Origin of the sequence: Aliarcobacter faecis (assembly GCF_013201705.1) — a bacterium.
Lineage (GTDB): Bacteria > Campylobacterota > Campylobacteria > Campylobacterales > Arcobacteraceae > Aliarcobacter > Aliarcobacter faecis.
Genome location: NZ_CP053837.1, coordinates 2018504 through 2076174, shown reverse-complemented (window position 1 = coordinate 2076174; position 57671 = coordinate 2018504). Strand labels below are relative to the sequence as shown.

Annotated in this window: 45 protein-coding genes (2 of these 45 running past the window's edge); 27 read left to right on the top strand and 18 right to left on the bottom strand. The window is 28.1% G+C overall.

What is annotated here, in order from left to right; genetic code table 11:
- From AFAEC_RS10350 to AFAEC_RS10320, 7 genes are all read left to right on the top strand, one after another.
- On the top strand, window positions 1-10945 hold the 3' portion of the coding sequence (locus AFAEC_RS10350; protein ID WP_172658652.1) for a Calx-beta domain-containing protein. Its footprint begins 2783 nt before the window's first position; 10945 of the gene's 13728 nt are visible here — the last part of the coding sequence; its start codon lies off the left edge, out of view; its stop codon occupies window positions 10943-10945.
- A 48-nt stretch (window positions 10946-10993) separates the two neighbouring features.
- Window positions 10994-11773 carry a sensor histidine kinase gene (locus AFAEC_RS10345; RefSeq protein ID WP_026805004.1) on the top strand — a complete coding sequence of 260 codons (780 nt, stop codon included), beginning with the start codon at window positions 10994-10996 and terminating at the stop codon, window positions 11771-11773.
- Window positions 11774-11881: 108 nt separating this feature from the next.
- Window positions 11882-16618 carry a calcium-binding protein gene (locus tag AFAEC_RS10340; RefSeq protein WP_026805005.1) on the top strand — a complete coding sequence of 1579 codons (4737 nt, stop codon included), beginning with the start codon at window positions 11882-11884 and terminating at the stop codon, window positions 16616-16618.
- A 106-nt stretch (window positions 16619-16724) separates the two neighbouring features.
- Window positions 16725-18641, top strand: a complete 1917-nt coding sequence (tkt, locus tag AFAEC_RS10335; RefSeq protein ID WP_026805006.1) for a transketolase — start codon at window positions 16725-16727, stop codon at window positions 18639-18641.
- A gap of 80 nt (window positions 18642-18721) precedes the next feature.
- A complete protein-coding gene (locus AFAEC_RS10330; protein ID WP_026805007.1) occupies window positions 18722-19084 on the top strand; it encodes a gamma-glutamylcyclotransferase family protein in 363 nt (120 codons plus the stop codon).
- 6 nt (window positions 19085-19090) lie between these two features.
- A complete protein-coding gene (locus tag AFAEC_RS10325; RefSeq protein WP_026805008.1) occupies window positions 19091-20341 on the top strand; it encodes an arsenic transporter in 1251 nt (416 codons plus the stop codon).
- Between the two features lie 18 nt (window positions 20342-20359).
- Window positions 20360-20686: a YnfA family protein gene (locus tag AFAEC_RS10320; protein ID WP_026805009.1), complete on the top strand. Its 327-nt coding sequence runs from the start codon at window positions 20360-20362 to the stop codon at window positions 20684-20686.
- Between the two features lie 11 nt (window positions 20687-20697).
- Here the strand turns inward: AFAEC_RS10320 and AFAEC_RS10315 are convergent, their stop codons facing one another.
- Entirely contained in the window at window positions 20698-21102 is a 405-nt protein-coding gene (locus tag AFAEC_RS10315; RefSeq protein WP_026805010.1) for a DUF350 domain-containing protein, read from the bottom strand.
- Between the two features lie 139 nt (window positions 21103-21241).
- Here AFAEC_RS10315 and AFAEC_RS10310 point away from each other — a divergent pair, with 139 nt between their 5' ends.
- Window positions 21242-21712: an ankyrin repeat domain-containing protein gene (locus AFAEC_RS10310; protein ID WP_026805011.1), complete on the top strand. Its 471-nt coding sequence runs from the start codon at window positions 21242-21244 to the stop codon at window positions 21710-21712.
- Between the two features lie 46 nt (window positions 21713-21758).
- Here AFAEC_RS10310 and AFAEC_RS10305 read toward each other — a convergent pair whose 3' ends face one another.
- Complete coding sequence (locus tag AFAEC_RS10305) at window positions 21759-23075, bottom strand: cation:dicarboxylate symporter family transporter (protein ID WP_034216035.1); 1317 nt, start codon at window positions 23073-23075, stop codon at window positions 21759-21761.
- Between the two features lie 111 nt (window positions 23076-23186).
- Here AFAEC_RS10305 and AFAEC_RS10300 point away from each other — a divergent pair, with 111 nt between their 5' ends.
- Complete coding sequence (locus AFAEC_RS10300; protein WP_026805013.1) at window positions 23187-26669, top strand: acyl-[ACP]--phospholipid O-acyltransferase; 3483 nt, start codon at window positions 23187-23189, stop codon at window positions 26667-26669.
- On the opposite strand, the gene AFAEC_RS10295 is transcribed toward AFAEC_RS10300, so the two are convergent.
- Together AFAEC_RS10295 and AFAEC_RS10290 are read right to left on the bottom strand one after the other, a co-directional pair.
- Window positions 26656-29112, bottom strand: a complete 2457-nt coding sequence (locus tag AFAEC_RS10295; protein WP_119173154.1) for a [protein-PII] uridylyltransferase family protein — start codon at window positions 29110-29112, stop codon at window positions 26656-26658. The genes AFAEC_RS10300 and AFAEC_RS10295 overlap by 14 nt on opposite strands.
- On the bottom strand, window positions 29102-31030 hold the full coding sequence (locus AFAEC_RS10290; RefSeq protein WP_026805014.1) for an ankyrin repeat domain-containing protein: 1929 nt from the start codon (window positions 31028-31030) through the stop codon (window positions 29102-29104). Before AFAEC_RS10290 ends, AFAEC_RS10295 begins: the two co-directional genes overlap by 11 nt.
- 222 nt (window positions 31031-31252) lie before the next feature.
- Between AFAEC_RS10290 and AFAEC_RS10285 the strand changes: the two genes are divergently transcribed.
- From AFAEC_RS10285 to pyrC, 3 genes are read left to right on the top strand one after another with little or no spacing between them, the layout of a single operon-like run.
- Complete coding sequence (locus tag AFAEC_RS10285) at window positions 31253-32437, top strand: ammonium transporter (protein WP_026805015.1); 1185 nt, start codon at window positions 31253-31255, stop codon at window positions 32435-32437.
- A gap of 54 nt (window positions 32438-32491) precedes the next feature.
- Window positions 32492-32830, top strand: a complete 339-nt coding sequence (locus AFAEC_RS10280; protein ID WP_026805016.1) for a P-II family nitrogen regulator — start codon at window positions 32492-32494, stop codon at window positions 32828-32830.
- Window positions 32827-33852, top strand: a complete 1026-nt coding sequence (gene pyrC, locus AFAEC_RS10275) for a dihydroorotase (protein WP_026805017.1) — start codon at window positions 32827-32829, stop codon at window positions 33850-33852. Before AFAEC_RS10280 ends, pyrC begins: the two co-directional genes overlap by 4 nt.
- Here the strand turns inward: pyrC and tilS are convergent.
- Window positions 33842-34819: a tRNA lysidine(34) synthetase TilS gene (gene tilS / locus AFAEC_RS10270; RefSeq protein ID WP_026805018.1), complete on the bottom strand. Its 978-nt coding sequence runs from the start codon at window positions 34817-34819 to the stop codon at window positions 33842-33844. The two genes, pyrC and tilS, sit on opposite strands and share 11 nt — an antisense overlap.
- The gene (gene rimO, locus AFAEC_RS10265; protein WP_026805019.1) at window positions 34816-36156 is read right to left on the bottom strand and encodes a 30S ribosomal protein S12 methylthiotransferase RimO; all 1341 of its coding nucleotides are present in this window, start codon (window positions 36154-36156) and stop codon (window positions 34816-34818) included. Before rimO ends, tilS begins: the two co-directional genes overlap by 4 nt.
- A gap of 114 nt (window positions 36157-36270) precedes the next feature.
- Between rimO and AFAEC_RS10260 the strand changes: the two genes are divergently transcribed.
- On the top strand, window positions 36271-36708 hold the full coding sequence (locus AFAEC_RS10260) for an META domain-containing protein (protein WP_026805020.1): 438 nt from the start codon (window positions 36271-36273) through the stop codon (window positions 36706-36708).
- A gap of 42 nt (window positions 36709-36750) precedes the next feature.
- On the opposite strand, the gene panC is transcribed toward AFAEC_RS10260, so the two are convergent.
- The gene (gene panC, locus AFAEC_RS10255; protein WP_026805021.1) at window positions 36751-37569 is read right to left on the bottom strand and encodes a pantoate--beta-alanine ligase; all 819 of its coding nucleotides are present in this window, start codon (window positions 37567-37569) and stop codon (window positions 36751-36753) included.
- Between the two features lie 24 nt (window positions 37570-37593).
- Window positions 37594-38553 (bottom strand): ABC transporter permease, encoded by a 960-nt coding sequence (locus AFAEC_RS10250; protein WP_026805022.1) that lies wholly within the window; start codon window positions 38551-38553, stop codon window positions 37594-37596.
- 28 nt (window positions 38554-38581) lie between these two features.
- On the opposite strand from AFAEC_RS10250, the gene acpS reads away from it, so the two are divergent.
- Both acpS and AFAEC_RS10240 read left to right on the top strand, forming a co-directional pair.
- Window positions 38582-38935 carry a holo-ACP synthase gene (acpS, locus tag AFAEC_RS10245; protein ID WP_026805023.1) on the top strand — a complete coding sequence of 118 codons (354 nt, stop codon included), beginning with the start codon at window positions 38582-38584 and terminating at the stop codon, window positions 38933-38935.
- A 156-nt stretch (window positions 38936-39091) separates the two neighbouring features.
- A complete protein-coding gene (locus tag AFAEC_RS10240) occupies window positions 39092-39688 on the top strand; it encodes an FmdE family protein (RefSeq protein ID WP_026805024.1) in 597 nt (198 codons plus the stop codon).
- 154 nt (window positions 39689-39842) lie between these two features.
- Here AFAEC_RS10240 and ruvX read toward each other — a convergent pair whose 3' ends face one another.
- Window positions 39843-40232, bottom strand: a complete 390-nt coding sequence (gene ruvX, locus AFAEC_RS10235) for a Holliday junction resolvase RuvX (RefSeq protein WP_026805025.1) — start codon at window positions 40230-40232, stop codon at window positions 39843-39845.
- Entirely contained in the window at window positions 40229-41143 is a 915-nt protein-coding gene (locus AFAEC_RS10230; RefSeq protein WP_026805026.1) for a methylenetetrahydrofolate reductase, read from the bottom strand. The genes ruvX and AFAEC_RS10230 overlap by 4 nt, the downstream gene beginning before the upstream one ends.
- A gap of 82 nt (window positions 41144-41225) precedes the next feature.
- Here AFAEC_RS10230 and serB point away from each other — a divergent pair, with 82 nt between their 5' ends.
- From serB to AFAEC_RS10215, 3 genes are all read left to right on the top strand, one after another.
- Window positions 41226-41852 carry a phosphoserine phosphatase SerB gene (gene serB, locus AFAEC_RS10225; protein ID WP_026805027.1) on the top strand — a complete coding sequence of 209 codons (627 nt, stop codon included), beginning with the start codon at window positions 41226-41228 and terminating at the stop codon, window positions 41850-41852.
- A 2-nt stretch (window positions 41853-41854) separates the two neighbouring features.
- Entirely contained in the window at window positions 41855-42847 is a 993-nt protein-coding gene (locus AFAEC_RS10220; RefSeq protein WP_026805028.1) for a transaldolase, read from the top strand.
- A 63-nt stretch (window positions 42848-42910) separates the two neighbouring features.
- Window positions 42911-44263 (top strand): class II 3-deoxy-7-phosphoheptulonate synthase, encoded by a 1353-nt coding sequence (locus AFAEC_RS10215; protein ID WP_026805029.1) that lies wholly within the window; start codon window positions 42911-42913, stop codon window positions 44261-44263.
- Window positions 44264-44322: 59 nt separating this feature from the next.
- Here AFAEC_RS10215 and AFAEC_RS10210 read toward each other — a convergent pair whose 3' ends face one another.
- The 3 genes from AFAEC_RS10210 to tgt are packed head-to-tail and all read right to left on the bottom strand — an operon-like array spanning window position 44323 to window position 46149.
- Window positions 44323-44664, bottom strand: coding sequence for an arsenate reductase family protein (locus AFAEC_RS10210; protein WP_026805030.1), 342 nt, complete (start codon window positions 44662-44664; stop codon window positions 44323-44325).
- A gap of 9 nt (window positions 44665-44673) precedes the next feature.
- Window positions 44674-44967, bottom strand: coding sequence for an Asp-tRNA(Asn)/Glu-tRNA(Gln) amidotransferase subunit GatC (gatC, locus tag AFAEC_RS10205; RefSeq protein WP_034216036.1), 294 nt, complete (start codon window positions 44965-44967; stop codon window positions 44674-44676).
- Between the two features lie 60 nt (window positions 44968-45027).
- Window positions 45028-46149, bottom strand: a complete 1122-nt coding sequence (tgt, locus tag AFAEC_RS10200) for a tRNA guanosine(34) transglycosylase Tgt (protein ID WP_026805032.1) — start codon at window positions 46147-46149, stop codon at window positions 45028-45030.
- 104 nt (window positions 46150-46253) lie between these two features.
- Here tgt and AFAEC_RS10195 point away from each other — a divergent pair, with 104 nt between their 5' ends.
- Genes AFAEC_RS10195 through murC form a run of 3 tightly spaced genes read left to right on the top strand, consistent with a single transcriptional unit; the run spans window position 46254 to window position 49585 of the window.
- On the top strand, window positions 46254-47681 hold the full coding sequence (locus AFAEC_RS10195; RefSeq protein ID WP_225442375.1) for a COG3400 family protein: 1428 nt from the start codon (window positions 46254-46256) through the stop codon (window positions 47679-47681).
- A 12-nt stretch (window positions 47682-47693) separates the two neighbouring features.
- Window positions 47694-48281 (top strand): hypothetical protein, encoded by a 588-nt coding sequence (locus tag AFAEC_RS10190; protein ID WP_026805034.1) that lies wholly within the window; start codon window positions 47694-47696, stop codon window positions 48279-48281.
- A complete protein-coding gene (murC, locus tag AFAEC_RS10185) occupies window positions 48281-49585 on the top strand; it encodes a UDP-N-acetylmuramate--L-alanine ligase (RefSeq protein ID WP_026805035.1) in 1305 nt (434 codons plus the stop codon). Before AFAEC_RS10190 ends, murC begins: the two co-directional genes overlap by 1 nt.
- Before the next feature lie 23 nt (window positions 49586-49608).
- Here the strand turns inward: murC and AFAEC_RS10180 are convergent, their stop codons facing one another.
- The 3 genes from AFAEC_RS10180 to ilvC are packed head-to-tail and all read right to left on the bottom strand — an operon-like array spanning window position 49609 to window position 52725.
- Window positions 49609-50382 carry a DNA-processing protein DprA gene (locus AFAEC_RS10180; RefSeq protein WP_026805036.1) on the bottom strand — a complete coding sequence of 258 codons (774 nt, stop codon included), beginning with the start codon at window positions 50380-50382 and terminating at the stop codon, window positions 49609-49611.
- Window positions 50383-50425: 43 nt separating this feature from the next.
- Window positions 50426-51658, bottom strand: coding sequence for a divergent polysaccharide deacetylase family protein (locus tag AFAEC_RS10175; RefSeq protein ID WP_026805037.1), 1233 nt, complete (start codon window positions 51656-51658; stop codon window positions 50426-50428).
- Window positions 51659-51702: 44 nt separating this feature from the next.
- Window positions 51703-52725, bottom strand: a complete 1023-nt coding sequence (ilvC, locus tag AFAEC_RS10170; RefSeq protein ID WP_026805038.1) for a ketol-acid reductoisomerase — start codon at window positions 52723-52725, stop codon at window positions 51703-51705.
- 109 nt (window positions 52726-52834) lie between these two features.
- Between ilvC and AFAEC_RS10165 the strand changes: the two genes are divergently transcribed.
- On the top strand, window positions 52835-54682 hold the full coding sequence (locus AFAEC_RS10165) for an RNB domain-containing ribonuclease (protein ID WP_026805039.1): 1848 nt from the start codon (window positions 52835-52837) through the stop codon (window positions 54680-54682).
- Here the strand turns inward: AFAEC_RS10165 and AFAEC_RS10160 are convergent.
- Window positions 54672-55046 carry a flagellar assembly protein FliW gene (locus AFAEC_RS10160; RefSeq protein WP_026805040.1) on the bottom strand — a complete coding sequence of 125 codons (375 nt, stop codon included), beginning with the start codon at window positions 55044-55046 and terminating at the stop codon, window positions 54672-54674. The two genes, AFAEC_RS10165 and AFAEC_RS10160, sit on opposite strands and share 11 nt — an antisense overlap.
- A 66-nt stretch (window positions 55047-55112) precedes the next feature.
- Between AFAEC_RS10160 and holA the strand changes: the two genes are divergently transcribed.
- The 5 genes from holA to AFAEC_RS10135 all read left to right on the top strand — a co-directional run bounded on the left by holA (window position 55113) and on the right by AFAEC_RS10135 (window position 57623).
- Window positions 55113-56093 carry a DNA polymerase III subunit delta gene (holA, locus tag AFAEC_RS10155; RefSeq protein WP_026805041.1) on the top strand — a complete coding sequence of 327 codons (981 nt, stop codon included), beginning with the start codon at window positions 55113-55115 and terminating at the stop codon, window positions 56091-56093.
- 83 nt (window positions 56094-56176) lie between these two features.
- Window positions 56177-56533, top strand: a complete 357-nt coding sequence (rpsF, locus tag AFAEC_RS10150) for a 30S ribosomal protein S6 (RefSeq protein ID WP_026805042.1) — start codon at window positions 56177-56179, stop codon at window positions 56531-56533.
- 19 nt (window positions 56534-56552) lie between these two features.
- Complete coding sequence (locus AFAEC_RS10145; RefSeq protein ID WP_026805043.1) at window positions 56553-57068, top strand: single-stranded DNA-binding protein; 516 nt, start codon at window positions 56553-56555, stop codon at window positions 57066-57068.
- A gap of 15 nt (window positions 57069-57083) precedes the next feature.
- Entirely contained in the window at window positions 57084-57350 is a 267-nt protein-coding gene (gene rpsR / locus AFAEC_RS10140; protein ID WP_024774557.1) for a 30S ribosomal protein S18, read from the top strand.
- 75 nt (window positions 57351-57425) lie between these two features.
- Window positions 57426-57623: a hypothetical protein gene (locus AFAEC_RS10135; RefSeq protein ID WP_225442374.1), complete on the top strand. Its 198-nt coding sequence runs from the start codon at window positions 57426-57428 to the stop codon at window positions 57621-57623.
- Here AFAEC_RS10135 and cysS read toward each other — a convergent pair.
- Window positions 57618-57671 carry the 3' portion of a cysteine--tRNA ligase gene (gene cysS / locus AFAEC_RS10130; protein ID WP_026805045.1) on the bottom strand. It continues 1350 nt past the right edge of the window, so only the last 54 of its 1404 coding nucleotides appear in the window; the start codon falls outside the window, past its right edge; its stop codon occupies window positions 57618-57620. The two genes, AFAEC_RS10135 and cysS, sit on opposite strands and share 6 nt — an antisense overlap.

Genomic DNA, 57671 nt, shown 5'->3' with positions numbered 1-57671 from the left:
AACAGATCCAACAGTTCCAAATATACCAGGTAACTTTGGAGGGAACACATTAGAGAATGGTAATGTAAAAATACCAGAGGGTAATGATGCACTGTTTAAAACAAAAGTAGAGAACCCAAGCTCAAAAGATGAGATAGTAGAAGTAAAACTAGCTAATGGGACAGCAGATATTAATGATGATTTAGTGTTAAATAATGTTAAGTTCTATGATAAGAATGGTAATGAGTTAGTTTCAGTAAATAAAGGAAATGGAGAGTTTGAAGTAACACTTCCAAAAGGTGAGACAGAGTTCTATACAAAAGTACCAACGTTTGATGATTTAATAGTAGAGGGAGATGAGAACTTTACAATTACAGCAACATTAGATGGTAAAACAGGAACAGGAACAGGGATAATAGTAGATAATGATGAATATACAGTAACAGTAGAACCAGTAGATCCAACAGATCCAACAGTTCCAAATATACCAGGTAACTTTGGAGGGAACACATTAGAGAATGGTAATGTAAAAATACCAGAGGGTAATGATGCACTGTTTAAAACAAAAGTAGAGAACCCAAGCTCAAAAGATGAGATAGTAGAAGTAAAACTAGCTAATGGGACAGCAGATATTAATGATGATTTAGTGTTAAATAATGTTAAGTTCTATGATAAGAATGGTAATGAGTTAGTTTCAGTAAATAAAGGAAATGGAGAGTTTGAAGTAACACTTCCAAAAGGTGAGACAGAGTTCTATACAAAAGTACCAACGTTTGATGATTTAATAGTAGAGGGAGATGAGAACTTTACAATTACAGCAACATTAGATGGTAAAACAGGAACAGGAACAGGGATAATAGTAGATAATGATGAATATACAGTAACAGTAGAACCAGTAGATCCAACAGATCCAACAGTTCCAAATATACCAGGTAACTTTGGAGGGAACACATTAGAGAATGGTAATGTAAAAATACCAGAGGGTAATGATGCACTGTTTAAAACAAAAGTAGAGAACCCAAGCTCAAAAGATGAGATAGTAGAAGTAAAACTAGCTAATGGGACAGCAGATATTAATGATGATTTAGTGTTAAATAATGTTAAGTTCTATGATAAGAATGGTAATGAGTTAGTTTCAGTAAATAAAGGAAATGGAGAGTTTGAAGTAACACTTCCAAAAGGTGAGACAGAGTTCTATACAAAAGTACCAACGTTTGATGATTTAATAGTAGAGGGAGATGAGAACTTTACAATTACAGCAACATTAGATGGTAAAACAGGAACAGGAACAGGGATAATAGTAGATAATGATGAATATACAGTAACAGTAGAACCAGTAGATCCAACAGATCCAACAGTTCCAAATATACCAGGTAACTTTGGAGGGAACACATTAGAGAATGGTAATGTAAAAATACCAGAGGGTAATGATGCACTGTTTAAAACAAAAGTAGAGAACCCAAGCTCAAAAGATGAGATAGTAGAAGTAAAACTAGCTAATGGGACAGCAGATATTAATGATGATTTAGTGTTAAATAATGTTAAGTTCTATGATAAGAATGGTAATGAGTTAGTTTCAGTAAATAAAGGAAATGGAGAGTTTGAAGTAACACTTCCAAAAGGTGAGACAGAGTTCTATACAAAAGTACCAACGTTTGATGATTTAATAGTAGAGGGAGATGAGAACTTTACAATTACAGCAACATTAGATGGTAAAACAGGAACAGGAACAGGGATAATAGTAGATAATGATGAATATACAGTAACAGTAGAACCAGTAGATCCAACAGATCCAACAGTTCCAAATATACCAGGTAACTTTGGAGGGAACACATTAGAGAATGGTAATGTAAAAATACCAGAGGGTAATGATGCACTGTTTAAAACAAAAGTAGAGAACCCAAGCTCAAAAGATGAGATAGTAGAAGTAAAACTAGCTAATGGGACAGCAGATATTAATGATGATTTAGTGTTAAATAATGTTAAGTTCTATGATAAGAATGGTAATGAGTTAGTTTCAGTAAATAAAGGAAATGGAGAGTTTGAAGTAACACTTCCAAAAGGTGAGACAGAGTTCTATACAAAAGTACCAACGTTTGATGATTTAATAGTAGAGGGAGATGAGAACTTTACAATTACAGCAACATTAGATGGTAAAACAGGAACAGGAACAGGGATAATAGTAGATAATGATGAATATACAGTAACAGTAGAACCAGTAGATCCAACAGATCCAACAGTTCCAAATATACCAGGTAACTTTGGAGGGAACACATTAGAGAATGGTAATGTAAAAATACCAGAGGGTAATGATGCACTGTTTAAAACAAAAGTAGAGAACCCAAGCTCAAAAGATGAGATAGTAGAAGTAAAACTAGCTAATGGGACAGCAGATATTAATGATGATTTAGTGTTAAATAATGTTAAGTTCTATGATAAGAATGGTAATGAGTTAGTTTCAGTAAATAAAGGAAATGGAGAGTTTGAAGTAACACTTCCAAAAGGTGAGACAGAGTTCTATACAAAAGTACCAACGTTTGATGATTTAATAGTAGAGGGAGATGAGAACTTTACAATTACAGCAACATTAGATGGTAAAACAGGAACAGGAACAGGGATAATAGTAGATAATGATGAATATACAGTAACAGTAGAACCAGTAGATCCAACAGATCCAACAGTTCCAAATATACCAGGTAACTTTGGAGGGAACACATTAGAGAATGGTAATGTAAAAATACCAGAGGGTAATGATGCACTGTTTAAAACAAAAGTAGAGAACCCAAGCTCAAAAGATGAGATAGTAGAAGTAAAACTAGCTAATGGGACAGCAGATATTAATGATGATTTAGTGTTAAATAATGTTAAGTTCTATGATAAGAATGGTAATGAGTTAGTTTCAGTAAATAAAGGAAATGGAGAGTTTGAAGTAACACTTCCAAAAGGTGAGACAGAGTTCTATACAAAAGTACCAACGTTTGATGATTTAATAGTAGAGGGAGATGAGAACTTTACAATTACAGCAACATTAGATGGTAAAACAGGAACAGGAACAGGGATAATAGTAGATAATGATGAATATACAGTAACAGTAGAACCAGTAGATCCAACAGATCCAACAGTTCCAAATATACCAGGTAACTTTGGAGGGAACACATTAGAGAATGGTAATGTAAAAATACCAGAGGGTAATGATGCACTGTTTAAAACAAAAGTAGAGAACCCAAGCTCAAAAGATGAGATAGTAGAAGTAAAACTAGCTAATGGGACAGCAGATATTAATGATGATTTAGTGTTAAATAATGTTAAGTTCTATGATAAGAATGGTAATGAGTTAGTTTCAGTAAATAAAGGAAATGGAGAGTTTGAAGTAACACTTCCAAAAGGTGAGACAGAGTTCTATACAAAAGTACCAACGTTTGATGATTTAATAGTAGAGGGAGATGAGAACTTTACAATTACAGCAACATTAGATGGTAAAACAGGAACAGGAACAGGGATAATAGTAGATAATGATGAATATACAGTAACAGTAGAACCAGTAGATCCAACAGATCCAACAGTTCCAAATATACCAGGTAACTTTGGAGGGAACACATTAGAGAATGGTAATGTAAAAATACCAGAGGGTAATGATGCACTGTTTAAAACAAAAGTAGAGAACCCAAGCTCAAAAGATGAGATAGTAGAAGTAAAACTAGCTAATGGGACAGCAGATATTAATGATGATTTAGTGTTAAATAATGTTAAGTTCTATGATAAGAATGGTAATGAGTTAGTTTCAGTAAATAAAGGAAATGGAGAGTTTGAAGTAACACTTCCAAAAGGTGAGACAGAGTTCTATACAAAAGTACCAACGTTTGATGATTTAATAGTAGAGGGAGATGAGAACTTTACAATTACAGCAACATTAGATGGTAAAACAGGAACAGGAACAGGGATAATAGTAGATAATGATGAATATACAGTAACAGTAGAACCAGTAGATCCAACAGATCCAACAGTTCCAAATATACCAGGTAACTTTGGAGGGAACACATTAGAGAATGGTAATGTAAAAATACCAGAGGGTAATGATGCACTGTTTAAAACAAAAGTAGAGAACCCAAGCTCAAAAGATGAGATAGTAGAAGTAAAACTAGCTAATGGGACAGCAGATATTAATGATGATTTAGTGTTAAATAATGTTAAGTTCTATGATAAGAATGGTAATGAGTTAGTTTCAGTAAATAAAGGAAATGGAGAGTTTGAAGTAACACTTCCAAAAGGTGAGACAGAGTTCTATACAAAAGTACCAACGTTTGATGATTTAATAGTAGAGGGAGATGAGAACTTTACAATTACAGCAACATTAGATGGTAAAACAGGAACAGGAACAGGGATAATAGTAGATAATGATGAATATACAGTAACAGTAGAACCAGTAGATCCAACAGATCCAACAGTTCCAAATATACCAGGTAACTTTGGAGGGAACACATTAGAGAATGGTAATGTAAAAATACCAGAGGGTAATGATGCACTGTTTAAAACAAAAGTAGAGAACCCAAGCTCAAAAGATGAGATAGTAGAAGTAAAACTAGCTAATGGGACAGCAGATATTAATGATGATTTAGTGTTAAATAATGTTAAGTTCTATGATAAGAATGGTAATGAGTTAGTTTCAGTAAATAAAGGAAATGGAGAGTTTGAAGTAACACTTCCAAAAGGTGAGACAGAGTTCTATACAAAAGTACCAACGTTTGATGATTTAATAGTAGAGGGAGATGAGAACTTTACAATTACAGCAACATTAGATGGTAAAACAGGAACAGGAACAGGGATAATAGTAGATAATGATGAATATACAGTAACAGTAGAACCAGTAGATCCAACAGATCCAACAGTTCCAAATATACCAGGTAACTTTGGAGGGAACACATTAGAGAATGGTAATGTAAAAATACCAGAGGGTAATGATGCACTGTTTAAAACAAAAGTAGAGAACCCAAGCTCAAAAGATGAGATAGTAGAAGTAAAACTAGCTAATGGGACAGCAGATATTAATGATGATTTAGTGTTAAATAATGTTAAGTTCTATGATAAGAATGGTAATGAGTTAGTTTCAGTAAATAAAGGAAATGGAGAGTTTGAAGTAACACTTCCAAAAGGTGAGACAGAGTTCTATACAAAAGTACCAACGTTTGATGATTTAATAGTAGAGGGAGATGAGAACTTTACAATTACAGCAACATTAGATGGTAAAACAGGAACAGGAACAGGGATAATAGTAGATAATGATGAATATACAGTAACAGTAGAACCAGTAGATCCAACAGATCCAACAGTTCCAAATATACCAGGTAACTTTGGAGGGAACACATTAGAGAATGGTAATGTAAAAATACCAGAGGGTAATGATGCACTGTTTAAAACAAAAGTAGAGAACCCAAGCTCAAAAGATGAGATAGTAGAAGTAAAACTAGCTAATGGGACAGCAGATATTAATGATGATTTAGTGTTAAATAATGTTAAGTTCTATGATAAGAATGGTAATGAGTTAGTTTCAGTAAATAAAGGAAATGGAGAGTTTGAAGTAACACTTCCAAAAGGTGAGACAGAGTTCTATACAAAAGTACCAACGTTTGATGATTTAATAGTAGAGGGAGATGAGAACTTTACAATTACAGCAACATTAGATGGTAAAACAGGAACAGGAACAGGGATAATAGTAGATAATGATGAATATACAGTAACAGTAGAACCAGTAGATCCAACAGATCCAACAGTTCCAAATATACCAGGTAACTTTGGAGGGAACACATTAGAGAATGGTAATGTAAAAATACCAGAGGGTAATGATGCACTGTTTAAAACAAAAGTAGAGAACCCAAGCTCAAAAGATGAGATAGTAGAAGTAAAACTAGCTAATGGGACAGCAGATATTAATGATGATTTAGTGTTAAATAATGTTAAGTTCTATGATAAGAATGGTAATGAGTTAGTTTCAGTAAATAAAGGAAATGGAGAGTTTGAAGTAACACTTCCAAAAGGTGAGACAGAGTTCTATACAAAAGTACCAACGTTTGATGATTTAATAGTAGAGGGAGATGAGAACTTTACAATTACAGCAACATTAGATGGTAAAACAGGAACAGGAACAGGGATAATAGTAGATAATGATGAATATACAGTAACAGTAGAACCAGTAGATCCAACAGATCCAACAGTTCCAAATATACCAGGTAACTTTGGAGGGAACACATTAGAGAATGGTAATGTAAAAATACCAGAGGGTAATGATGCACTGTTTAAAACAAAAGTAGAGAACCCAAGCTCAAAAGATGAGATAGTAGAAGTAAAACTAGCTAATGGGACAGCAGATATTAATGATGATTTAGTGTTAAATAATGTTAAGTTCTATGATAAGAATGGTAATGAGTTAGTTTCAGTAAATAAAGGAAATGGAGAGTTTGAAGTAACACTTCCAAAAGGTGAGACAGAGTTCTATACAAAAGTACCAACGTTTGATGATTTAATAGTAGAGGGAGATGAGAACTTTACAATTACAGCAACATTAGATGGTAAAACAGGAACAGGAACAGGGATAATAGTAGATAATGATTTTGACTTAACAACGGATGCTAGCTTTACAACTAAAGAAGATATAGAATATATATTAACGATTGATGATTTTGGTACACCATTAACAACAATAGAAAAGGTTAAAATTACAGAAATTCCAGTAAATGGTCAATTACTATTAAATAATAAAGTAGTTCAAGTAGGACAAGAATTAACTAAAACAGATATTAATAGTGGGAAATTAGTATTTAAGCCAAATTTAAATAGTGATGAAGACGGAAGTTTTAAATTTATAGTTAATGATGGAATACAATGGTCTGCAATAGAAAATAAAACTGAAATAATAGTTACAGCAGTTGCTGATGTACCAACAGCAAGTATTGATGCTGTAAAAGTAGCTTCTAATGAGTATACAGTAGAGATTAAAGCTGCATTAAGAGATACTGATGGAAGTGAGACTTTAACAGTTAAAATTAGTAATGTCCCAGAAGGTACAGATTTGATAAGTACAAAATACGAAGTTACAAAAAATGTAGATGGTACATGGAATGTAAAAGTTCCAGCTGGAGATACATCAATTGCTGATACATTAGTATTAAAAAATGTACCACAAGATATTAATTGGGTTGATTTAAAAATTACTGCAATTGCAACAGAAAAAAATGACAATGCTGATGGTACAAACTTTGCAAAAGCAGAAGCAAGCGATGCAACAGTTCATGGTGTTGGAGAGAATAATCAAACTTGTATACAAGTAAATAAATATAATCTTATATTAACATTAGATATTTCTTCTAGTATGACTAAAAATAATGCTATGGAAAATGCAAGAGCTGCATTAAAAGATTTAGTTGATACTTATGGAAAAATGGGAGAAGTAAAAATTGCATTAAATGTTTTTGCTACAAATAGTTTTATTAAAACAAATGCAAATGGTGAAGTTTGGATGACTATTGATGAAGTGAAAACTTTAATAACAAATTTAGAAGCTATAACAAAAGCAGGTGATAATACAACAAACTATGATGATGCTATGTTAAAAAATATGGAAATTATTAACAATAATTCATTACCATTTACAAATGGAAAAACAGTTTCTTACTTTATCTCAGATGGGCATCCAACGGATGGAATGATATATGATCCTAAAACAGGTACTTATGTAATTAGAAATGATTTTCCGTGGGCAGGAAAAGAGATAAACCAAAATATATTAAAAGATTATCAAGATAACTTTTTATCAAAAATGGATGAGTCATTTTCTATTGGAATTTTAGGTCAAGGTACATTTAAAACAGAATTCTTACCATTAATGGGAGAAGAGACACATTTAGCAACAGATGTTACAAAATTAACAGACAAATTATTATCTACAATTAAATCATCACTAATTGATGGAGATGTAATGGATAATATAAGTGGAGGAGATGGTCATATTACTATAGATAGTATTAAATTTGAAGGTAATATATATACAAAGGCAAACTATCCACAAGATGGTATTTTAACAAATGATGGAAAAATTAAACTTGTATTTGATTTTGAAACTGGAAAATATAAATTTATTGCAGTAAATACAGATTTTGTTGTTAAAAATGCAGTATTTGAAGTAACAGCAAGTGATTCAAATGGAGATACGACAACATTTGATGTAGGATTAACAGTGGGTGGAACTCCAATTGTTTCAGTACCAACTGCTAGTATAGATGTTGTTAATACTTTAACTATAGATAAAACAAATGTTACAACTCCTTCAAAAGGATATAGTGTTGAAGCTTATAATTTAGATGGTACAAAAGGAGAAATTTCTATAGCAACTCTTCCTAGAGAAGGATTTGGTGTAAAAGGTGCTTCTTCAGGTGATGATTCTGAAATTGGTTATTTAGATGGTAAATCTGAAGAAATTAGAGTTAAATTTGATAATAATGTAACAGATGTAAATGTTAAATTCTCTTGGTTAGCATCAATAGAAACAGCCCTTATTAAATTTTATAAAAATGGAGTTTTAGTTGGAGAAACAACGCAAAAAGGTTTAACAGATATTATAGATGGACCATTTAATTTAAAACCAAACAATGGAACTTTATTTGATGAGATAAGATTTTCAGCTTTAGGAAAAAATGATGATTATTTAATTAATTCAATAGAATTTAATGAGGTAGTTGTTGATAATAGTGGAAAAATTACTGGTGAGGTTTATTATGTCGATTTAAAAGCTGCATTAACAAGTAATGATGGAAGAGAAACTTTAACAGTTAAAATAAATAATGTTCCAGAAGGTGCTACATTTGATTTATCAAATATGAGAGATTTAGGAAATGGTACTTGGGAAGTAATAATTCCAGCTGGAGCGAAATCTATAGATTATAGTAAAGTAAAAATGATAGTTCCTGCAGGTACAGGTTATGTAGATTTAAAAATTATTGCAACAGCAAGCATTGAAACTCCGTGTAACTCAGATTTTTCAAAAGATGCAACAGATAGTGATGCAACTGTATATGTTTCAAATGAAAATATCATTGTATATGAAAAAGGAATGGTAAATGGAACGAATGCAGGAGATGGAAGTAATATTATAACAGGAGCATTTACTATAAAAGCTATTGATGGAATAGCTAGTATTACAATTGCTAATACAGCTATAAATGTATCTGATTTAATAGCTGGAAATAGCATTCCACCTATTGCAGTTCCGAATGGAACATTAAAAATCACTGGATATGATAATGGTAAAGTTAGTTATGAATATACTTTAACTCAGGCACATAATCATGATAAATCAAAAGGTGAAGATGAAATAGCATTTAAAGATATAAATATTAAAGCTACAGATGTAAATGGTGATACAAGTAGTGGAAAAATAAATTTAGGCATTTATGATGATAATCCAAGAACTTCAATAGATGATTCAAATGCTGGAGGACAAATTTTAGTCGTAACAGTTGGTCAAGTTGATGTTGGTAAATTACAAGCAGGGTTTACTACATGGAAAGGAGGTAATAGTTATACAGGAGCTAAAAATACAGATACAATACCAGGTAACGATACTTTAACATGGGGAGATGCTTCTAATAAATCTGGGTATGACTTTAAAGGAAATACAACATATAAAAATATGTCAGAAAATGTTATTAATACACAGTTAAATTTAGGTACATTTACACATACAAATCAACCTATTACAGCTGGTTCAGAAATTACTCAAGCAACACTTAGAGTTGAATTAGATGTAGTTATTGATGGAGAAACAGTACATATAGTACATGATATTGTACTTGATCATAATGAGACATCAAATAGTGGTACAGCAGAACAAAATAGAGATATAGTTACTATAAAAGAGCAATCATTCTCTCAAAAAATAAATGTTGGAGGAAAAGAGTATCTATTTGTAATAGATGGTTTTTTAGATAAGAGTGGAAATATTGTAAAACAGGTTTATACTTGGGAAGCTGGTCAACAACCAGCAGGGCAAACAAACTATAACTCATTTGATCTTTTTGCATCTATTGTTTCAACAGATCCTTTACCAAAAATAGAAGGTAATGCATATGGTGATGATGCAGGTTCAAATGCAATTTTTGGAGCAGATGGGAAAGCTACTAATAATGCTATTGTTTGGCAAAATGGTGTAGTTCAAACTGATGGTAGTACTAAAATAGTTGGAACATATGGTACTTTGATTGTAGATAAAAATGGTCACTATGTATTTGAGTTAAATAGAGCTACTTATGATAATTTTAAAGAAAATGATGATAAAACAGCTACTTTTAAATATACTATAACTGATGCAGATGGAGATAGTAGAGATAGTTATGTTAACATCAAATTAAATGGTGCTATATATGAAAATGATGATAATATAGGAAGGACTATTGAAGGTACAGCAGATAATGATATCATTTATGGAAAAGAAGGAAATGACTATATCTATGGTGGAGCTGGAGATGATACTATATATGGTAATGGTGGAAGAGATGTAATCTATGGTGGAGCAGGAAACGATACAATTTATACAGATTTAAGTACAAAAAATGGTGTTACTTATGGAGATGTGTTTATTGATGGTGGAACAGGATATGATAAATTAGTTCTTAGTGGTAATGATGATATTGATTTATCAGTTATTAGAGGAAAAGTTTCTATTAAAAATATAGAAGAGATAGATTTAACAGCTGGTAATCATTCATTAAAAAATTTAAAACTAGAAGATGTTGTAGATATGACTGATGGTAAAAATGAGTTATATATTAAAGGTAATATAGGAGATAAAGTTCAATTAAATTTAAATGAATGGGATGTTAAAGCTACTAATAATGGATACAAAGAGTATACAGGAAAAGGTTCAAACTCTACAGTTAAATTAATAATTGATGACCAAATAGATATTAGTAATATCTAAAAAATATAAGTGGAGATTTTTCTTCACTTATATAAAAATAGGAAAAAAATGCGACAAACAAAACTAGAAGATTTTTTAGAACTTGAAAGAAGAATAAAAGAAGAAGTTGATAAAAGTAGAGAAAAAGACAAAATACTGTTTCAGCAAGCTAAATTAGCTTCACTTGGTGAAATGCTCGGAAATATTTCTCATCAGTGGAGACAACCACTAATGGAAATGAATTCAATATTTTTACCAATTGAGGCTAAAATTATTTTAGGGAAAAAAGTAAAAAATAGTGAAATTTTAGAAGCTATTGAAAAGTTAAATATTATTACAAAATTTATGTCTGATACTATAGATGATTTTAGAGATTTTTTTTCAAATGATAAAGAAAAAATTAAATTTAACTTGCTTGAACAAATAAACTCTATAGTAAATATTATAAGTACTGGATTAAAAGCACATAATATAAAACTAGATATTTTAATTAAAAAGAATCCAAATTTATTTGGATATAAAAATGAGTTTTCACAAGTATTAATAAATTTAATAAATAATGCAAAAGATGAGTTAATATCTAGAAATATAGAAGATCCTTATATAAAGATTTCAATTTTTGAAGAAGATGAGAGTGTTGTTGTAACAGTTGAAGATAATGCTGGTGGAATAAAAGTAAATCCAATTGATACTATTTTTGAACCCTTTTTTACTTATCAAAAACAAAATGGTTCAGGAATAGGTCTTTTTATGTCAAAATTAATAATAGAGAAAAATATGGAAGGAAAATTAAAAGCATACAACAAAAATAGTGGTGCTTTTTTTGAGATTAAAATTCCAAAAGAGTAATAGTTTAGGAATTGATATCTTCAAATATTATTTATTTAGCTTAACTACTAAACTTTTTAGAGACTTTTTTTTAATATAATTTAAGAATTAAATTGAAAAAGGTGAAAAATGAGTCTATTAAATTTATTAAAAAATGTACTAACTCCACAAAAAAATGTAGAGACAAAAGTTGATACTGTTTCAATAAAAGAAGAGAATGTTGAAAGTAACAAAGCTACTATTGAATCTATACAAACTACTAAATTACAAAATACACTAACAAAAGATACCCAAAGTATTTCAACTCAAAATAGTCAAGTTGCTGAACCAATACAAACTTCTGCTAAAGCTCAGAATTTACAATCTATACCATCTGAAGGTACAGTTTTTATTATATTAGAAGCTGTCAAGAGAGAATTTATAGAAGGAGAGAAGGCTGAGTTTGAAATTAAACTTCTTGATGCAGAAGGAAAAGAGTTATATATGACAGATGATGTCATTATGACTATTTCTTATAGCTATACTAGTGCATCAATAGATGATATTAAAGAAGTTCAAACAGTATTTATCCCAAAAGGAAGTTCTAGTACAAAATTTTATGTAGATATTATTTCTGATGGTATAAAAGAGGATGATGAAATATTTTCTTTAAAATTGGATGGAATTGAAACTAATTCTTGGGATGAAATTATTATAAATAAAAATCCTATTGAAATTACAATTAAAGATGATGGTATAGAAAACCAATTTGGAGCTAATATAAAACTTCATGAAGATACTGAATATATTTTAAGTTTAAAAGATTTTGGTAAAATTATTGGAAGTATAGATAGTATAAAAATTACAGAATTACCAAAAAATGGGAAATTATTTCTAAATGGTAATGAACTTACTACAGATATTGAAATTAAACAAAGTGATATTATTGCTGGAAATTTAAAATTTATCCCAGTAGAAGATAGTGATGAAGATGGAAGTTTTAAGTATGAAGTAAAAGTATTTGGGAAATATACTTCAGAAGCTACAACAAATATTGAAATAATTGCAGTTGCTGATAAACCAACAGCAACTATTTCCATTCAGCAATTAGGAACAGAACCTATATTTAAAAGTGAAAATATAGGAAATGGAGATGGTGGAAATACAGGAAATGGGAATAATGAAACTTTTGACTATGATAAATATTATAATTACAATAATTTAACATGTGGAATTAAATGTACAGATACACTTTGCAAAACTACAAATGATGAAGTAGTAGTAAAAGGTAAAATGGAACATTATACAATTAATTTAGGTGGAGGATATAATTCCTTAAAAATAGGACAAGGTGTAGATTGGTCAAATATTTATTCTGGAATTAAAAATGATAAAGTTACTATAACAGATGATTTAAAGAGAACAACTGTGAATCTTGGAGCGGGAGATAATAGTTTAGAAATTGGAAACAATGTAAAATTTTCTACAATTCATACATATAGTGGAGATGATAATGTCTTTATTGGAAATGATGTAGATAATACTACGATTAATCTAGGAGGAGGAACTAATAGCTTAATTGTTGGTAAGAATGTGGATTGGTCTAATCTTTTTGGTGGGCTTGGTGATGATACATTTGAAGTAAAAGGATCAATTGATCATACAACTGTAAATTTAGGAAGTGGAAATAATAAATTAAAAGTTGGTGGAGAACTTGATTTAAGTACAGTTTATAGTGGAAGTGAAAATGATATAGTAGATATCTCAAGAGATGTAAAAAATTCTACTATAAATTTAGGAAGTGGAAAAAATATTATTAATGTTACTCAGGATGTAAATAAAAGTAATCTATTTACTCTTCAAGGAGATGATAAAGTAAATGTAAAAGGAACAATTACAAATAGTGTTGTTAATTTAGGATTTGGAGATAATAGCTTAAATGTAGGAAAAGATTTTTCAAAAAGTTCAATCCATACTTATTCTGGAGAGGATAAAGTTACCATTAAAGGTAATGCAAATGAGGTTTTAATAAATCTTGGTGAGGGTAAAAACTCTCTTGATATTCAGGGAAATTTAAATAAAGGTACAATTATTACTGGAGCAAATCAAGATACAATTGTAATTGAAAAAGATATCTCTCATACAACTATTCATACAGGTGCTGGTAATGATAAAATTTTTATAGGTGGTAATGCTCACTCAACTATTATTGATGGTGGTTCAGGACAAGATACATTATTTTTACCAAAAGATGTTAGTAATTATCTATTTATGGATGGAATTATTTGTAAAAAACCTGTTCCTTGGGAAGAATTCTCGGCAAAAAATTCAGGTAAATATGGTCTTTCTTGTCATATATTTACAATTTATGAATTAGATCCAAATGGAAATAAAACAGGTTCAGAATTGACTATAAAAAATATTGAAGATGTAGTATTTAATACAAAACCAGAAGATATTATAAATAGAAATGAAAATGGTTCAAATGAAAATAGTGGAGGTAGTTCAACAGAGGTTGAGTACTATAATGTTTATAAAGTAAGTTTTGCAGCTGCTTTAAAAGATATTGATGGAAGTGAAAGTTTAACTGTTAAAATAGATGGAGTTCCAAGTGATGCAATAATTACAAATGGTTCATATCTTATGGTTAAAAATTCTGATGGAAGTTATAGTATTACAATTCCTGCAGGAACTAAAAATATTGATGATGAAATTATTTTAAAATCTATCCAAAATATTGATGATATAAATCTTAGATTAACAGCTAGGGCAACAGAGAAGAATGATAATCTTGATGGGTTGAATTATGTAGAAAGTGAAGCATATTTGACTGGTAAAACACAATTTTCTAATGCAACAATAAAAATTCTTGAAGATGAAGAATATATTGTAAGAATGAATGACTTTGGAAGAGTACAAAATATTTCTATACTTACAATTATATCATTACCAAAAAATGGTGAATTTTATTTAAATAATTCTTTAGTAACAGAAGATACAGAAATTACAAAGACTGATATTGAGTCTGGAAAATTAGTATTTAAACCAACATTAAATAGTGATTATGATAGTGGATTTATATTTAATGTAAATGGTGAGAAATATTATACAGGGATTGATATTACAGCAGTTGTAGATGCACCTGAAACTAGTATTAAAGTTACAAAATTAGATAAGAATATTGAAGAAGATATAACGCAAATTGATAATACAAAATATGTTGTTAAATCTTATGACAAAGTTGTTTGTAAAATAATTTGTACAGATCCATTATTTGGGAAATCTGATGATAAAGTTATTATAAATAAAAATATGGAAACTTCTACTATTAATTTGGGAGAAGGTAAAAATGCACTAGAAATTGGTGGAGCAGTTACTTTAGGAAATATTTATAGTGGACAAGGAAATGATAGAGTTTCTATAGTTGATGGTGTTAAATCTACAACAATTAATTTAGGATATGGAGATAATAGTTTGGATGTAGGGAAAGATTTCCATTTATCTACAGTTCATACTTATACAGGTGATGATACTCTTAAAATAGGGAATAGTTTAACTAATTCAACAGTTAATTTAGGTGATGGGAAAAATAGTATTGATATAAAAAATGGAGTTGATTGGTCAAATATTTTTACTACAAATGGAGATGATAAGTTAAAAGTTGGTGGAAATATTAATAGTACTACAATAAATCTTGGAGCAGGAGATAATGAAGTAGTAATTGGAAAAACTATTGATTTAAGTACTCTTTATACATTAGGTGGAGATGATAGTTTATTAGTTAAAAATAGTTTAGAAAGAAGTACAGTAAATTTAGGAAATGGTCAAAATTCTATTTTAGTTGAAAAAAATATAAAATCAAGTACGATTATTACAGGAAGTGGAGACGATTTAGTACTAGTAAATGGGAGCATTAAAGATACAAATATTTTCACAGGTGGTGGAAATGATAAAGTTTTTATAAATAGTGCTGAAAAATGTACTATGGTAGATGGTGGTTCAGGATATGATGTATTATATTTAAGTGGTAGCAAAGAAAACTATAGATTTGAAGAAGGAATTATTTGTAAAAAACCAATTACTTGGGAAGAGTTTGTAGCAAAAAATAAGAATATGAATGGATTAAATTGTAAAATATTTACTATTTATGAAGTAGATGCTTCTGGAAAAAGAACAGGTAATAGCTTTGAAGTAAGAAATATTGAAGATGTATCGTTTAATGCAAAACTTTCAGATTTTGTTGAAACTCCTGCAAATGAGTTTATGGTTGATATTAGTGCTGCTTTAAAAGATACTGATGGAAGTGAGAATTTAACAGTTAAGATTAGTGGAATACCTGTAGGAAGTGAATTAATTAGTAATAATTACGAGATAATTGATAATAAAGATGGCTCTTGGGATATAAAGATTGCAAAAGGAACAACTTCAATTATGGATAGTATTATTTTAAGAACACCAGAAGATATTGAAAATATAGATTTGAAGATTTCTGCAACAGCAACAGAAACAAGAGATAATGAAAATGGGCAAAATGTTGTAACAGTTGAGTCTTCATTTGAATTACATACAGAAAATGGAAAAACAATAAGTACGCAAAAATTAATGGGAGAAGAGATTGATTTAACTAAGGTTATATCAAAGACGACAAATATTGTAGATATGGAAAATGGACAAGAAGATAAACTTAAAGTTGATTTAAAAGACATCTTAGATTTAAATAGCAATGAGCTTATAATAAAAGGTGATAAAAAAGATATAGTTGAACTTGATAGCCAAGATTGGACACAAAATGGAAAACAAAATATTGATGGGAAGTCATATAATATTTATACAAATTCGACTGTGAAATTGATTATTGAAGATGAGATAGATATTCATAATATCTAATATATAAGTAGGGCTTCCTACTTATAGTAAACATAACTAAAAAATTAAACACTATTTAGCTATAATCCAAATAAATTTCAAAAAATTCTTACAATTTAGGATAATCATGTCAAAACAACTATTACAAAAACAAGCAGATACAATTAGATTTTTAGCTGCTGATATGGTACAAAGAGCAAACTCTGGACACCCTGGAGCACCTATGGGAATGGCTGATATAGCAACAGTTTTAAGCAAACATTTAAATATAAATCCAGCTGATGAAAAGTGGCTAAACAGAGATAGATTAGTATTCTCAGGAGGACATGCAACAGGGCTTGTATATTCACTTTTACATTTATGGGGATTTGATGTATCTATAAATGATTTAAAAAATTTTAGACAATTAAATTCAAAAACACCAGGTCATCCAGAATATGGACATACACATGGAATAGAGATAACAACTGGACCATTAGGTCAAGGAATTGCAAATGCAGTTGGTTTTGCAGCTGCAGGAAAATATGCAGAAAATTTACTAGGGAGTGAAGTAATAAATCATAAAGTTTATTGTCTTTGTGGAGATGGAGATTTACAAGAGGGAATTTCTTATGAAGCAACTGCAACAGCAGGGCATTTAAAACTGAATAATCTTGTAATTATTTATGATTCAAATAATATAACAATTGAAGGTGATACAAGTATTGCTTGGAGTGAAAATGTTAAAAAAAGATTTCAAGCAATAGATTTTGAAGTTATTGAAATAGATGGGCATAATTTTGATCAAATTGATAAAGCTATAATTCAAGCAAAAAATTCAGCACAACCAGTATTAATTATTGCAAAAACAGTTATCGCAAAAGGTGCAGTTGCATTAGAAGGGAGTCATCACTCACATGGAGCTCCACTTGGAGTTGATGAGATAAAACAAGCAAAAATAAAAGCTGGATTTAATCCTGATGAGGATTTTTTTGTTCCTGCTGATGTAAAAGGTGCTTTTGATAAATTGATTATTGGTTCAACTGCACAAAATGAGTGGACAGAATCTTTATCAAATCAGATAAAACAAAAAATAAAAGAGCTACAAAACCCAGATTTTGACTCTATCGTTTATCCTACTTTTGAAGTAGATTCTAGTGTTGCTACAAGAGATTCTAATCATAAAATTTTAAATGCAATAGCTAGTGCAATTCCAGGATTTTTAGGTGGAAGTGCGGATTTAGCACCATCAAATAAAACTGAACTTAAAAATATGGGTGATTTTCCAAATGGGAAAAATATACATTTTGGTATAAAAGAGCATGCTATGGCAGCAATAACAAATGCTATGAATTTATATGGTTTATTTAGAGTATTTAGTGCAACATTTTTTGTATTTAGTGATTATTTAAAACCAAGTGCAAGAATAGCAGCATTAGCAAATATTCCTCATCATTTTATTTGGACACATGATAGTATTGGAGTTGGAGAAGATGGACCAACACATCAACCAATAGAACATTTAAGCCAATTTAGAGCTTTACCAAATTTTTATACATTTAGACCAGCAGATGCAAGTGAGAATATAGATTCTTGGAAAATAGCATTAAAAATGAAAGCTCCAACAGCTTTTGTATGCTCAAGACAGGGATTAAAAGTTTTAAAAGATGAAAAAGTTTATGGAACTGTTGCAAATGGTGCATATCTTTTAAAGCAAAGAGAAAATGCAAATATTACTATTATGGCAAGTGGAAGTGAAGTAATGTTAGCTCTACAAACAGCTTGTGCCTTAGAAAAAGAAGGAATCTTTGCAAATATTGTGTCTGTTCCTTGTTTTGATCTACTTTTAGAACAAGATGAGAGTTATATAAATAAAATAATTGATCCAAAAACAAAGGTTTATGCAGTTGAAGCTGCAAGAGCTTTAGAATATTATAAATTTGCAGATGTAGTTTTTGGAATGGATACATTTGGAGCTAGTGGTCCAGCTCCTGAACTTTTTGAAGAGTTTGGATTTACAATAGATAAATTAAAAGCAAAAATTGTAACTGATTTTAAAAAATAAAAAGTATATAAAGTAAAGATAAAATTTTATCTTTACTTTTTTTAATTCTTATATAATCTTTTAATATAAAAGGAAAATTCTTGAAAGAATCACTTTTTGTTTATGGTACATTGATGCCAAACTGCCCAAATGCTTATGTTTTAGAAAATATAAAAGGAAAATTTGTAAGTGCAACTGTAAAAGGAAAGCTAATAGATGCTGGTTGGAGTGCTAGTATGGGATATCCAGGTATTAGACTTGAGATGGGGAATGATACTATTCATGGGTTTTTATTTTATTCTGATAATCTTATAAATCATTGGGAAAATCTTGATATTTTTGAGGGGGAAGAGTTTGTAAGAACTCCTGTTGTAGTTGAAAGATATGATGAACTTGAAGTTCAATCTTATATTTATACATTAAAAGATGAGATTATAGATATGTATGAAGAAGATATTAAATAAAATTTAATGATAACTGCTAGCTTAATTTTTATAGTAACTCTTCTTTTTATAATAATCCAGCCAAAAAATATACAAATAGGCACAAGTGCAATTATAGGGGCAACTTTTGCTTTAATTTTTAAAGTAGTTAGTTTTGATGATGTTTTAGAAGTTATTAATATTGTTTGGGATGCAACTTTTGCATTTATTGGAATTATTATTTTATCTTTAGTTTTAGATAAGATTGGTTTTTTTGAATATATGGCATTAAGAATGGCAAAATTCTCAAGAGGAAATGGGCATTTAATGTTTGTTTATTCTATGCTTTTAGGTTCATTTGTTTCAGCTTTTTTTGCAAATGATGGGGCAGCTTTAATATTAACTCCAATAATTTTAGCAAAGATGAAAATTTTACAACTTAGAGTAAAAACTATGGTAGTATTTTTACTTGCAAGTGGTTTTATAAGTGATAGTGCATCTTTGCCTTTTGTATTCTCAAATCTTACAAATATTATAACAGCAAACTATTTTGATATAACATTTATGAAATATTTTTTTGATATGTTAGTTCCATTTTTTGTAAGTATTACAATATCTACTTTGGTTTTGTGGCTATATTTAAGAAAAGATATACCAAAAGAAGTTGATATTAAACTTTTAAAAGAACCAAAAAGTGCTATAAAGAATCAAAAACTTTTTTACTTTTCTTGGATTTTTTTAGCTTTTTTATTGGGTACATATTTTTTGAGTGATATATATAAAATTCCTATTAGTTTTTTTGCTTTAGGTGGAGCGATAATTTTTTTATTAATAGCTAGTTTTTTAAAAGAGGTAAATATAAAAAGTATTATCAAAGAGAGTCCTTGGCAAATTGTTTGGTTTAGTATAGGACTTTATATTGTTGTTTATGGGCTTAAAAATGTTGGACTTACAGATGAAGTGGCGATAGTTTTAGAATATTTAGTTTCAAAAGGAGATACATTAGCAGTTCTTGGAACAGGATTTATAGCTGCATTTTTAAGTGCTATTATGAATAATCTTCCAACTGTTATGATTATGGATATAGCTTTAAAAGATATTGGAAGTAGTGCTATGATTTATGCAAATATTATTGGTTGTAATTTAGGCCCTAAAATGACTCCTTTTGGAAGTTTAGCAACACTTCTTTGGCTTTATGTTTTAAACCAAAAAGGAGTAAAGATAAGTTTTTGGGAATATAGTAAGTTTGGTTTAGTGGTTACTCCATTAGTTTTATTTGTAGTTTTACTTAGTTTATAGTTTTATATAGGAAGATTTATGATAAAAGAGATTGTATTATATTTTTTTGCAGCATTTTTTGAGATACTTGGTTGTTATAGTTTTTGGCTATATTTTAAACTTGATAAACCTTATTATTTTTTAGCTTTAGGAGTTAGCTCATTAATAGCTTTTGCTTATTTACTTACAAAAGTTAATTTAGAATTTGCAGGAAGAGCCTATGCTATTTATGGAGGAATTTATATAATTTCTTCTTTATTTTGGTTATATTTTGTAGAGAAACAAGATTTTAATAGATGGGATATTATAGGATCTTTGATAGTTTTTTTAGGAGTTGCAGTTATTTTATTAGGAAATCAGAAATAAGTTTGATGAGTTTAATAACTCATCGAACCAGCATTTAAAAGCCCTATTGAGATTGATAAAAATGCCATTAAAATCCCAACTGGAACTATTCCTTCAGAGATTTTCTTATTAAAAGAGTATTTCCCACTAATTCTTGTAACAATAAATGCAAAAATTAACTGAATAATAATAGCAATAGCTCCCCAAATAGTAAAATCTAAATATGAAACAGAGTGCTCCAATGCACTATAAAGAGGAATAGAAACTCCTATTATTGCCCCTCCAAAACCTAAACCTGCTGCAATATTATTCTCTTCAAATATAAGTTGATAATCATCATATGGAGTAACTATTGCATATAAGTAAAGAAATACTAATACAAGTAAAATTGCTGTAAAGAAAAATCCTAGAAAGTTTAAAAATAAACTAATTTCCATTTTAAAATCCTTTTTTGTTTTATTTTATCAAAAAGCTTATTAGAATATATAAAATAAAGATAAAGAGTATATAAATTTAAATTAATTTTAATGTTATATATATTATGATACTAATTATCATTTAAGAAAAGGAGATACTTTGTGCAACAATATTCTTTTAAATAACAGAGTAAATATCAAAAATCCAGAAGATATATTTGAAGGTTTAATCAAAAAAGATGAATGGATAACTCTACTTAGACTCTTTAGTTTAAATATTTTAGATATAAATTTTAGAGATTGTAAAGGTAGAAATATACTATATTTTGCAATACTAAATAAAAAATATGAGTATATAAAAACTCTATTTGATTTAAGTGTTAGTTCACAGGTAAATTTCCATTTAAATGCTCTTAATTTCTCTGTTTGTTTAGATGATACTAAAGCTTTAGAAATACTTTTAAAATGTGGTTTAGATATAAATACTCTTGATGAGATTGGAAGTTCTGCTTTAATATATTCAATTTTATATAAGAAAAAGAAGTGCATGGATTTTTTACTTTTAAATGGTGCTGATATTAATCTTGAAGATTTTATGGGAAATTGTGCAAAAGATTTAATAAAAAGATAAAATAAAACTTGAGATAATAGTTTTCTCAAGTTTTATAAATATTAATTTAACCTATACTACTTTCTATTTTATTTGGGTTATCTAAAGCATATTTAAATTTTTCTATATCAACTTTTTTGTCCCAAACTCCAACAACAACTGCAGCAACAGCATTTCCACAAAGATTTCCAACTGCTCTAAGTTCACTCATAAATTTATCAACTCCAAGTAAAACAGCAACAGTAACCATTGGTATTGCGCCACCCATAGCACCTAAAGTTCCAGCAAGAACAATAAATCCAGAACCTGTAACTCCCACAGCTCCTTTTGAAGTAACCATTAGAATTACAATTATAAATAGTTGTTGTTCTAGAGTTAAAGGTATATTAAATGCTTGTGATAAAAAGATAATTGATAAAGCAAGATAAATATTTGTACAATCAAGATTAAATGAGTATCCTGTTGGTAAAATTAATCCAGTAACTGATTTATTTACACCAGCAGCTTCAAGTCTTTTCATAAGAGGAGCAAGAGCTGATTCACTAGAAGAGGTAGCGAATACTATAAGAACTTCTTTTTGAATATATCTCATAAACTTAAAGATATTTATCTTAAACATAGCAGTAATTATTCCTAAAATAATAAATATAAAGGCAAGAACAGAGATAAGCATAACACCCAATAAACTAGCCATTTGTACAAGTGAACCAATTCCAAATTTACCAATTAGAAATGCCATAGCACTAAAACTTGCAATTGGAGAGAACCACATAATAAAAACTAATATTTTAAAAAAGAAGTTTTGAGCAATTTCAACTGGTTTTAAAATCTTTGGTTTATATTTTCCACCAAAAAGAGATATTAAAATAGCTAAAGTCAATGCCATAACTAAAACTTGAAGAGTTTGACCATTTAAAAATGGAGTTATCGGATCTGTTGGAATTGCATTTTTAAGTATTTCCCAAATATCTCCAACTTTATCTGGATCTACACTTGTATATTTTTCTACACTTTTTGAATCTAATGCTGATACATCAAGATTCATACCATCTCCTGGTTTAAACCAGTTTCCAAATAATACACCAATTGCTAAGGCAAAAGTACTTACAATTTCAAAGTAAATAAAAGCTTTAAAGCCTAAAGTTCCTAACTCTTTTAAATTTTCTAAACTTACAATTCCATATATAATTGTAAGGAAAATAATTGGTCCAACTAGCCACTTTAGTACTTTTATAAACCAGTCAATACCTGGTTTAGCTTCAACTCCTAAAGTTGGATTAATATATCCAACAATAACTCCTGCGATTATTCCACAAATAACCCAAAAGGCTAGACTTTTTAGTGTATAGTCCACCCAAGATTTTGTTTTAATTGATTCTTCCAAAGTTTGCGTCCTTTTTAAATATAATAAAGTTGATTATATCAAAAAAAGGTTAAGTTTTATTTACCATTAAGTATAATCTAAAATATTATATTTAAGAAAGGGTTTGCAAGGATGCAAAAAATAACAGATATTCTTGTAGTTAAAATAGCATTTCTTTTTGTAGTATTTTGTAATGCTTTTGTTGATGTTTCTCATAAGGTTTTATTACAAAATATAGCTTTTAAAATATTTGATGGTTCGACACAAGTTATTTGGATATCAATTATAAATGCTTTAATTATAATTCCATTTTTATTATTGTTTACTTTTAGTGGTTATTTAAGTGATAAGTATAATAAAAAAGATATTTTAATCTATGGAGCAGTTTCATCTTTTTTCCTTTCAGTTTTGGTTATTTTTGCATATAGTACAAATAATTTCTATTTTGCAATGTTTGCTCTATTTTTATTAGCTATCCAAAGTGCTATTTATAGTCCTGCAAAGTTTGGAATTATTATGGATATTTATGGGAAAAAATATCTTTCAAGGGGAAATGCTGCTCTTCAATCTGTATCAATAATTGCTATTTTATTTGCAATAGGAATTACTTCATATTTCTTTGAAAGTATGTATGTAACAGATAATCTTCATCTTTTAACTACAAAAGAAGAGCTTATGAAAGCAATAAAACCTATTACATACTATATTTTAATTGTTGCTATTTTAGAGATGATTATCTCTTTTATATTTTTAAGAAGAATCGTAAATAATTTTAACTCTGATTCTAGTTTGAGATTAAATAAAAAAGAGTTTTTTAAAGGAAAACTTTTAATAGAAAATTTAAAAACTTTGAAATCTCATGATGTAATATTTTTGAGTGTAATAGGTTTATCTGTATTTTGGGGAGTCTCACAAGCAACAATGGCAGTTTTTCCATCTTATGCAAAGATGTATTTAAATATTGATAACACTTTTATAATAAATGGAGTAATTGCAGCTTCTGGAATTGGAATTGCAGTAGGTTCTGTTTTGTATGCAAAAATTTCAAGGCACTATATTGAATTAGGAACTATTCCTTTAGCTGCTCTTGGAATGGCAATAACACTTTATATTTCAACAATTGTTGAATCCCCTTTTATGTTAGGTTTAAATTTTTTATTTTTTGGAGTTTTTGGTGGTTTATTTGTAGTTCCTTTAAACTCTTTAATCCAGTTTAATTCAAAGAAAAAAACTTTAGGTACAGTTTTAGCTGGAAATAATTGGTTTCATTCACTTGCTATGTTTTTAATGTTGGCTCTTACAACTTTTGTCTCTTTTTATGATTTAGATCCATTAAAAACTCTATATTTAATTATATTTATAATAGTTATTGGAACATTTTATACAGTAGTAAAGCTTCCTCAATCTTTAGTTTTACTATTTTTAAAGTTTGTTGTAGGACTTAGATATAAATTACAGATAAATGGGTTTAAAAATATCCCTTCAAGTGGTGGAGTTTTACTTTTAGGAAATCATATTTCATGGATAGATTGGGCTATTATTTTGATGTCTGTTCCAAGAGAGGTTAAATTTGTGGTATTCAAACAAATTTATGAGAAATGGTATTTAACTTGGCTTTTTAAACTTATAAAAGCAATTCCAATTGGAAGTGGCTCAAGTAGAGCAAGTATGAAAATAGTATCAGATGAGTTAGATGCTGGAAGTGTTATTGTACTTTTCCCAGAAGGGGCAATATCAAGAAATGGACATTTAGGTGAGTTTAAAAGAGGTTTTGAAAAGATTTTAGAAAACTGTTCAAGTGATGTAAAGGTTGTTCCATTTTATATAAGAGGGCTTTGGGAATCTATGTTTAGTAGAGCAAATAGAAAATTTAAAGGGTCAAAAAAGACAAATATTGTAACAGTTTGTTTTGGAAGAGTTATAAGTAAAGAAGATGCAAATGTTCAAAGTGTTAAAAATGAGGTTTTTTCTCTTTCAAATCTTGCTTGGAGTGAACATATAAAAGAGTTAAAGCCATTAAATGAGGTTATTTTTGCAAGATTAAAAGAGCTTTCAAATGGGACTATTTTTTCTGATAATACAGGAGTAACTTTAAGTGGAGCAAGGTTCTTAACAGCTTCAATATTATTTAAAAATCTTTTTAAAAAAAGAGTAAGATCTCATAATATTGGATTATTATTACCAACAAGTGCGGCAGGAGCTTTTATAAACTATATGGTAATACTAATGGGAAAAACAGCTGTAAATTTAAATTTTACGGCATCAATAGATAGTTTAAAAGCTTCTATAAAAAAAGCAGAAATAAAAACTATTATAAGTTCTAAAAAGTTTATTGAGAAACTTGAAGCTAAAGGTATAAAAATCTCTGAAATTTTTGAAGATGTTGAGGTTTATTTTCTTGAAGATGAGCAAAAAAAGATAAAAAAACTAGATGCTATTTTGATATATTTAAGTATCAAATTTTTGCCAACACTATTTTTAAAAATGCTCTATTTGAAAAAAACTAATAAAAACGCAAGCTCTATTATTTTGTTCTCTTCTGGAAGTGAAGGAGTTCCTAAAGGTGTTGAGCTTAGTGGAGATAATATTTTAGGAAATGCTCAACAAATAGCAAATATTTTAAATGTAAATGATGATGATGTGATTTTAGGTTCTTTACCTTTATTTCACGCTTTTGGAATAGTGGTAACTACATATTTACCTTTAATTGAAGGTATAAAATGTGTAGCTGTTGCAGATCCAACAGATGGTTTAGCAGTTGCTAAAATGGTAAGTCGTGAAAAAGCCTCTATTATGTGTGGTACTTCTACCTTTTTTAGGCTATATACAAAAAATACAAAAATTCACCCACTTATGTTTGATAGTTTAAGATTAATTGTTGCAGGTGCTGAGAAACTAAGAGATGATGTAAGATTTGAGTTTAAAAAGCGATTTGGAAAAGATATTTTAGAAGGTTATGGAACAACAGAAACCTCTCCTGTTGCTTCTTGCAATCTTCCAGATAAAATTTCAGAAGATTTTGAAGTTCAAATAGGGCAGAAAATAGGAACAGTTGGTATGGCAATTCCAGGAACTTCAATAAAAATAGTAGATCCATCAAGTTTTAAGGAGCTTAAAACAGGTGAAGAAGGAATGGTTTTAATCTCTGGTATTCAAGTTATGAAAGGTTATTTAAATGATGAAGAGAAAACTAAAAGTGTTCTAAAAAAGATAAAAGGAAGAATCTATTATATAACAGGAGATAAAGGAAAACTAGACTCTGATGGTTTTTTAACTATTGTTGATAGATATTCAAGATTTGCAAAAATTGGTGGAGAGATGGTAAGTCTTGGAGCTATTGAAGAGAAAATTTCTAAATTAATAGATGATAATAGTATTGATTTTATGTCTTTAGCTACTAGTGATGAGAAAAAGGGAGAAAAAGTAGTTTTATTAATATCAAATATAACTTTAGAGCAAAAAGATATATTAAAACGCAAAATGATTAAAGAGTTTGATAATAAACTAATGATTCCCGAGATTATACAAATTGTTGATGAGGTACCAAAACTTGGTAGTGGGAAAAAAGATTATGTAAAAGCTAAAGAGCTTATTCTAGATTCTAAGAATCCGTAAGTATCTCTAAAATTTTAGAGATATTATTAGAAAAATTATCATTTTTTTCCAATAATAGTAAATCTTTTGTATAACCTTTAGTTGTAAGAAGTTTTGCACTCTCAATATCTATATTGTACTCATCAAAAATCTTCGCAATATAGGCAAAAAGACCTTTTTGGTCTTTTGTATGTATCTTCATTGAAGCTAAATTCTCACTATGGTTAAAATCTATTTTTATATCATTTTTGTGAATTATTGGTTTTTTTAGGCTTATTTGCTTTGACATATCAAAAGATGAGTTTATAATCTCTTCTATTAAATAAAGCTCCTCTTCTAAAGCTGGTTTTGAAAATGTTATTTCAAATGTCTTTTTTTCATCATATAGTTTAAAAATATTCATACTACACATATTTAAATATTGCAATTTTCCTAATAAATATCCAAGATTTAGAGGAATCTTTCTGATAATTCTAAGCTTTAAAAAATCATCATTTATAATATCAAAACTGTAAGTTTCAACATCTTTTGATTTTATTGCGATATCTAAAATATCCTCACTTTTTAGTCGTAAAAATATCTGATTTGAAGCTATTTGAGGAATATTTCTTTTTAAAGAGTTTGGAAGATTTTGATACTTTTCTAGAGTTTTTATCTTGTTTAATCTTGTAGCTCTTCTTGAACTCTCTTTTATTAAATCTTTATTTGAAAATGCTAGATAAGATTGATTATAAAGTTGTAGTAAAAGTTTTGAAATAGATGAATTAAAATATTTTTTATCAACTGCACTTATATCGCAATAGCTCAAAACATATAGGAGTTGTATCTCTTTTATATTTCTAAAAAGTCCAATAAAGTTTAAAACCGTTTTTTGTGAATATATATCTTCATTTGAAGCAGTTTTTGACATCTGATTATGATATTTTATTATATTTGAAGCAGTTTTTATAAACTCATCGTTAAAATCTAAAGATTTTAGAAATCGTTTAAAAATTGTCTCTCCCAAAATATGGTGGTCTGTTTTTCTTCCTTTCCCTATATCGTGAAATAGACATAAAAGTCTAAGCATTATTTTTTGTTCATTTGTAAATTTATTAAACAAGTTTTGTATAACTTTATCCTCTATATTATAAGAGAACTTTAGAGTATTTAAAGTATGAATATCAACAGGATGAATATGAAAGCCATCAAATTGTGCAAGGTTAGAGATTTGCTTGAAGCTAGGAATTACAAAATTTATAAGATCTGCATTGTATAGAAGTTTTAGGAAGATATAAAGATTTTGGTTACAAAGTAGGTTATAAATTAGTTTTTTATCAAGAGGTTCTATTTTTGTTTTACTTGCAAAATAGATATAACTTCTATCAAAATTATCTATATTTTTTGGAAAATTAAGTAGCTCTTTTAAAAGCTCTTTTAATGTTATGATTTTTCTATTTTGTGAACAATAAACTACATTTTCATAAATATAAACATCTTTTTTAACTCTATACTCTTTGAATTCTAGTAAATCTTTTGGTTTAAAAAAAGTTCCACTAAAAAGTTTTTTTATAATATTTGCACTGAAATTATGAATAATATGTAAGTCTTGAAAAAGAGCTTTCATAAATAAAAACTCATTTGAGAAGTTTAGTTTACTACTAAGTTCGGGTAAAATATCATAAGTAATAATATCTAGTTTTCTTTTACTTATTAAATGTAGAGTATTTCGTACTAAAAATATAAAATTTAAAGAGTTTTTATACCTTTTGTATTCAATATTCGTAAATTTCTTACCTATTAAATCTTTTGTATTTTTAACTCCATATATTACATTTGCTATCCACCAAAGCATATTTGCTTCTCTTATTGCCCCATAACCATCTTTTAGATTTACTTGCATTGAAAGTGGATATTTAATAAGTCTATTTTTTCGTTCAAGAAGTTTAGCTTGTAAAAATAGTTCTTTATTTACAGTTCGAATTTTTTCTAACTCATCTTCATAATTTAAATATAAAATTTCTGAACCAAATATAAATCTTGATTCTAAAAAAGAGGTTTTAATTGTGATGTCATCAAGTGATATTTTATCTATCTCATCTATTTTTACAACTCTAAGACCAAGTCTTAATCCACAATCCCAAGCAAAAGATACAAAATTCTCAATGATTTTTTCAATATTATAAGCACCAATATCTTGATAGATAATCATAATGTCAATATCGGAATAAAGACATAACTCCTTTCTTCCATAAGAGCCTAAAGCTATGAAAGATATTGGTATTTGATTTAGAGTTGGTTGAAAATTACTAAAGTGTTTTTTTAAAATAAAACTATATAGTTCAAGTAAAAAAGAATCAGTTTCTTTTGTGTGATTCAAACAAAAATCTTTTGTTATTTTTTTGTTTGAGAAGTTTAAATAATCTTTATATTTTTGTTTGAAATTTTTTGCAACTGCAAATTCGTTTATTATATTATTGTGCAATTTTAAACTCTTTTTTCATATTTAAGACAAGCTCTTCTATCTTTTTCTTGTCAATTTCATTTTTTGCTTTTTGTGATAAAGAGATAAGATTTAGATGATATTTTTCTAAAAACTTAAGAATATTTGGATGTTTTTTCTCTTTATTTTCTATTGAAATTTTCTCATTTATCATAGCAAGAACAAGCTCATATTTACCCATAAAAGCAGCATAGTTTATAGGTTTTACACCATAATAATCAGCAACTTCAACTATTCCTTTATTTATATTATGAATAAAATTAAAATATTTTGAAGCATTATTTAGGATAATTAAGTGCATAATATTTCTTCCATTTTTATCTTTCGCAAAAAAATCGGCTTGAAGATTAAAGATTAATTTTATAGTATCCTCACATTTTTGAGTGATAGCAATATGTAAGATTGTAAAACCATCAGAATTCTTTTCATCTATATTAATTCCTGCATTTACTAAAGTTCTTATTGTATTTAAATATAGTTTTTTATCTTTGATTAAATCTTTGTTATTTTGTTCAACTAATCTAAAAATAATATTATTTCCTGCTTTATCTTTTTTATTTAAATTTATTGTTCTTGTTTTTAAAATAGCAAATAGTTTAAAGTTAAAATTTAAAATAGAACTAAAAAATAGTGGTTCATTTTTATAATTTAGGGCATTTACATCAATACTATAGTATTTAATAATTATCTCTAAAATAGTTCTATAGTGACCATTTAATTGGATGAGTTTTCTATAAATATCATCTAATTTTTGACCATTTTCAATATGTAAAATAATATCAATTAAAATTTCTACAATATTTTTTCTATGAAAATTCTTTAAGTTTGGATTTGCACCTTTATCAATAAATGGTTTTATTAGCTCTTTATTTTTTATTCCACCTAAAATTAGATATAAAAATGGGCTAATACCATCGGTATTATCTTGATTTACATCTATTTTAAAGTTTCTAAAAAACTCTAAAATTAAATCTTTATCTTCACTTCTTAAAGCATAGAAAAAAGCAGTTTCACCTTTTGAATCAGTTACATTTATATCAATATTTAAATTCATAATTTCTAAGATTAGTTTATATTGACCATCTCTTTTTACTTCATTTCTAATTGGAATTTGCATATAAGTTGATATAGCTTCCATTAAAATTGTTCTATTTGAACTATTTTTTAGATTAAAATTAAATTTCATACTAGAGATATATTTTATAAGTTTTATACTACTTGCACCTTTTTGAACAAGATAAAAAAGAAAGCTTTCTCCCTTGGTATTAGGGATTGTTGGATTTGCCCCAAGCCCTATTAAAAATTGTGCAAGAGTGTTATTCTCAAGTACATTTTTTAGGTGTAAAATAGTGTTTCCAGTCTTATTGATATGGTTTATATCAATTTGCTTGAGGGATGCTATATGTTGTAAAGTATTATTATTTGGGTTTAAAACAGCATCAAAAAGAAGATTATTCCCATGAATATCAATATTGTTAAAAAGAGTTGTAGTTTGTAAAAGATATCTAATAACTGAACCATTTGCACTATTTAAAGCCTCTTGTAAAATTGTTCGATTTGAGATATTTAAGTGGTTTACATTCGTACCATAATCTACTAAAAGTTGTAACATTGCACTATTTCTTGAGTATATTGCATAAAATGCTGCAGTCTCTTTGTATATATTTTGTTTAGAGATATTTACTTTTTTTTCAAGTAGCCATGAAACAGACTCAAATATATCTTTTTTACAGCAAATATGTAAAATTGGTTCATTTTCAATTTCTAAAGAGTTTAAATCAACTTTAATAGATTTATAAATCTCATCTAGTTTTTCACGATTGCTATTTGGATTAATTAACTCTTCAATTAAATCTTCTTTTGTAAAAGCTCTATTTTTTACTAATAAACTATTTAGCATATTTTCCTATTATTTTATTTTTATTAATTATATAATAACTATATTTATTTGATAGTTAATTAGAAACATAATAAACTTAATATATGCTTAATATGTAAAAAAATATCTATAAATTTATAAAGTTGTTCATTAAATACTCATAATATAAACTTAGTTTAAAGTTTTATTAGATAGAATACTGCTCGTCCAGCGCTGGGTTTATACTCTAAAAGGACGGATTTCATGGATTCAATACCATTTATTATTGATACACTTTACGCACTGTTTGCAATGACATTAGTTATTTTTATGGTTCCTGGTTTTGCTATGTTAGAAGCTGGTATTGTAAGAACAAAAAATGTTACTTCTGTTTTAACTATAAATATTCTAATTTATTCAATTGCCTCATTATCATTTTTATTGATAGGTTACTCTTTAGCTTTTGGAGATTTTGGAAGTGATACTATGAGTAAATATGCAACATTCTTATTCCAAATGGCTTTTGTTGGGAAAGCTATAAATATTATAAGTGGTGGAGTTAGTGAAAGAGCTAGAATTATTCCATTATCACTTTTTACTATAATAATGGGAGCAGTTTTATATCCAATCGCTGTAAATATAACTTGGGGAACAAATTTCTTAGAAAATACAATATTTAATATAACAATGCATGATTTAGCTGGTTCAACAGTTATTCATAGTACTGGTGGTTGGGCTTTACTTGCAGCTATTTTAATAATTGGTGCAAGAGCTGGAAGATATACAAAAGAGGGTGGAATAAGAGTTATTCCTGCTTCAAATATACCTTTGGTAACTTTAGGAGCTTTTTTACTCTGGATTGGTTGGTTTGGATTTAATGGAGGAAGTGTTGGAAGTATATCTTCTAAAGAGAATGCTGAATTAGTTGCTCTTACAATATTAAATACAAATACTGCTGGTTTAAGTGGGGCAATTATGGTTGCAATAATTATGCAAATAATGTTTAAAAAATTTGATATTACGATGATTTTAAATGGAGCTTTAGGTGGTTTGGTTTCAATTACTGCTGGAGCAGATTTATTTAATATCTATATGCCAGTTTTAATAGGTGCAGTTGGTGGAATACTAGTTGTTTTTGGTGTATTTATGTTTGATAAATTAAGAATAGATGATCCAGTAGGAGCTTTATCTGTACACTTAGTATGTGGAGTTTGGGGAACATTAGCTGTTGGAATTTTTGCTTCAAATGGCGAAGATATAACATTCTTAGGTCAATTAAAAGGTGTTGTAGTTGTAGGAGTATTTGCTTTTGTAAGCTCTTATATAGCTTTATATATTATAAATAAAATATTACCTTTAAGAGTAAAAAAAGATCAAGAGATGCAAGGATTAGATGTTGAAGAGTGCGGATTAGAAGCTTACCCAGAGTTTAAACGAGCATTTTCATAATATTGGTTTAATAAACTTTTGTTAAAATAAATATACTAAAGAAAAGGATTGAACTTGAAAAAAATTGAAGCTGTAATTAAACCCTTTAAACTTGAAGAGGTAAAAGAAGCATTAGCACAAGTTGGAGTTGCAGGTATGACTGTCTCTGAAGTAAAAGGTTATGGAAGACAACAAGGACATAGTGAACTTTATAGAGGCGCTGAGTATGTTGTTGATTTTTTACCAAAAATTAAAATAGAACTCATTGTAGTAGATGAAGATCTTGATAAGATAGTATCTATTATTATTGAAGCTGCTAAAACTGGTAAAATTGGTGATGGTAAAATATTTGTATCTTCTATCGAAAAAGTTATAAGAATAAGAACTGAAGAGCAAGATGAGGATGCAATATGAGTAAAACATTTGAGATAAGAAAACCGCTTGATATGCACTTGCATTTAAGGGATAATGATATGTTGAAGTTAGTGGGACCACTAACTTCAAACACTTTTAGTGGAGCTTTAGTTATGCCAAATTTAGTTCCACCTCTTACAACAAAAGAGGCTTTATTAGCTTATAAGCAAAGAATTCTTGAAGCTTGTAAAGATGATGATTTTACTCCTTATATGACTCTATTTTTTCAAAATAATTATAGTTTTGAATTTTTACAAGATATAAAAGATGAGATTATTGGAATAAAACTATATCCAGCAGGAATTACTACAAACTCTGAAACAGGAGTTTCTTCTATGGATATTGAAGTTTTAAGAGCTACTTTGGAAAATATGAGTAAATTAGGAATACCACTTTGTATTCATGGTGAGACAAATGGTTTTGTAATGGATAGAGAAAAAGAGTTTATGCCAATTTATGAAAGCATAGCAAAAGCTTTTCCAAATCTTAAAATTATTATGGAGCATATTACAACTAAAGATGCAGTTGAGCTACTAGATAAATATGATAATCTTTTTGCAACTGTAACTTTGCACCATTTACTTATAACTTTAGATGATGTAGCTGGTGGAATGCTTGACCCACATCTTTTTTGTAAACCAATAGCAAAAAGACCAGAAGATAGGACAGCACTTTTAAATGCTGCATTAAAAGCTCACCCAAAACTTATGTTTGGAAGTGATTCAGCTCCTCATCCAAAGCATAAAAAAGAGTGCTGTGGTTGTGCTGCTGGAGTTTTTACTTCCCCTATTGCTTTGCAAGTTTTAGTTGAACTTTTTGAAAAACACAATGCTTTAGAGAATTTAAATGATTTTATTTCAAATAATGCACAAAAAATTTATAATTTAAATTTAAATGAAAAAACTATAAAACTTGTAAAAAAAGATTTTATAGTTCCAGCAATTTATGAGTATAAAGATGAAAAAGTTGTTCCTATGTATGCAGGAAAAACTCTATCTTGGAGTATAGACTCTATTTTATAAAATCAAGAGGTATATTTTTTGAAAAAATATAGGCTCTAATATTTTGTGGGATTTTTTTAATCCTACAAAATTCTTTAAACTCTTTTGACATTATAACTTCTATTTTTGGAGCAATAAAAATATAGTTTTCTGTAATTGAAATATTGATTTTATGAGAAATTGTAAGCTCTTTTTGTTTTAAAATCTCATTTCTCTCTTTATTGCTTAGTAAAAATCCTCTTTTTTTTAAAGATTTATCAATAACTCTAAGATTTAGATTATCATCTTGTAAGTTTTTAAAAATCTCTAACTCTTCAAACTTTTTTATAGGTTCAGTTTTAATATTTAAAGAGTTTAAATCATTATTTAAAAACTCAAAACTTTTTGTAACTCCTTGTTTAAATTCATTTAAAAAATTATTTGAGAAATGTTTTCTAAAGTAGTTTCTTCTATATTTTTCATCACAATTTGAACTATCAACAAAATATTTAATATGATTTTCTTTTAGAAAATTTTCTAATTTATCTTTACTGATATTTAAAAGTGGTCTAAAAATTGAATACTCATTTTTCTTTTCAAATTCATTCATTCCTAAAAGTTCTACTAAACCAGCACCACGACTTAATTGCATTAAAAACCACTCAAAAAGATCATTTAATTGATGAGCTGTTATTAAAATTTCATAAGAGTTATCTTTTATAAGTTCTTCAAAAAAACTATACCTTATATCCCTTGCAGTTTTTTCAAAGTTAGAATTAGTTTCAAGTTTTACATCTTTTATAAAGATTTTTTTATTATATTTTTGTGCTAAAAACTTAGCATACTCTACTTCTTCTTTTGATTGCTCTCTTGTATTATAATTTACAATAGCAATATCAAAAGGAGTTTTTGAGTTTAAGAGCAGGAAAAAAAGTGCGGTTGAATCAACTCCTGCTGAAAATGCTAATAAATTTTTTGTATTAGTTATTTTATGAAAATCTAAATTCATACTTTTTTTATAATTTTTGCTAGAAGTTTATCTCCAGCAAGTTCTGTTGCCATAACTTCATAAATCTCTCCAAAAATTATTGGCTCTTCTAAATCATTATCATTTATAAAAATCTCTCCATCTATTTCTGGAGCCCAAAGAGTTTTTCTAGCACTTAAAAGATATTCATGCTCATTGCTCTCTCCATCTATATAAACTTCAAAAGTTTTTCCAATATCATTTTCAAGAGATTTTATAGTTGTTTCAAAAATAATCTCTCCCAAAATTTCAGCTCTTTCATCTACTAACTCTTGTTCAACTTTATCATCTCTAGTTTCAGCACTTGTTCCTTCTTCATCAGAGTATGAAAAAACATTTGCTCTATCAAATCCAAACTCTTCTACAAAATTGCAAAGCTCTTCAAAATCAGTTTGTGTTTCCCCTGGATGACCTGCTATAAAAGTAGTTCGCACAAAAGAGTTTGGTTTTGATTTCATATAAAGCATTAGCTCTACTAACTTTTCTGCACCTTTCCCTCTTTTCATAATTTTAAGCATATTTTGAGAGATATGTTGAAGTGGCATATCAAAGTAGTTTACAAAAACTTTAGAGTCTGCAATTTTGTCTATTAAACTTAGAGTTGTTGTACTTGGATATAGGTATAAAATCCTTGCAGTTTTTACTCCTTCTATTTTCTCAACTTCGCTTATTAACTGCTCTAAACCATCATTGTGTCCTAAATCTCGTAAAAATGATGATGAATCCTGAGATACAAAAGAGAAATCTTTATAACCTTTACTTACTAGATTTTTAACCTCTTTTATTAAAGAGTTTAGAGTTCTTGAATGAAGTTTTCCTTTGAAAGAGGGAATTGCACAAAAAGAGCAAGACTGGTTACAGCCCTCACTTAATTTTACATAAGCATGGTAGCTTGACCCAGTTATTACTCTATCATTCTCTTCATTCGCTAAAAATACTTCATTTGAAAAACTACTTCTTTTTTCATGAACTAATTTGTCGATTTTGTCATAATCCCCAACTCCTGTAAAAATATCTATCTCTGTAAGCTCTTTTTGTAGGTCATCTTTATATCTTTCACTTAAACATCCAGCCATAACTAAAACAGAATCTTTTTTTCTCTCGTTGTGTAGATTTAAAGTTGTATTAATACTCTCTTCTTTTGCACTATCAATAAATCCACAAGTATTTACAATGATTAAATCTGCTTGTGATTCATCATCTGTTAGTTCATAATCTTTAAGACGACCAAGCATAACTTCACTATCTACTAGATTTTTTGTACAGCCAAGGCTTACCATATGCAGTTTTTTTTTCGGTTTTTCTTCACTAAATTTCATATAATTTTTTATCCATAAATTTTTTTGCAGATTTTAGCATATAAGAGCATTTATAAAAATTAATAAGCACAAAAGTAGTATGATGATAGTTGAAATAAAATTTTAGGAGTAAAGATGTTTAAAAAATTAAATATTTTTTTAACTATTTTTGTATCTGTTTTGAGTTTAGTTTTAATCTCTTGTAGTTCAACAAAAGGTTTAGAAGTGTCAAAAGTTAGTCAGAATTTAGAAAATACTAAATGGGAGCTTGTAAGTTTAAATCAAAAAGAGATAAAAAAACTTGATAAAATTGCTAGTATAAATTTTGAAAAAGACAATAAAGTCTTTGGAAATTTAGGATGTAATAACTTTTTTGGAACTTATAAAGTAAATTCTACAAATTTGGAAATAGGTCAAGTTGGAAGTACAATGATGATGTGCCTTGATATGAGTGTTGAAAATGAGTATTCTAAAGTTTTACAAAATGTAAAAGGCTATAAAATGAAAGAGAATAATTTAATATTTTTTGATGAAAATAGTAAAGAGATAGCTAAATTTAAAAAAGAGGTATAAATTTGGTTTTTTGCAGACTGGACTAAAGTCCAGTTTCCTATTCTACATCCAAATATTATCAAGCAGTCTTACATTTCCAAATCTTACAACAACTAAAATTATTGTATTTGAAGGTTCTATAACTTCTATTTCATCAAATCTTTTATCTACAACTTTTACATATTCAATATCAAGAGGAGCTAAAACTTCATATATTTTATCTTTTACTATATTTGCATCTCTTTCACCTTTAGCTATTAAATTTCCAGCCATATAGATTGATTTTGAGATTTTAAGAGCTTCTTGTTTCTGTTCAATACTTAAATATACATTTCTAGAACTCATTGCTAGTCCACTATTTTCTCGTACAATATCACAAGGAATGATATTTATAGGTAAAAATAAATTTTTTACCATTTGTTGTATAAGTGCCAGTTGTTGAGCATCTTTTTTTCCAAAATAGGCATTTGTTGCTTGTGTTAGATTAAATAGTTTTAAAACAACTTGTAAAACTCCATCAAAATGACCAGGTCTTGTAAAGCCTTCTAAAACATAACTATTTTGTGGAGCTTTTATTAAAACTTCATCTTCTTCATACATAGTTTTTATATCAGGCATAAAAAGATAATCAACTTTACACATTTGACAAATTTTTATATCTGCTTCCTCTTTTCTTGGATATGTACTTAAATCTTCGCCTTTCAAAAATTGAGTTGGATTTACAAAAATTGATACTATTACAATCTCATTTTCTTCTCTAGCTTTTTTTATAAGTGAGATATGCCCATCGTGTAAGGCTCCCATTGTAGGTACAAATCCAATAGTTCCTTTAAGTGTTTTTCTAATATTTTTTAACTCTTCAACTGTTTTTATTATTTGCAATATTTTTCCTTTTATATTCTAATTTTATTTCTCATTGTAGTTTGGATTTAGTTTAAGTAATACTAAATCAGCAAACATATTTCCAATAAGTGTTAAAAATGCACCAATTATAAGTATTCCCATAATTACTGGATAATCATGGCTTAAAGCACTTTGATAAAATAATAAGCCCATTCCATCTATTGAAAATATTGTTTCAAGTATTACACTTCCACCAACAACTGCTGGTAGCGAAAGACCTAAAAGTGTGATAACTGGTGGGTATAAGTTTGGTAGGATATAGTATCTTAAAATCTGTTTTTTGTTTAAACCTCTAGCATGAGCAAAAAAGATATAATCACTTTTTAAAATTTCAATTGTTAAAGCTCTTATATATAAAATCAAACTTCCAATTCCACCAAAAACTATTATAAATATTGGTAAAACCAAATGCCAAGCAAAATCTAAATAGTAAGTAAAACTTCCATCATTTGTTACATTATGAAGTCCAGCTATTGGAAAAAGTTCAAATTTTATAGAAAAGATTAGCACTAAAACTAATGCTAGATAAAAAGAGGGCATTGAAAAACTCAAAAGTGAAAGTTGCTTTGTGAATTTATCAAAAAAACTATTTTGACTCATTGCTGATTTTATTCCAAAATATAGTGAAATGATGAATATTAGTACCATAGAGATAATATTTATAGTTAAAGTTATAGGGATTCTACTTAAAATCTCCTCTTTTACTGTTGCTCCACTTGAAAAAGATATTCCAAAATCAAAATGTAAGATTGAGTAAAACCAAGAAAAAAACTGTATATATAAAGGTTTATCAAGTCCATAAATAGCTTTTAACTGCTCTATTGCTTCGGGAGTGATATTTGGATTTAACTCTCCACTTGCAAAAAATGAGTTTGGAGCTAAATTTATAGCAATAAAAGAGATTAAGCTAATGATAAATAGCATAACAATAATATATAATAATTTTTTTAAAAATAGATTCATAGATAAATTATACAAAAGATAGGTTTAAATGATAGGTATAGATATAGTAGGCATAGATAGGGTAAAAAAGTTGTATGAAAAGTTTGGGGATAAGTTTTATGATAGATTTCTAAATGAAGATGAAAAGATTTTTATAAAATCTACTCAAACAGCAGCTGGATTTTGGGCAGCAAAGGAAGCTGCTAGTAAGGCAATAGGAACAGGAATTGGAGAAGTTTGTAGTTTTTATGATATAAAAATAAAAAAAGATAAAAACAATGCTCCAAAGATAAAATATAGTAAAAAACTAAAGAAAAAATTTAAAATAAAAAAATCATCTTTAAGTATAACCCATGATGGTGGCTTTGCTATAGCAGTTGTTGTAAATATAATAAAAGAGTAGCACTTTGATATAAATCAATGTATAGTAATTTTTTATATAATAAAATGCCTCACTCTGTAAAAAGAGCTTGCTAAGATGGGTTTGCCCCTGAATCTCTCCTAATAAACCCATCTAGCAAATTTTTAGTTACTTACAAATTTTATATAAAGGGTGCAAATGAAAAATATAGATTTTTTTGATAGTGTTGAAAGTATAGTTTTAAAAGATAAATTGGGTCAATTTTTAGGTGTTGATGAAGATTTTACATATACATTTAAAGATGTGGTGAAGCTTAGTGGTCACTCTTGCCCTACTGTTGCTGGTGCATACCTTATGACTTTAAAGGCGTTAAAAGAACTATATAAAGATGAATTGCCAGTTCGTGGTGAAATTAAAGTTGAATTAAGAGATGTAAAGAGCTTTGGAACAACAGGAGTTTTAGCAAATGTTGCTTCTTTTATAACTGGTGCAAAAGAGGAAGATGGATTTAAAGGCTTACAAGGTCAATATTTTAGAAATAATCTACTTAAATATGAATCTTCTATAAGAGGTGATATAAAATTTACAAGGCTTGATAATAATAAAAGTGTTGAAATAATGTATGATTTATCTAATGTAACTCTAAGTGGTTTTGATGCTAAGTTAATGCAAAAAGGTTTGCAAGGAGTAGCTTCAAAAGAGGAACTTGAAATTTTTGGAACGGCTTGGCAAGAAAGAGTTAAAGAGATCCTTCTAAAATATAAAGATGAAGTTGTAAAGGTATTAATTTACTGATTTTTTGTATTATCCAAAAAATTTTAAAATAGCCTGTTGCTAAATTTGTCATAAAATCAGTATAAAACTTCAATTTTATTTACAAGAAATTTACTTATTAAGTAAAACTATACAGCAGCTATTAAAGTGTAGTAAGGATTAAATATAAAATTCATTACCTTTTTTTGCTTTTTGTTAAATATCTCTCCAAAATTATTTTTGCAGCTAATGAATCAACTCTTCCATCTCTTTTATATTTTATTTCACCTTTAATTAACTCTTCTGCTTCAATAGAACTCATATTCTCTTCTTGAAATTCATAAGGAATTTTTAACTCTAAAAGTGAAGTAAAGTGTTTAATTCTATTTTGTGTATCTTCATTTGAACTTGGAAATCCAATTATTAATTTATCTATTTCCCACTCTTTTAAAAAAGTATTTACATCTAGGGCTGCTTGGTTTCTATTTTTTCTTATAATTGCATTTTGAGGAGTTACAATATCGCTTGTAAGACAAATAGCAACTCCTATTCTTTTTAAACCAATATCTATAGAAGCTAATTTCAACCTATAATCTCACTTGCAACTTCAAATTTATTATTTGCAGTCATTAGGTGAATTTTTGGGTGAATTTTATTTATTTCATTAAATAAATCTCTACTTAATTGCATTCCAACTTTATACTCCTCATCCTCACTAATACTATGAGCACGTTCTAGTTCATCAATCCAAAATTGAGGTACATGAATGCCTGGAACTTGAGCAGATAAGAATAGAGCAGTTCTAAGTTTTGTTATAGGGAATAGACCTAAGATTAATTGAGCTTTTTTCTTCTCACCTTCAACACCCTCTTTTGCAATTTCAAAGCTTTCAAGAAGTTTTTTAACATTTTCAATATCAAAAACAGGTTGAGTGATAACTCCAACAGCACCATTTTGGATTTTTAGATGCATCTTTTTTTCTAAAGAGCCAAAACTTTTAGCATAGGCATTTACAACTGCGAATGGAAAAATCTGTTTAGGTTCTATTTTAAAAGGTCGTCCTGCAAAATCCATACCATAATTAAAAGATTTAATCATTTTTAAAAGCATTAAAGAGTTTGCTTCAAAAACACCTTTACTATTTGGTTGGTCACTCATTTTTGCTGGGTCTCCAGTTAAAGCCAAAATTGCTCTTATATCAAAATCATTTGCACCAAGTAAATCAGATTGTAAAGATATTTTATTTCTATCTCTCATAGACATTGTCGCAATTACAGGTTTTTTAAACTCTTGTTGAAGTTTTAAACTTGCAAAAAGTGAAGAGTATTTTAGTTTTGCCAAAGGGTTATCTGTACAAGTAAAACCATCTACTTTTTCATTAATTTTAAATTTCTTAATTTTTTCAATAATATTATGCATTGATGGTTCGTGTTGAGGTGTTGTTTCAAGAGTTAAATATTTATCTTCTTGAAGTTTAGAAATAAGTGTTTCAAACATTTTAGAATATATTCCTTTTAAACTATTTTAGTTAAATTTAGCTAATATTATACCTTTTAATATTTAAAGTTTTAGGATATTTATGAAATTAGCAGTTTTTGATTTTGATTCAACACTTATGGATGGAGAGACAATTGATATATTAGCTCAAGAGTTTGGTTTAGGTGATGAAGTTAAAAAAATTACCGAAGAAGCAATGAGTGGAAGATTAGATTTTTTTGAATCATTAATCCAAAGAGTAGTACTTCTAAAAGGAATGCCCTATAAAAAAGTTGTGGATATTTGTAAAGATTTACCTTTAATGAAAGGTTCTTATGAGATTGTAACTGAATTGAAAAAAATGGATTATAAAGTGGTTTGTTTTAGTGGTGGATTTAGAGTGGGAACAAGTCCAGCTAAAGAAAAACTAGGACTTGATGCTGATTTTTCAAATATCTTACATGAAAAAGAAGGAGTTTTAACAGGTCTTGTTGGTGGTGATATGATGTTTGGTTATTCAAAAGGTGATATGATAAGAAGATTACAAAATCTTTTAAAAGTTTCAAAAGAGGATACTTTAGTTTGTGGAGATGGTGCAAATGATTTAAGTATGTTTGCTGAGGCTAATACAAAAATTGCTTTTTGTGCAAAAGAGGTACTTAAAAAAGAGGCAAATATCGTAATAGATACAAAAGATTTGACAGAAATTTTAAAACATATAAAGGCTTAGAAATGGGATTATTTGAAGATATAAACTACTCAATTTGGTGTGATTTTATTGAAAGAGATTTTTTAGAAAATAGATTTCAAGAGATTATAAATGATGGAACAATTAAAGGTGCTACATCAAATCCAGCTATTTTTGAAGCTTCAATTACAGGTTCGGTTGCATATAAACAGCAACTTGATATGCTTCAAGCAAATGAACAAAAAAGAATTTATGAAGAGTTAGCTTTAACTGATATTAAAAGAGCAGCAACTCTTTTAGAACCACTTCATAAAATTAATACAAATGATGGATTTATTTCGATAGAAGTTGATCCACTTTTATGTGATGATGCAGCAGGAACTATTGAAGAGGGACTTAGAATTTATAAAAGTTTAAATTGTGATAATGTGATGATAAAAATCCCTGCTACAGAAGCTGGATATATAGCAATGAGAGAGCTTAGTTCAAGAGGAATTCATATAAATGCAACTTTGATTTTTTCACCTGATCAAGCAAAAAAATGTGCTATGGCACTTGATGAAGGAATAAAAGATTCAAATAAAGATACAAAAGGAGTTGTCTCTATTTTTGTTTCAAGATTTGATAGATTAATGGATACAACTTTTAGTACAAAGATGTTACAAACTTCTAAATTAGGAATTGTAAATGCTACAAAATGTTATCATGAGATAAATAAATTAGAGAATCAAAATATTAGAACACTTTTTGCAAGTACAGGTGTAAAAGGAAATGAATTAAGCCCTAGTTATTATGTAGATAATTTAATCTATCCAAACTCAATAAATACAGCACCTCTTGGAACTATTGAGGATTGGTTAAGGGATGGTAAAAAAGAGCAAAGCTCTATTATGAGTGAAGATGAGTGTAATAAATATTTTACTCTTCTTCAACAAAATGGAATAAATATGAGTGAAGTTTATGAAAAACTTTTAAGTGATGGGCTTGAAGCATTTAAAATATCATTTAAAGAGTTGTTATCTAAATTAAAACATTAATTTTACTTTAAGAGATATTGGATAAAATTTTTCCAATGATAAAATATAAAGAAAGGTGATAAAATGAAAAACTGGAGTCCAAGTAGTTGGAGAGATTTTCCAATAAAACAGCAACCAACATATAATGATTTAGATATTTTAAAAAATGTTGAAAAAGAGTTAGCTTCTTATCCACCACTTATTTTTGCAGGTGAAGCACTAAATCTTAAAAAACAACTTGCAAATGTTGTAAATGGAGAGGCTTTTTTACTTCAAGGTGGAGATTGTGCTGAGAGTTTTAGCTCTTTTAATGCACAAAATATAAAAGATTTATTTAAAGTAATTATGCAAATGGCAGTAGTTCTTACTTTTTCAGGTGGTTGTCCTGTTGTAAAAGTAGGAAGAGTTGCTGGACAATTTGCAAAGCCTAGAAGTGCTGATTTTGAAGATATAAATGGAATAACTCTTCCTTCTTATAGAGGAGATATTATAAATGATATGGATTTTACAAATGATGCAAGAGAACCAAAAGCAAAAAAACTTTTAAAAGCATATAATCAAAGTGCAGCAACTATGAATCTTTTAAGAGCATTTTCAAGAGGTGGAATGGCTGATTTAAATCAAGTTCATTTATGGAATTTAGACTTTGTAAAAGATAATACTTTGGGTGCTAAATATGAAGAGTTAGCAGATAAAATATCTCAAAGTTTGGCATTTATGAGAGCTTGTGGAATTACAAGTGAGAATACTCCACAATTAAATCAAACTACACTGTTTACATCTCATGAAGCTCTTTTATTAAACTATGAAGAGGCATTAACTAGAAGAGATTCAATAACAGGTGATTGGTTTAACTGTTCAGCTCATATGCTTTGGATAGGAGATAGAACAAGAGATTTAGATGGAGCTCATCTTGAGTATTTTAGGGGAATAAAAAACCCTATTGGTTGTAAAGTTGGACCATCTATGAAAGAGGATGAACTAATTAGACTAATAGATGCTTTAAACCCACAAAATGAAGCTGGAAGATTAAATCTAATTGTTCGAATGGGAAATGAAAAGATTGCAGAACATTTCCCAAAACTTTTAGCAAGAGTTGAAAAAGAGGGTAAAAAAGTGTTATGGTCAAGTGATCCAATGCATGGAAATACTATAAAAGCAGATAATGGTTATAAAACTAGAGATTTTGAAGCAATTTTAGGAGAGGTTAAACAGTTCTTCCAAATTCATAAGGCTCAAGGTTCTTATGCAGGTGGAATACATCTTGAAATGACAGGACAAAATGTAACAGAGTGTACAGGAAGTAGATCTTCTGCTATTACACAAAGTGATTTAGCAAGTAGATACCACACTCAATGTGATCCAAGATTGAATGCTGACCAAGCTTTAGAGTTGTCATTTATGATAGCAAATACTCTAAAAGAGGCTAGAAAGTAGGAAGGGTAATTAACTTTTCTTACTCAATGATATAAGAAATATATTAAAGAATAGGAAGATTATAAAAAAATCTTCTTATACTCTTCTTCATTCCAAGCAACTATGAGTTTATCCCCAAACTCAATAACAGGTCTTTTAAAAAGCATTGGCTCTTTTGCTAAATACTCTTTTTTACCACCACTATCAAGATTTAAATCTTTTAAATTCATAGTTTTATATTTTGTACCCTTACTATTAAAAAGTATATTGATATCAACTTTTTGTGACCATTTTTCAATAGTTTCTAAATCTATTTTTGTAGTTTTAAAATCTACAAACTCTACTTCAATATTGTGGTCTTTGAAAAATTTTAAAGCACTTTTTACACTTCCACAAGTTTTTATACCATAAACTTTAATCATCCTAAAACCTTACTCTATGATTTTTGGAACTACAAAGTAGTTATCTTCACTTTTTGGTGCATTTTTTAAAATAGCATCAGATATTTCTTTACTAGAAACTGCAATATCTTCTCTAAAAGGAGTACCTCCACTAATAGTGCTAAAAGTTGCTTGAACATTTGAAACATCAACTTCATTTAGGTTGTTTACAAACTCAAGCATTTGTGAAATATCATTTTTGATTTTTTCTTTATTTTCATCTTCTATTTTTAAGCTTGAAAGCTTTTCTAGTTTTGCTAGTAATTTATCATCAACTGTATTCATTGTTTTCCTTATTTTAAATATCTTTTAATTTTTTGGGTTTTTATTTTATCAAAAAATAGTTTATTTGCCTCTTTTTGTATAAAACTCTTTTTTAAACTCTACCCAATTATTAGCTAATATTGCCTCTCTTGCTTGTCCCATTAAATTTAAATAGTAAGTAATATTATGGATAGAAGCTAATCTAAAATATGTTATCTCTCCTGCACGAAGTAGGTGATTTAAATATGCTCTTGTAAAATTTTTACAAGTGTAGCATTCACACTCCTCATCAATTGGTTTACTATCCTCTTTAAATTCAGCTTTTTTTATATTTAGTCTTCCAAAGCTAGTAAAAAGTGTACCATTTCTTGCATTTCTTGTAGGCATTACACAATCAAACATATCAACGCCTCGTTCGATATTTTCTATTAAATCTTCTGGTGTTCCAACTCCCATTAAATATCTTGGTTTATTTTCGGGCATAAATTGTGTAGTCCACTCTACTGTATCATACATATCTTGATTTGGTTCACCAACACTTAATCCACCAATAGCAAAACCATCAAAATCTTCCATAGCACAAAGTTGTTCAGCACTTAGTTTTCTAAACTCTTTAGAAGTTCCACCTTGAATAATTGCAAAAATATTTTGATGAATTCCTACTCCTTTTGCTTTTTGTTCTATATGGTAATCTATTGCTTCTTTTGCCCATTTTGTTGTTCGTTCGATTGATTTTTTAATTCTTTCATCAGAATTAGGTAATGCTACTAAATCATCTAGTATCATCATAATATCGCTATTTAACTCATATTGAGTATCCAAAACACTTTTTGGTGTAAAGTAGTGACGACTTCCATCTATATGTGATTTAAACATTATTCCATTTTCATCTGGCTTTGAGTTATCACTTAAAGAAAATGCTTGAAAACCACCACTATCAGTTAAAAATGAGTTTGGAAATTTTGAAAAACCATGAAGTCCACCAAATTTTTTGATTAACTTGCTAGTAGGTCTTAAATATAAATGATAAGTATTTCCTAAAATGATTTTTGCACCCATTTCAAGCATGTCCTTTGCATCAAGAGCTTTTACTGTTCCTTGAGTACCAACTGGCATAAAAACGGGAGTTAAAATTGTGCTATGAGCTGTTTTTATTGTGCAGGCTCTTGCACCTTTTGAAGTTGCATTAATTTGAAATTCCATAAATTTTATAAACCTTTTTTGAAAGTGGATTTCAATCCTACTTTTATTAAAAATAGATTCTATCCAAAATCTACTATTAAACTTTTTAAGATATAATTTTGCCCATGAAAAAAATATTAATTATACTTGATGGAATAGTTGCAAAAAAGTTACTTCAAAGAATAGTTGAGTCAAATACTGGCGATAATAACTATGATGTTGTATATTTAAATGATGTTATTTTGCCAATTCAAAAACCTTCAAATTTTACCTTTTATAAGTTTGACCCAACTTCAAATTCAAAATTGGCTATGGTTTTAGCAAAAAATATTCATAGTGAAGTTTTGATGGCTCTTAATTCAAAAGATGAGATGCTTAGTGTTATTAAAAATATAAGAGATTATAAAAAAAACCTTCAAATTACAATTTTAGATTATTGGGGGATAAAGCTAAATGATTCATTTCTAAATATATATAAAGGGATTGAAGTTTTAGCAAATGGAATGGTTGAAAGATTACCAAATGTACCAGTTTTAGCACAAAATATTGGGCTTAAACAAGGTGAAATTATGGAGATAAGAGTTCCTTTTGGAAGTTCTTATGCTTATAGGTCAATAGCTTCAATTGAGCAAAAACAGTGGAGAATTTTTGGGATTTATAGAAACCAAAAAATGCTAGATTTAAAACCAACTTTAGTTTTAAAACCAAATGATATTATTTTGGTTATTGGAAAACCTGCAGTATTAATGAATATTTATAGTGTTATAGGTAAAACACAAGGTCAATTTCCTATGCCATTTGGAAGTAAAATCTATCTATATTTAGATCTTTATTTTGAGAATGAAAAGAGTGTAAAAAAAGCTATTGATGAGGCTAAATTTTTAAATAATAAGCTTAAAAATTCTCTATTAATTATAAAAATAACAAGACCAACAACTGTTTCCATAATGAATATGATAAAAGAGGAGGTTAAACATTTCCCTACTATTATTTTACAAATTGATTATGCAAATAAAGGTTTTAAAGAGATAATTAAAGAGGATAGTAGAAAATATAATATTGGTTTATTGATGTTAACACTCTCTATGTTTAAAGATAAAGAGGGAATAAAACATATTTTAGAACTTAAAATCCCAATATTTAAATTTGGAAAAGAGAGTTTAAGAGCTGTAAAAAATGTTGGAGTTGTTTTAAATGAGAGCGGAAGTTATGAGCAAATATCTCCAATAGTTTTTGATGTTGCAACTCAGCTTAAAATAAAAACAAAAATTTTTGATTTTGATCCTATTGGAGAAAAAGATAATCAAGTAAGATTACTTGACCATTTTGAGAGTTTGGCAAAAATATTTAATGAAAAACTTGAGATTATTCAAGGAGATGAAAATCCAATAAGAGAGCTCAAAAAACAAAAAGATATGCTTCAAATACTCCCTTTAAAAGAAAAAATGTTTAGAAAAAGATTTTTTATTAAGTTTTTTTATACAAATAGTGATTTAATCTCTTTTGATATGGATAAATTTAATCAAATATTAATTCCAGTATCTGAAGATTAAAAAAGGAAACAAATGACACCAAATGAGCTTGATGAAGCAAGAACAAATCCTGAATTTCTAAAATATTTAGAAGAGGCAAGAGTTAATTCAATAAAAGAGAAAAATATTGCTTTAATGTATGAAACTCTTGATTCCATGTTGGTTTTAGATTTAGATGAAGAGAAAATAAACTCTTTGTATGAAGAGATTTTGAAATTAGCATTTTTAAGTGTTGAAAAACTTTTAAGTAAAAAAGAGAGACTTGATTTAAATGAACCAAATATTTTTTACATAAGAGCTTTGTATGAACATTCTATAGAGAAATGGACAAATGAAAATATATCTGGAGCAAAAGAGCTATTTTTTGTAATTGCAAATATTATAGATGATGAAGCTTTGAAAGATGCAATAAATTGTAAGCTTATATTTTTAAATAAAGATATGAGTTTTGATGAGTTTTATGATGGCTTTGTTGATTTAGAAGCTGTTAGTAATGATGAGAAATATGGTTACTTTTTGATAAATTTCAATTTTAATACTAAAGATTTTTTAAAAGATAATCAGAATATTTTAGAAGAAGAGTATAAAAGTTTACAACATTTAATAATGGAGAGAAAGTAGTGAGAGTTCATTTTATAGGAATTGGAGGAATTGGGCTTTCAGCCTTAGCTAGATTTTTGAATTTTGATGGACATAGTGTAAGTGGGAGTGATATGAAAAGCTCTTCAATTACAAAAGATTTAGAAAAAGAGGGAATAAAAGTATCTTGTCCACAAGAATCAAAGAATATAAGTGATGATTTAGATTTAGTTATTTACTCAGCTGCAGTTACAGATGAAAATCCAGAATTAATAGAAGCTAGACTTAAACAAATAAGAACTCTTTCAAGAAAAGAGGCTTTACCAATAATTTTAGGAGATAAGAAAAACTATTGTGTAGCTGGAGCTCATGGAAAATCTACAACAACAGCCATCTTGGCAACTATTTTAGAAAGTAGTGCTTTAATAGGAGCAATATCTAAAGAGTTTGGTTCAAATTTTAGATATGTAAATGATATTGTTGCTTTTGAAGCAGATGAGTCTGATGCCTCTTTTTTACTTTCAAATCCATATTGTGCAATAGTTACAAATGCTGAACCTGAGCATATGGAGTATTATCACTATGATTATGATAAATTTTATGAATCTTATGAAACTTTTTTAAGCTTGGCAAAAAAAAGAGTTGTAAATGCTGAAGATAAAGATATTGCTAAACTAAAAATAGAAGATGCAACTTATCTTTACCCATCAAAAGATATAAAGAACCTTTGTTATACAACTAAAAATGGTGAGCCTTGTACAAAATTTGATTTAAAAGATTTTGGAACTTTTGAAGTTTGGGGATTTGGTTTTCATATAGCTACAAATGCTTCTTTAGCAATACTTGCAGCTTTAAATGAACTTGATATAGAAACTATTAGAAAAAATCTTTTAAACTATAAAGGAATAAAAAAGAGATTTGATATAGTTCAATCAAATGAGAAATTTGTTGTAATTGATGATTATGCACATCATCCAACAGAGATAGAAGCAACTATGAAATCAATTGAGTTATATGACAATCTTACAAATTTTAATAATAGAATAGTTCTTTGGCAACCACATAAATATTCAAGAACTTCAGATAATCTTGAAGGGTTTAAAAAGTGTTTTAGAAGATGTGATGAGCTTATTATTTTACCACTTTGGACAGTTGCAGGTGAGAAAAAAATAGATATAGATTTTGAAAAAGAGTTTGCTAGTTATAATCCAATTTTTGCGGATAGAATAGTATCTTATAAAGGAAAAATAGAGTTAATTAAAGATGATAAAATCATAAAAACTTATGAAGATGGTATATTTTTAGGAGTTGGTGCAGGAGATATTACTTATCAATTGAGATATTAAAATACAAAGATTAAAGGGAGATGTTATTTTATAATTACTTTCCCATTTTGTATCTCAATTTTACCCAATAACTCATATTCAAAAACTTTATCTCCATATTTAAAAACAGCTTCATTATATGGTGGATTGATTTTGCAATACTCTAAAAACTCATCTTTGATATCTTCTTGAATAGTATTTCCAAACTGTGATATAAACTGATTAATATCATAAATTGCTTTTACCAAACCTTTTGCTAAGAGTTGATTTGTAGCTTCACTCTCCCCAATTCTATGTGGTAGGACATATATCTCTTTATTCATTTTAAGTGCATATTCTAGGCTTCTCATACTTCCAGATTTTATATCTGCATAGGTAACTATTAAAATATCACTTAGTGCAACTATAAGCTCATTTCTTATAGCAAAGTTTCTAGGTAGGGAAGGGGTATTTATAGGAAATTGGCTTAAAACTAAACCTTGTTGTTCTATATCTTGAATTAATCTTTTATTTATAGCTGGATAGCGAATATCAAGTCCCGTACCACTTATCATAATGGTCTTAGACGGAGTAGCAGATTTATGGGCTATTGTATCTACTCCTACTGCTCCACCACTTACTATAACATTTCCCAATTGTGATAATAAATTTGCAATTTTTTGAGTTACAATAGCAGAATATTGAGAAGGAGTACGACTGCCAACTATTCCAATCTTTCTTTTTTTTAGAAGTTCTAAATTTCCCATGTAAAAAAGTTCATTAGGGTATTTTTTCATAAGATTTAGATAAGGAATTTCAAAGTCAATTTTTTTAATCATTTAAAAGCCTAATAAAATAACTTAAATTATTATACTAGTTTTTTTATAAATAAGGAAGTTTATTTAAGAGTACGGGTTCAACTTCATTTAAAAGATGTTTTGACTCTTTTAAAACTTTTATAGTAATATCATAAGGATGACCAATAGCAATAGCATAGCCTTGTTTTTTTGCTATTCTAATAGCATCTTTTAATTGATTTTGAATGGCTGAATACTCTTTTGTATTATCTAAAAAAGTGTTTCTTACAATATAAGGCATATTGTATTTTACAGAGTATTTTTTTGCTAGTGATTTTGGGCTAGTTCTACTATCTACAAAGATAAAGTTATATTTATCTAATGCTTTATATAGTTTTGCCATTGCTTCATCATTTTCGGTAAATACTGAACCTGTATGATTATTTGTATATACTGCTTTTGGATACCACTCTCGTAATTGTTTTACTCTTGCTTCAATTTTCTCATAAGAGTCAGTTATTTTTAAAGTATCAAGTTCTGGACCTTTAAATGCACTTGAAGCTTGCATTGGGAAATGTATCATATGAAATGGTATATCTTTTGCAATTTGTGCAGAGTTTGGATGATTTGGGGTTGGAGGTAAAAAAGCCATAGTTATTGGATATCCAACATTTAAAATACTCTCTTTTTGTTTTTGAGTGCTTACATCATCAATGATAATTACAAGTTTTGGTTTTTTCTTTGGATCATGAATATATTTATCTTTTGAACTTATTATAGATTCTTCATTAGCTTTAGGTACTTCAGTTTTTTTTGTTTTTTGCTCTTTTTCTTCTTCTGTTTTTTTAGTAGTTTTCTCTTTAGTTTCTAATTTATTTGTAGTTTTTTCATCATTTATTTTTTTTATCTCTTCAATCTTTTGAACAATTTTTTCATTTATATTCTCTTTATTCTCTTCTATATAGCTCTTTTCTAGTTCAAAATTAGTCTCTTCAAAATGTTCATCTTTTGTTTTTTCTTCAGATTTTATTATATTTTCTTCAATTTTTTTATTTTCAAAAATCTTTAATTCATCAAAAATCTTTTTCTCATTTAATGTTTGTTTCTCTTCATATATAGAAGATGTTTTATTTGATTCCAAATTTGATTTTTCTATTTTATTAAGTTCATTTTCATTTGAAAATATAAAATATGAACCAATAGATATAAATATTAGGGAAGCAATAAGAAGTAAAAAGAGTTTAGATAATTTTTTTCTTGATAGTTTTCTTTTAGCTTGTCGTACTTTAGTTTTTAGTTTTGATCTTTTTTTCGCCATAAGAGGAGTTAAATATTTTAAGGAAAGAATTCCTTAAAATATTTTTAGTTTGTCTCTTGATTTACTATTTTTTTAGAAGCAATCCATGGCATCATATTTCTTAATTTAACACCAGTTTGTTCTAATAATGAAGCTCTAGTATTTGCTCTTTCAGCATTCATTCTTGGGTATCCAGCTTGACCTTCTAAAATAAAGTCTTTTGCAAATACACCATTTTGAATCTCTTTTAAGATTTGTCTCATAGCTTTTTTAGATTCATCATTAATAACTCTAGGTCCAGATACATAATCTCCATATTCAGCTGTATTTGAAATAGAGTATCTCATATCAGCAATTCCACCTTCATACATTAAATCAACGATTAACTTTAATTCATGTAAACATTCAAAATATGCCATTTCAGGTTCATATCCAGCTTCTGTTAATACTTCAAATCCAGCTTGAACTAATGCAGTAGCTCCACCACAAAGTACAGCTTGCTCTCCAAATAAATCTGTTTCAGTCTCATCTTTGAAAGTTGTTTCAATAATTCCAGTTCTTCCTCCACCAATTGCACTTGCATATGCTAAAGCAACTTGTTTTGTATCACCAGAAGCATCTTGATGAACTGCAATTAAATCTGGAATTCCTCCACCTTTTGTAAATTCACTTCTTACAGTATGTCCTGGAGCTTTTGGAGCAATCATCATAACATTTGTATTTTTGCAAGGAATAATTCTTTTATAGTGAATGTTAAATCCATGTCCAAATGCTAAATAAGCACCAGCTTTTAAGTTTGGTTTGATTTCATTTGCATAAATATCAGCTTGATTTTCATCTGGTAAAAGTATCATAACAACATCAGCAATTTTTGTAGCTTCAGCTACTGTTAAAACTTTAAATCCTTTTGCTTCAGCTTTTTTCCAAGAAGATCCATCTTTTCTTAAACCAACAACAACTTCAACTCCAGAATCTCTTAAGTTTTCAGCGTGTGCGTGTCCTTGTGAACCAAAACCAATCATTGCAACTTTTTTTGATTTGATTAACTCTATATTACAATCTTTGTCATAGAATACATTTATTGCCATTTATCTACCCTCTATTTTTTTAAAAATTTAGCAAGATTATACAAAAATCAAACTAAATATTAGATTTAAAAGAAAAACTATATAATGATGCAAATAATAAGGATAAAATTTGCTAAAAGAGATATTTACAAAAATTGAAAAAAAGATATTTGAGTTTTCACAAGAAGAGAAAAATATTATAGAAAGTTATATAAAAGATGAAATTATCATAAAAAATATTGAAGATTATGAGATAAACTCAAAGTATAAAATAGGAGTTTTAAAAATAGAAAAGAATTTTGCTATTTTAGAAGATTTAGTAAATCCAATAAAAAATATAAAACTTGAATTAGAGTCTTTAAATGGGGCTTTTAATAAAGACTTAGTTTTGGCAAAAAGAGTTTTTAATCCAAGAAGTAAAATAAAGGCAAAAATAGTAAAAATTTTAGATGGTAAAAAAGTTGAGATTTTAGTTTATGTAAAAGATGGTTCATTTTTTACATTAAAAGAGAATATAGAACTAAATAGTAAAAATATAAAAAACTATAAAGATGGAGATGTTTTACTAATAGATAATAAAGAGTTTAAAGAACTAGAGTTTATTGGAAATTTAGATGAAGCAAAAATAGATGAATTTATTAGTTTATATATCTATGAAGAACTTTATAGAGATAAACAAAAAGTAGAAGCTGATAAGTTTATAGAAGATGAAAAAGTAAGAGTTGATTTAAGAGATTTACCATTTTGTACAATTGATCCAAATAGTGCAAAAGATCATGATGATGCAATATATTTTGATGAAGAGAATAGAACTCTTTTTGTAGCAATTGCTGATGTATCCTACTTTGTAAAAGAGGATAGTGAATTAGACCAATTAGCTTTTAAAAAATCTTCAACTATTTATTTACCAAGTAGAACTTTACCAATGCTTCCAAATATTTTAAGTGAGAATTTATGTTCACTAAAAGAAAATGTTGATAGATATGCTTATGTTTTTAAACTAAAACTTGATTTGAAAAAATTAAAAGTCGAAAGTAGTGAATTATTTACTGCAATTATAAGAAATCATAGAAATTTCTCTTATGGAAGAATTGATAGGGTTTTAGAAGGAAAACTTGATTTGTACAATAATAATGAAAAAAGAATTTTTGATTATTTGTTACCACTTTATAAAGTTACGAAAAAGTTTAGAGAAAATAGGTTACAAAAAGGTTATGACTTTAGAACTCAAGAGAATAGATTAAAGTTAAAAAATGATTTACTTGAAAATATAGAGGTTGAAAAATCAACAGCTTCTCATCAGTTGATAGAAGAGTGTATGCTAATGGCAAATATTGAAGCTAGCAAAAAAGTTGGAACTTTAGGTATTTTTAGAATTCATGAAGAGCCAAATTTTAAAGCTTTATCAAAATTAATTGATGATGTAAATATTTTAGGAGTAAAAGCAAAATTAAAAGATAATGTTCATCAGACACTTACTCATATTCAAGAAGAGGCAAGTAAACTTTTTTTAAGAGATGAAGTTGATGAGCTTATTATTCAAAGTCTAACTCAAGCAAAATATAGTTCAAAAAATTTAGGCCATTTTGGTTTGGGCTTTAGCTCTTATTCTCACTTTACAAGTCCTATTAGAAGATATTCGGATTTAGTATTACATCGTATTTTAAAGAGTAAAAAATTACCTAAAAATCTTGATGATATTTGTACTCATATTTCAGAGCAAGAGAGAAAAATAGATAAATTAGTTTGGGATTTTGAAGATAGAAAATATGCAAGATGGGCTAAAGATAATATAGGGAATGAGATTAAAGTAAAAATTGTTGATATAGAAAAAGGGAAAGCGGTTTGTTATGATAAAATGGTTGGTTTAAAAGTAGTAATTGAAAATTATAAGGGACAGAAACTATTTTCAAAATATAAAGTGAAAATAGTTTCTAGTTGTTTAGCAACAAAATTGATAGTGGCTACTATAGTGTAGAACACTTATCAATTGAGGCAAAAAAAGGATCGACTTTCTCGTTTGTTACATATTGACCAATTAATTTCTCTTTTTTATTTATAAAAATTGGTGCAACTAAGTTTATAATCGAGTATTCAACAGGATCTTGAGATACAACTACAAAATAAGTTTCAAAATCATCTTTTGATTTAATTTTTAATTCTGAAAGAGTTTTTTCATCTATTTCAAAATCAAAAGTTACTTTATTTAAAACATTAATATTTACAACTGCTATTTTTGTTTTATCTTCTAAAACTAAAAATGAGAAGAACTCATCAATTTTTTCTATAGAAAGATTTTTAGCCCCTTCAAAACCTAAAATAGGTAGAACAATTTTGTACATATAAACCCCTTTTTTTGTTAAGTTGAAAAAATTATAATAAAAGTAAACTTAGGGTATTATTTTATTATGTATAAAAATGAATTCGATAATTGTTTAAGACAAAATAAAATTTACAAATCTTATATGTTTTATGGTCAAAGTATCTATTTAATTGAGAGATATGCCTTAGATATTGCTAGAGTTTTGGCGCAAGGTGATGATATAGAAAAATTATATTTTGATGAGTATGATTTTAAAAATGCAAAAAATAAGCTTCTTCAATCTTCACTTTTTTCAAATAGTAATATATTATTAATAAAAATAGATAAAAAAATTCCAAAAAAAGAGCTTGATTCTTTAATTGAAGCTTGTAATACCAATCCAAATAGCTATCTTGTAATTGCATGTTTAGGAGATGCTGATTTTAAAACTATGGAGAGTAGTTTTTCAGAAAAAACAAAATCTGTTTTTGTGAGATTTTTCCAGCCAAATGACAATGAAGCTATCAATTTTTTAGAGTTTGAAGCGAAAAATTTGGCTATAAAATATGAACTAAATGCTTTAAGCCATCTTTTCTTTATGCATAAAATGGATTTAGCTCTTTGTGTAAATGATTTAAAAAAATTAGCTGTTTTAGATGAATTAATTACTATAAATGTAGTTGATGCAAACTGTTTTGGAATGGCTAGTGTAAATTTTGAAGATTTTTTACACGATTTATTAAGTGGAAAAGATATAAGTGAAGATTTAAGTAGAATCTTAGAAGAGGGAATAAATGAGATTTTTATTTTAAATCAAATTACATCTTTTGTTCAACAACTTTTTATGATTAGCTCTTATGCTAGAAACTTTGGGCAAGTAAATCCAAAAGATATTTTAGGTTATATTCCACCAAAGAATATTTGGGAAAAAAAATCTAAATTAGCAATAAATAGAAAACCACAAGATTTTGAGAGGATTTTAAATTATCTTTTAAGTTTAGAATTAGAGCTTAAAACAGAGAAAATTGATAATATAAATTTATACTTACAGGCAAGTTTAAGAAAATTCATAGTTTTATTTAGATAAAATCCTGCACTTTACAAAAAATAAATCCTTGCTGATGAAATGGGAAATGTAAAGAAAATCGGCACAATCTATAAGGAGAATATATGTCAAAATTAAAACATTATGAAACAATGTTTATCTTAAAACCTACATTAACTGAAGAAGAAACAGTTGCACAATTAGAGGGAATTAAAGCTCTATTTGAAAAAAATGGTGCAGAAATTGTATCAACAGACAATATTGGTATTAAAGAGTTAGCTTACGAAATTGAGAAGCAAAAAAGAGGTTACTATTATGTAATCTATTTTAAAGCTCCAGCAGCAGCAATTGCTGAACTTGAGAGAAATTATAGAAATAATGAAAATTTAATTAGATTTATTTTCATTAAATTTGAGTCAAAAAAAGAGATTACTTCTTGGACAAAAATGAGTGATGAGGCTACAAAAAAAGCTTCTAAATAATTAAAAAAAGGGACCTTATATGTATAATAAAGTAATTATGGTTGGGAATCTAACAAGGGATATCGAATTAAGATACTTGCCTTCAGGAACAGCTGTTTCAAAAAGTGCGATTGCTACTTCATATAAGTATAAATCACAAACAGGTGAACAAAAAGAAGAAGTTTGCTTTTTGGATATAAACTTTTTTGGAAGATCAGCCGAAATTGCTAATCAATACTTAAAAAAAGGTTCTAAAGTTTTAGTAGAAGGAAGACTTGTTTTTGAGCAGTGGACAGCACAAGATGGAACTACAAGAAACAGACACTCATTAAGAGTTGATGAGATGAAAATGTTAGATTCAAAAGGTTCTAGTGAAGGTGGTAGCAACTATAACCCTAATTCGGGTTCTTACAACCAAAACTATAACCAGGCTCCACAAAATCAATATAACAATCAAAATTCTTATGATAATTTTGGTGGTACTAGTTCACAAAAACAAAAATTTGAACAAAAAGTGCCTGAAATTGATATCGAAGACGATGAAATACCGTTTTAGGAAAAAGGATAAAAAATGGCAGAAAGAAGAAAATACGGAAAAAAATCTTGTAAATATACTGAAATGAAAGTTGATTTTATTGATTATAAGAATACTGAGTTATTAAAAATTTCTATGAGTGAAAGAGGTAAAATTATGCCTAGAAGACTTACTGGAAATTCTAAAAATGCTCAAGAAATGGTAGAAAAAGCAATTAAAAGAGCTAGACATATGGCATTAGTTCCTTATGTTGTTGATACTCAAAATGTTTCTGATACAGCATACGCAAGAACATTCTTATAATATTAAATTATAAAAATCTAAGGGGAGAAGGTTTTATCTTCTTCCCTTTTTTTATTTAGAAAATAGGCTTTAATATTGGAAAATAGATTAAAAACTGCTTTAAGTTTACGTTTTGAATACTATAATTTATATGCAACAAAAGAAAAAGATTGGCATAAAAAGTATAAAAATCATGATTTATATAAAGTAGTAGTAAAAAGTTTTAAGTATGATTTTAAAGAAATTGCCAAGATGATGCCAAAACTTTTAGAGGAGTTTGAAGAAAATTTATAATTTTTCCCAAACAACTCCAGAAGGTGTATCCATAATAGAAATATTCAT

What these genes read in the sequence shown, in the direction of transcription:
- AFAEC_RS10345 (WP_026805004.1), top strand. Translation starts at nt 10,994, where the DNA reads ATGCGACAAACAAAACTAGAAGATTTTTTAGAACTTGAAAGAAGAATA.
- AFAEC_RS10340 (WP_026805005.1), top strand. Translation starts at nt 11,882, where the DNA reads ATGAGTCTATTAAATTTATTAAAAAATGTACTAACTCCACAAAAAAAT.
- tkt (WP_026805006.1), top strand. Translation starts at nt 16,725, where the DNA reads ATGTCAAAACAACTATTACAAAAACAAGCAGATACAATTAGATTTTTA.
- AFAEC_RS10325 (WP_026805008.1), top strand. Translation starts at nt 19,091, where the DNA reads ATGATAACTGCTAGCTTAATTTTTATAGTAACTCTTCTTTTTATAATA.
- AFAEC_RS10320 (WP_026805009.1), top strand. Translation starts at nt 20,360, where the DNA reads ATGATAAAAGAGATTGTATTATATTTTTTTGCAGCATTTTTTGAGATA.
- AFAEC_RS10315 (WP_026805010.1), bottom strand. Translation starts at nt 21,102, where the DNA reads ATGGAAATTAGTTTATTTTTAAACTTTCTAGGATTTTTCTTTACAGCA.
- AFAEC_RS10300 (WP_026805013.1), top strand. Translation starts at nt 23,187, where the DNA reads ATGCAAAAAATAACAGATATTCTTGTAGTTAAAATAGCATTTCTTTTT.
- AFAEC_RS10290 (WP_026805014.1), bottom strand. Translation starts at nt 31,030, where the DNA reads ATGCTAAATAGTTTATTAGTAAAAAATAGAGCTTTTACAAAAGAAGAT.
- AFAEC_RS10285 (WP_026805015.1), top strand. Translation starts at nt 31,253, where the DNA reads ATGGATTCAATACCATTTATTATTGATACACTTTACGCACTGTTTGCA.
- pyrC (WP_026805017.1), top strand. Translation starts at nt 32,827, where the DNA reads ATGAGTAAAACATTTGAGATAAGAAAACCGCTTGATATGCACTTGCAT.
- tilS (WP_026805018.1), bottom strand. Translation starts at nt 34,819, where the DNA reads ATGAATTTAGATTTTCATAAAATAACTAATACAAAAAATTTATTAGCA.
- rimO (WP_026805019.1), bottom strand. Translation starts at nt 36,156, where the DNA reads ATGAAATTTAGTGAAGAAAAACCGAAAAAAAAACTGCATATGGTAAGC.
- AFAEC_RS10260 (WP_026805020.1), top strand. Translation starts at nt 36,271, where the DNA reads ATGTTTAAAAAATTAAATATTTTTTTAACTATTTTTGTATCTGTTTTG.
- AFAEC_RS10250 (WP_026805022.1), bottom strand. Translation starts at nt 38,553, where the DNA reads ATGAATCTATTTTTAAAAAAATTATTATATATTATTGTTATGCTATTT.
- acpS (WP_026805023.1), top strand. Translation starts at nt 38,582, where the DNA reads ATGATAGGTATAGATATAGTAGGCATAGATAGGGTAAAAAAGTTGTAT.
- AFAEC_RS10240 (WP_026805024.1), top strand. Translation starts at nt 39,092, where the DNA reads ATGAAAAATATAGATTTTTTTGATAGTGTTGAAAGTATAGTTTTAAAA.
- AFAEC_RS10230 (WP_026805026.1), bottom strand. Translation starts at nt 41,143, where the DNA reads ATGTTTGAAACACTTATTTCTAAACTTCAAGAAGATAAATATTTAACT.
- serB (WP_026805027.1), top strand. Translation starts at nt 41,226, where the DNA reads ATGAAATTAGCAGTTTTTGATTTTGATTCAACACTTATGGATGGAGAG.
- AFAEC_RS10220 (WP_026805028.1), top strand. Translation starts at nt 41,855, where the DNA reads ATGGGATTATTTGAAGATATAAACTACTCAATTTGGTGTGATTTTATT.
- AFAEC_RS10215 (WP_026805029.1), top strand. Translation starts at nt 42,911, where the DNA reads ATGAAAAACTGGAGTCCAAGTAGTTGGAGAGATTTTCCAATAAAACAG.
- AFAEC_RS10210 (WP_026805030.1), bottom strand. Translation starts at nt 44,664, where the DNA reads ATGATTAAAGTTTATGGTATAAAAACTTGTGGAAGTGTAAAAAGTGCT.
- gatC (WP_034216036.1), bottom strand. Translation starts at nt 44,967, where the DNA reads ATGAATACAGTTGATGATAAATTACTAGCAAAACTAGAAAAGCTTTCA.
- tgt (WP_026805032.1), bottom strand. Translation starts at nt 46,149, where the DNA reads ATGGAATTTCAAATTAATGCAACTTCAAAAGGTGCAAGAGCCTGCACA.
- AFAEC_RS10195 (WP_225442375.1), top strand. Translation starts at nt 46,254, where the DNA reads ATGAAAAAAATATTAATTATACTTGATGGAATAGTTGCAAAAAAGTTA.
- AFAEC_RS10190 (WP_026805034.1), top strand. Translation starts at nt 47,694, where the DNA reads ATGACACCAAATGAGCTTGATGAAGCAAGAACAAATCCTGAATTTCTA.
- AFAEC_RS10180 (WP_026805036.1), bottom strand. Translation starts at nt 50,382, where the DNA reads ATGATTAAAAAAATTGACTTTGAAATTCCTTATCTAAATCTTATGAAA.
- AFAEC_RS10175 (WP_026805037.1), bottom strand. Translation starts at nt 51,658, where the DNA reads ATGGCGAAAAAAAGATCAAAACTAAAAACTAAAGTACGACAAGCTAAA.
- ilvC (WP_026805038.1), bottom strand. Translation starts at nt 52,725, where the DNA reads ATGGCAATAAATGTATTCTATGACAAAGATTGTAATATAGAGTTAATC.
- AFAEC_RS10160 (WP_026805040.1), bottom strand. Translation starts at nt 55,046, where the DNA reads ATGTACAAAATTGTTCTACCTATTTTAGGTTTTGAAGGGGCTAAAAAT.
- holA (WP_026805041.1), top strand. Translation starts at nt 55,113, where the DNA reads ATGTATAAAAATGAATTCGATAATTGTTTAAGACAAAATAAAATTTAC.
- rpsF (WP_026805042.1), top strand. Translation starts at nt 56,177, where the DNA reads ATGTCAAAATTAAAACATTATGAAACAATGTTTATCTTAAAACCTACA.
- AFAEC_RS10145 (WP_026805043.1), top strand. Translation starts at nt 56,553, where the DNA reads ATGTATAATAAAGTAATTATGGTTGGGAATCTAACAAGGGATATCGAA.
- rpsR (WP_024774557.1), top strand. Translation starts at nt 57,084, where the DNA reads ATGGCAGAAAGAAGAAAATACGGAAAAAAATCTTGTAAATATACTGAA.